We start from the raw sequence: 56,537 nt of genomic DNA on the forward strand, positions 1-56,537 counted from the left end.
CAGTGCGATCGAGGCGCAGGACCGGGCGCGCGGCACCGAGGCGGCGGCCCACCTCGACCGCGAGCGCGCCGACGCCGGTGCCGAGCGCCCCGGCGATCGCCGCCAGCATCTCGCTCGACGGGTCCTTGAGGCCGCGCTCGATCTCGGAGAGGTACTGCGGCGAGATCCCCGCCCGCGCCGCGGTGTCGGCCAGCCGCTCGCCCCGCTCCTGGCGACGACGCCGCAGCACACCGCCCAGTTCGTGCCGGAACAGTGCCTCGCCGCCGATCGTCATACCGGCAACGCTACGACGCCGGGGGCGTGCGGCACCGTCGGATCCGCTCTGAGCAGCGCGGTCACTGCGCGGCGATCGCGGCCTCCAGCCGGGACCGGGCCTCGTCCCCGGCCTCGCCGGGCAGCATGTCGAGGGCCTTCCCGATCGGCATGGATCCGGCGAGCTCCAGGAGCTGGTCGACGGGCATGCCGCCCGCCGCCCCCGCCAGCGTCGCGCGGAAGCCCTCGCCCGCGACGGGGTGCGCGGCCCACTCGGAGATCGTCGAGTCCATGTCCAGCCGCTGGGTGAGCACGTCCCCGTGGAGCGCGAGGACGGCGTCCGCGTCGATGTCCGCGCTGCTGCGACCCACCTCGATCAGGTAGTCGCCGGGCGAGACGACCCAGTCGCCGCGCGGCCCGTCCCAGTGAGCGAAGGCGCGCCGCGGCAGGTCGAGGGTCACCGTGGTCGAGGCGCCGGGCTCGAGCGCGACCTTGTCGAAGGCGGCCAGCGATCGGCGCGGGTGGCAGACCGCACCGGGCCCGCCGCCCACGTACAGCTGCACCACGTGGCTGCCCGCCCGGTCGCCGGCGTTCGTGACGCGGACCGTGGCCGTCGCGGAGTCGCGCCCGGTGGCCAGCACGGCGAGGCCGTCGACCGCGAACGTGGTGTAGCCGAGGCCGTGCCCGAACGGATACCGCGGCGCGATGCCCCGGGAGGTGTACCAGCGGTAGCCGACGAGGAGGCCCTCGCCGTAGCGCACGGTGCCCAGCTCGCCGGGGAAGTTCCCGAACGCAGGCGTCTGCTCCAGGCGGTGCGGGACCGTCTCCGCGAGCCGGCCCGACGGTGCCGCGAGGCCGAACAGCAGGTCCGCGATCGCCGCGCCGCCGCCCTGCCCGAGGAGGAAGGCCTCGAGGATCGCATCCACCTCGTCGTGCCAGGGCTCCAGCTCGATCACGCCGCCGCCGACCAGCACGACGACGGTGCGCGGCGCCGCGGCGGCGACGGCGCGGAGCAGTTCCACCTGCCGCGGGTCGATCGCGAGATCCGGCCGGTCGAAGCCCTCGGACTCCTCGGCCTCGGTGAGTCCGGCGAAGACCACCGCGGTCCCGGACCGCGCGGCCGCCGCGACGGCCTCAGTGAGGAGAGCGGCGTGGTCCTCGTCGCCGAGGCCGTAGCCCGCCGCGAACTCCACCGCGACGCCCAGATCGGCGCCGCGCGCGGCGATCTCGTCGAGCGGGACGTCGACGCGGGTGGCATTGATATGGCTCGAGCCGCCGCCCTGGTAGCGCGGCGTGCGGGCCAGCTCGCCGATCACGGCGACCGACCCCGATGCGGGACCGAGGGGGAGCGCGGCGTCCTCGTTGCGCAGCAGGACGGCGCACTCGGTCGCGGCCTCCCGCGCGAGGGCGTGGTGCACGTCCAGGTCCGGCGCCGGCTCGTCGTCCGACGGCGCCCAGCGCGTCAGGTCGATCACGCGCTGCGCCGCGCGCGTGACGACGGCCTCGTCGAGCTCGCCGGACCCGACCGCCTCGACGATCCGCGCGGCGCTGTTCGGGCCGTGCGGCATCTCCAGGTCGAGGCCGGCGTTGACCGCGGCGACCGGGTCGTGCACCGCGCCCCAATCGGAGACGACGAGCCCGTCGTAGCCCCACTCGTCCCGCAGCACCGTCGTGAGCAGCCAGGGGTTCTCCGAGGCGTACACGCCGTCGATGCGGTTGTACGAGCACATCACGGTCGCGGGCGCCGCGTCCGTGACGATCCGCTCGAACGCTGGCAGGTAGATCTCGCGGACGGTGCGCGGGTCGGCGTCGACGCTGACCCGCATGCGCTCCGTCTCCTGGTTGTTCAGCGCGAAGTGCTTGACCGATGCGCCCGCGCCGCCGTCCTGCAGGCCCTGCACCTGGGCGGCGCCCAGCGCGCCGGCGAGCAGCGGATCCTCGGAGTAGTACTCGAAGTTCCGGCCGCACAGCGGATGCCGCTTGATGTTGACGCCGGGGCCGAGCACCACGGCGACGCCCAGCGCCCGCGCCTCCGCCGCGACCGCCCCGCCGATCCGCCGCGCCAGGTCCGGATTCCAGCTCGACCCCACGGCGACCGCCGGCGGGAAGCAGGTCGCGGGGGCGGCGGCGTTGAGCCCCAGGTGATCCGACGCGCCCACCTGGCGGCGCACGCCGTGTGGGCCGTCGGTCAGCACGATCGACGGGACGCCCGGGGCCGCGGCGGTGGTCCAGAAGTCGGCGCCGGTCAGCAGGCGGGCGCGGTCCTCGAGCGGCAGGTCGGCGGCGGTGCTCACGGGATGTCCTCTCGGTCGGGGCGGGGTTCAGTGGGTTCAGGGAGCGACGAGGCGGCGCAGCGCCGTCGCGACGTCCACGTCGACGGTGACGTCGGCCAGCCCGTCGCCCCGCGTGCGCCCGCGGTTGACGATGACGACGGGCTTGCCCTGCTTGTGCGCGTGCCGCACGAACCGGAGCCCCGACATCACGGTGAGCGAGCTGCCCAGCACGAGGAGGGCGTCGGCACCGTCGACCATGGTGAAGGCGCGCTCGACGCGCGGCTTGGGCACGGACTCCCCGAAGTAGACGATGTCGGGCTTGAGGATGCCGCCGCAGGTGCCGCAGTCGACCATGGTGAAGTCCGTCGTGTCCTCGACCACGACGTCGGCGTCGGGCGCCACTTCGACCGCGCCGCGATCGGCGATGCGCGCGGCGAAGTCCGCGTTGAGCGGCTCGAGCCGTGCGTGCAGGTGGTGCCGGCTGATCCGGTTCTCACAGCTCAGGCACCGCACCTGGGCGTAGTTGCCGTGTAGGTCGATGACGCCGCGCGAGCCCGCCTTGAGGTGCAACAGGTCCACGTTCTGCGTGATGACCCCGCTGATCCCGGGGAGCTCCGTCAGCGCCCGGTGCGCGGGGTTGGGCAGCGCGGCGTCCATGTGCCGCCAGCCGAGGTGGTTGCGGGCCCAGTACCGCCGGCGGAACTCGGGCGAGCCGAGGAACTGCTGGATCGTCATCGGGTTCCGACGGGGCGCCCCCGGGCTGCGGTAGTCGGGGATGCCTGACGCGGTGGAGATCCCCGCGCCGGTCAGGGCGACGATGCGCCGGCCGCGGAGAAGGGCGCGGGCCCGGTCGAGCCGGTCGGCATAGTCCGGGTCCGGCGCGGTCGCCTCCGCGGGCTCCCAGGCTGGCATCGCAGTGCGCACCCGTCCAGGCTACGTCGCGCGGGGTCAGTCGGTGCTGCCCAGCGGATTGTCGGGCATCGACTCCTTGCGGCGCAGCCACAGGCGCAGCGCGATGAGCGGCACGAACAGGCCGCAGACGCCGAAGACCAGGAACTGCCAGGGGCCGCCGATGTGGTCGACGAGCCAGCCGAAATTCTGGCCGAAGAAGCCGGTGACGAAGGTCAGCGGCAGGAAGATGGTGGAGAGCACGGTGAGCCGCTCGATCGTCGAGCTCTGCCGCGCCGCGGAGTGCGCCTGCTGCACCGAGACCACGGCGATGTTGGCCTGCAGGATCGTGCCGAGCAGGTCGCGCTGCGCCGAGACCTCCTCGTTGACGAGTTGCAGCCGGTCGTAGACGTCGCGGAGGTAGGGGGAGAGGCGTTCCTCGCCGAGGCCCTTGCCCACCGAGTTGACCACGGCGAGCAGGGGGTGGGCGGCGCGGTAGAAGTTCGTCACCTCACGCCGCAGGAGGTAGATCCGCTCGGTGGGCGCGACCGCGCCGGAGAAGACCGTCGCCTCGATCTGCTCGATGTCGTGCTCCAGGCCGGCGACGACCGGTTCGTAACCGTCGACGACCTGGTCGAGGATCGCCCACAGCACCGCGTCGGTGCCGAGTGCGAGGAGCTCCGGCTTCTGCTCGAGCCGGGCCCGGGCCTGATGCAGCTCGCTCGCGACGCCCTGCCGCACGGTGATGACGAAGTTCTTCGCGACGAAGACGCTGATCTCGCCGAAGTCGACCTCCTCGCGGGCGTCGTCGTAGCGCGCCGTCCGCAGGATCACCAGCTTCACCGAGGCCTCGAAGTCCTCGACCTTGGGCCGCAGGTGGTAGTCCTGCGCGTCCTCGACGGCGAGCTCGTGCAGGTCGAAGGCCTCGCGCACCGATTCCATTTCCGCGGGGGTCGGCTCGAACAGGCCGAGCCAGACGAAGCCGTCCTCGGTGCACAGGCGCGCGGCGTCCAGCGGGGCGAGGGTCTCCTCGGCCTGCCGGGCGCCGCCCAGGTAGTGGGCGCAATCGACGATCACTCGGGAGATTCAACTCCTCCGCGGGCGCTCGCGTGCGGTATCGCACCGTTGTTTCGCCTGGCGGTCACCGCCCCGACACCGGTGTATTCGTTTACCGAAGTATATTTCGACGATGACCACCGAGACTTCGCAGGCACCGTCGATCGCGGCGCGCCTGGACCGGCTGCCGATGACCAGGCTGCACTTCGCCGCCGTCGGTGTCATCGGGCTGGGCCTGTTCTTCGACCAGTACGAGAACTTCCTCGCCGCGACCATCGCGACGGTGCTCAAGAAGGACTTCGCGCTGGGGCCGGACGAACTCAAACTGCTCCTGGCGTCCGCCTTCATCGGACAGTTCATCGGCGCCCTGTTCATGGGCCGCCTCGCGGACCGCTACGGCCGGCGGACCGCGTTCATGATCAACCTCGCGCTCTACTCGGCGATGTCGCTCGCGGGCGCGTTCAGCCCCAACGCCGCGTTCCTCGTGGTGACGCGGTTCGTCGCCGGCATCGGTATCGGCGGCGAGTTCGCGCTCGCCGACTCCTACCTCTCGGACATCCTGCCGAAGAACGTGCGCGGCAAGTACATCTCGCTCGCCTACGTGGTGTCCTTCCTCGGCGTCCCCGTCGTCGGCTTCGCCGCGCGCTGGCTCACCCCGCAGGTCTTCGATCTCGGCGGGGTGGAGGTGCAGGGCTGGCGGCTGCTGTTCGTCTTCGGCGCGCTCGGCTCGCTGCTGGTCTGGCTGGTCCGACGGGGCCTGCCCGAGTCGCCCCGGTGGTTGGAGGCGCAGGGCCGCTACGACGAGGCCGACGCCATCGTCCGGCGGATGGAGGCGCAGGCGGTCGCCGAGGGGAAGGTGCTCGCGGAGCCCGACGCGGCGCTCCGCCCGGTGAAGTCCCACGCGATCACCATCCGCGCCCTGTTCCGCCCGCCGTACCGCCGGCGCACCGTCATGCTGTGGATCGTCTCCGCGCTGGAGGTCTTCGGCTACTACGGGTTCGGCACCATCGCGCCGCTGGTCCTGCTCGCCAAGGGCTACTCGATCCAGACCTCGCTGCTGTTCGTGGCGCTGTCCTACATCGGCTACCCGCTCGGCGCCGCGCTCGCGGTGCCGATCGTCGAGCGGATCGAACGCCGGTACCTGGTGATCGGCTCGGCGGGCCTGATGGCCGTCTTCGGCCTGTGGTTCGGCTTCGCGGCGAGTCCGGTGCAGATCGTGCTCGCCGGGTTCCTCTACACGCTCTCGTCGAACCTGTTCTCCAACGCGTACCACGTGTATCTCGCGGACTCCTACCCCACGGCGATCCGGGGGACGGCCGCCGGCGCCGCGTACTCGCTGTCGAAGCTGGTGACCGCGTTTCTTCCGTTCGTTCTGCTTCCGATTCTCGACGAGCGTGGCAGCGTGTGGGTGTTCGCGGTGGTGGCGGCGGCGATGCTCGCCCTGATGATCACGGTGGCCGCCCTCGGTCATCGGAGCACGGGCCGCTCCGCCGACGAGGTCTAGGACGGAAGGCATCATGACGGAATCGATTGCGACGAAGCCCGTCTCGTCGCGGGCGGAGACCCGCCGGGCGATCTGGAACACGCTGCGCGGCAGCTCCGGGAACCTGGTCGAGTGGTACGACGTCTACGTCTACACGGTGTTCGCGACGTACTTCGAGAGCCAGTTCTTCGACAAGGCCGACAAGAACTCGACCGTCTACGTCTACGCGATCTTCGCCGTCACCTTCCTGATGCGACCCGTCGGCTCGTGGTTCTTCGGCCGGTACGCCGACCGCAAGGGCAGGCGGGCTGCGCTCACGATGAGCGTCTCGCTGATGGCCGCGTGCTCGTTCGTCATCGCGATCGTCCCCGGCCGCGAGACGATCGGCATGGCGGCCGCGGTGATCCTCATCCTCTGCCGCCTGGTGCAGGGCTTCGCGACGGGCGGCGAGTACGGCACCTCGGCGACGTACATGTCGGAGGCGGCCACCCGCGAGCGGCGCGGCTTCTTCTCCTCCTTCCAGTACGTCACGCTGGTCGGCGGGCACGTTCTCGCGCAGTTCATGCTGCTCGTGCTCCTGGGGATCTTCTCCAAGGCGCAGGTGTCCGACTTCGGCTGGCGCATCGCCTTCTTCGTCGGCGGTATCGCGGCGATCGTCGTCTTCTGGCTGCGGCGCACGATGGACGAGTCCCTGTCGGAGGAGCAGCTCGCCGCGATCCGCGACGGCGAGGACACCAGTTCCGGCACCATGCGCGAGCTGCTCACCGGCTACTGGCGACAGCTGGTGCTGTGCTTCCTCGTCACGATGGGCGGCACGCTGGCGTTCTACGTCTACAGCGTCAACGCCCCGGCGATCGTCAAGACGGCCTACACCGATCGCGCGCTGACGGCGACGTGGGTGAACCTGATCGGCCTGATCTTCCTCATGCTCATCCAGCCGATCGGCGGCATGATCAGCGACCGGATCGGCCGCAAGCCGATGCTGATCTTCTTCGGCGTGGGCGGCGTCTTCTACACGTACTTCCTCATCACGTTCCTGCCGAACATCCACGTCGCGATCGGATCGCTCGCGATGGTGTGCGCCGGCTACATCATCATCACGGGCTACACGTCGATCAACGCGCTGGTGAAGGCGGAGCTGTTCCCCTCGCACGTGCGGGCGCTCGGCGTGGGCATCGGCTACGCCCTGGCCAACTCGATCTTCGGCGGCACCGCGCCGCTGATCTACGAGGCCGCGAAGAAGTCCGGTCACGTGCCCTGGTTCATCGCCTACGTCACGATCACCATCGCGATCTCGCTCTTCGTGTACATCTTCTTCCTGCACAACAAGTCCGAGACGTACCTCGATCGGGAGCGGGGCTCGGCCTGGGTGCCCGACGGTGCGCGGTAGCGCCCGTCGGCGCTGACGGGGCCGCGGTCCCGATCAGCCGATCTCGCGGGCAGCGGCGGAGATCCAGTTGCCGAACTCGACGGCGAGGTGCCACTGGTGCTGCCGAAGGAAGTGCGCCGGCACCGCCGCCGGGAACTCGACGGTGAGCAGCGCGTCGAGGGCACCGTCGCGGTCGCGCAGCTGGTGCCGGACGCCGCCGATGCACGTCCCGTCGTCGAGTAGCGCGAGGCCGGCGATCTGGATCGGGTACGCGGGGTCGGCGGCGATGGTCAGCCGGTCGCTGCGCGTGCAATCGACGAGGAACCGCGACGCGGTGGGCGTGCCGCCCGTGGTCTCGACGACCTCCTGGCGGCCGTCGGGCAGGCCGCGGAGCAGGTAGTGATCCGGGCACGCGGCGAGCATCGCGCCCTCGCGGTTCGACGCGGTGAGGTCGTCGAACCACGCCCCGAAGCGCTCCGCGGACACGCCCGGTGCTTCCAGGCGCGTGACCGAGGTCGCGGTCCGGCCGCGACTCACCGCGACGGTCGCGCGCGTGGTGGCCTCCGAGAATGCGAGCTCGCGCCGGAGGAGGGCGTAGATCCCGGCGTGGCCCAGACGCGTCTTCATCGCGGTGAGTGTGTCCCGCTGCACCTGGATCGGTGCGCGCAGTACGTCCGCGATCGACTCGTCGGGCAGCAGCTCGGCGGTCGCGCGGGCTCCGAGCCCGGAGGCGAGCCTGCGGAACACGGCGCGGAGCCGGCGCTCCTCCCACGCGCGCACCGCCTCGGGTGCGACCGCGCGGTCGTCGATGAATGTCCTGATGCCGGTGTGGTCGGTCATGGGTGTCGCCCGTTCCTCGAGTCTTGACAAGTGATCGCTGTCACCCCATAGTATCCACTAACGCTACAAATTCAAGCGTTAAGAGGGAGGTCACGATGGCGGTGTCGAGGCCGACGAGGCGGGGGTTCCTCGCCGGGGCAGTGGGAGCGCCGCCGCGTGCCGATCGCCGCCGCGCGCCTCCTGCGGGACTACCCGGGTGTCGCCGCGGGGGAGTTGCGCGCGCTGGTGGACCGCGGCGTCGCGGCCCCGTCGGATCTGCCGGCCGCGCGTGCTGCGCTCGCCCGCACGCGCGAGCGGCTCGGGGTGGACCGCATCCGCGAACTGCTCGCGCCCGAGACCGCGCTCGCTGGCGCCGCGACGCTCGCCGCCAAGGCCGCGTCGGGAGGCCGCTGGGCGATCGCGGACACCGAGATCACGGCGCCGCGGGGCACCGCCGCGGGCATGGTGGAGTGGTTCACCCGCGAGCGCACCACGGACGACCGCCCGACGTGGACCGGTGCGTGCCCCGACCACTACGTCATCGTCACCGGCGCCGACGGGAGACAGGAGGTGATCGAGGTGACCGGCGGTGCGGTGCTGCCCCTGCGCTTCTTCGTCGACTACACCGACGTGCGTGGCGTCCCGATCCCGCGCGACCCCTCGTATCCGCTCGAGATCGCCGGTACGGCGTCGCTCGCGACGGGGGAGATGATCGGCGGCGTGCGCCACCAGTTCCGCGATCTCCCGGGCGGCGGGTTCCGGAGCCGGCTCCGCGTCGCCTTCCCCGCGGCGGTGCCGGGCCTGTACATCACCGAGCACCAGTGGCATCTCGCCGCCGAGTTCGGCAACTGGGTCGACGGCTACCTCGCCTCGGTGTGACGGCGTCGGTCGCGTAGAACTGGGGTATGGACCAGGAGGCAGGGCCCCGTCGGCGGACGGGAGGTCGATCGGCGCGTGTTCGCGAGGCGGTGCTGGCAGCGGCGCTCGCGCAGGTGGCCGAGCACGGCTTCGAGGGCCTGCGCATCGCGGAGGTCGCGGCCCGGGCGGGCGTCGCGGAGACCACCGTCTATCGACGGTGGCCCACACCGACGGCCCTCGTCGCCGACGCGGTCAGTGAGCTCGCGGCGCAGGGCAATCCCGCCCCGGACACCGGTGATCTGCGCGAGGACCTTCTCCAGGTCGCGCGGCAGATCACCGCGCTCCTCGAACAGCCCGGACTGGCGCGGCTCCTCGGAACCACCCTCGCGATGTCGCAGGACCCCGAGGTCGACGCCGCGCGGATCAGCTTCTGGGACGCGCGATTCGCGAGCACTGCGCCGGTGATCGAGCGCGCGATCACCCGCGGCGAGATCCCCGACCGGGTGCTCTCGCGCGACCTGCTCGAGTCCGTGGCCGCGCCCGTCTACTTCCGCGTGCTGGTGGGCAGGGAACCACCGGACGACGCGTTCGTGACCCGGTGCGTCGACGACGCCCTGGCGCTCCTCACGTCCAGGGCGTCGCGCGAGACATGAGGATCAGCGCCAGCGCGCGAGCAGCTCGTTCGACCGCTCGGTGAGCGCCATCTGCCAGATCGGACCGAAGCTGATCCGGCCCGCGCCGGCGGCGGCGAGCGCGGCCAGATCGTCGGTCGCCGGATTCGCGATCGCATTCACGGGGAGCGGCAGGGCGTCCGCGAGGTGCCGGAGCGTGGCCGCGTCGTGGAACGCGACCGGGTAGAGCGAATCGGCGCCCGCGTCGGCGCACAGCTGCATCCGCGCGATGGCGCGCTCCACGCGGTCCTCCGCCTCACCCACCTGGCTCTTGAAGATGTCGGTGCGGGCGTTGATCACCACGTGCACGCCCGCGGCGTCGGAGGCGGCGCGCAGCGCGGCGACCAGGTCGGCGTGCTCCTGCGCGTCGCGGAACCGGCCGCCCTCGGAGTGCACCGTGTCCTCGATGTTCAGGCCCACCGCGCCGGCGCTGAGGAGGCCCTCGACGATCCGCTCCGCGGACCGCCCGTACCCCGACTCGATGTCGACGGACACGGGAACGTCGACGGCCGAGGTGATCTGCGCGACGCGGGTCATCGCCTCGTCGAAGCTCATGCCCTCGCCGTCGGGGCGACCGATCGAATCGGCCATCGGGTGCGAGCCCACGGTGAGCGCGGCGAAGCCCGCCGCGACCGCGGTGTTGGCGGACCAGGCGTCCCACGTGGTGGGCAGGACGACGGGATCTCCCTTGCGGTGCAGGGACTTGAGAGTGACGGCCAGATCGGCGAGCGAGGTCATGTCCCCAGTCTGGTCCATGCGCCCGCCCGGCGCACTGATTCGGACGGGCCCGTCGCCCCACCGAGATGTGCGGTCGCGGATAGGGTGATTCGATGTCGGAAACCGAGTCGGGCCCACTGCGGCCCGTCGAGCTCGCGCACGCCGCGGTCACGGCCGCCCTCATGTCGGCGATCGCGGTGCTGTCGATGGTCGTCCCGGGCGCCGTCGTCTTCGCCTGGGCCGGCGCCGTTCCCATGGGTGTTCTGGCCTTCCACCACCGCGCGCGGGTCGCGGTCGCCACGACGATGGCCTCCGGGACGGTGGCCTTCCTGCTCGCGGGCTTCGGCGGCCTGGTCTCCGCATGGACGTGCGTGTACATGGGGGTCATCTGCGGGCAGGTGCGCCGGCGGGGCCGCGGGCGCGGCGTCATGCTCGGCGTCGCCGCCCTCTGGGGCGTCGTCGTCGCGACCGCGGTGTTCGCTTTCCTCGCGGCGCTCGCCGAGATCCGCACGGTGGTGCTCGGCGCCTTCGCGGCGAACGTCCGCGGCCTGGGCGCGCTCCTGCGGCCGCTCCCGGGCGGAGCCGGACCGGGGGCGGCGCTGCAGCGTCTCGCGGCCTTCGGGCTGCAGCACTGGCAGGTCTTCGTGTGGGTGTCGGTCTGGCTCATCGTGGTGATCGGCTGCTCCTTCGCCTGGCGCATCCTCACCCCGGTGCTCCGCCGGGTCCGGGCCACCAGCGCTGCGCCGCGCGACCTCTTCCCCCGCGAGTCCGAGGACGGTGCGCCCCTCCCGCTGCCGATGCGGCTGCAGGACGTCGCCTTCCGCTACCCGGAGGCCCGGCACGACACGCTCTCCGGCGTCTCCTTCGGCGTGGAACCCGGCGATCACGTCGCGGTGACCGGCGCCAACGGCACCGGCAAGTCGACGCTCATGCGCGTGCTGGCCGGGCTCCCGCCGACGGCCGGCATCGTCGATCGCCCCGGCGCCGTGGCGCTCGGCCGGGTCGGCGGCACGGCCCTGGTCCTGCAGCACGCCGACAGCCAGGTGCTCGGGATCCGCGTCGCGGACGACGTCGTCTGGGGCCTGCCGGACGGGGTGGAGGTCGACGTCGACGGCCTGCTCGCGGAAGTCGGGCTCGGCGGCATGGGGGACCGCGACACCTCCGGCCTCTCGGGCGGGGAGGCGCAGCGTCTCGCCGTCGCGGCGGCACTGGCCCGGCGGCCCGCGCTCGTCGTCGCCGACGAGGTCACCACCATGGTGGACCGGGACGGCCGCGAGGATCTGATGGCACTGCTGGGCGGCCTGACCCGGCAGCACGACCTGGGCCTGGTGAACATCACCCACTACCCGGAGGAGGCGGCCGGAGCGGACCGCACCGTCGACCTCGGGAGCGCGCAGCGTGCCGACCCTCCCGCGTCCACCGAGGGCAGGAGCGTCCGACCCTCCCTCGGCGCGCCGCTGCTCGTGCTGCGCGGCGTGCACTACGAGTACGACGCCGGGACGCCCTGGCGGCGCACCGCGCTCCGCGGCGTCGACCTCGCCGTGCGCGAGGGCGAGGCGGTGCTGCTCTGCGGCGGCAACGGGTCGGGCAAGTCGACGCTCGCCTGGGTGATGGCCGGGCTCCTCGAGCCGACCGCCGGCACCTGCGAGCTCGACGGTGCGCCCGTCGCCGAGCACGTCGGGGCGGTGGCGCTCGCGCTGCAGGCGGCGCGCCTGCAGCTGGTGCGCGGGACCGCCGGCGACGCTCTCGCCGCGCTGGCCGGCCTCCGCGGCGACGACGCCACCGCGATCGCCCGGGCGCTCGCCTCCGTCGGCCTCCCCGCAGCGACGGCGGAGCTTCTCGTCGACCGGCTCAGCGGCGGCCAGCTCCGCCGGGTGGCGCTCGCGGGCCTGCTCGCGAGGGCACCGCGGCTGCTCATCCTCGACGAGCCGCTCGCCGGGCTGGACCTGCCATCGCAGCGCGAACTGGTCGAGCTGTTGGTCGGGATCCGCGACGGCGGCCAGGCGATGGTGATCATCTCGCACGACGTCGACCACCTCGACCGGCTGTGCGACCGGACCGTCCATCTCGCCGGCGGCGCGATCGATGCGGAGGAGGTGGCATGAGCCGGTCGACGTCGTTGGTGCTGCGGCCGCTGCCGCGCCGCTCCTACCTGCACGACCTCTGGGCCGGCACGAAACTGCTGGCGGTGGCGGCGATCTCCGTCGTGCTCACGGTCGACCCGAGTTGGCCGGTGATCGGGCTGCTCGCCGCGCTGCTCGTCCTGGCCGCGGCGGCGGCGAGGATCCCGCTCTCGGTCCTGCCGTCCGTGCCGCGGTGGGTGCTCGTGGTGGTGCTGATCGGCGGCTGCCTGATGGCGGCGAGCGGCGGTGCGCCCCACGTGGACGTCGCCGGCGCCACGGTGGGCCTGGGCGGCCTGCTCAACCTGCTGCGCGTGATCCTGCTGGGGTTGGTGCTGCTCGGGGCCGGCGCGCTCATCGCGTGGACCACTGACCCTGCCGACGTGGCGCCCGCCGTCGCGCGGCTGTGCGGGCCGTTGCGCCGGTTGCGGATTCCGGTGGACGAGTGGGCCGTCACGCTCGCGTTGGCGCTGCGCACGTTCCCGCTGATGATCGACGAGTTCCGGACGCTGTCGGCGGCGCGCCGCCTCCAGCCGCCGCCCGCGGTGAAGCGTTCGCGCCGTGCGGATCTGGTCGACCTCTGCGTCGCCGCGATGGTCGTCTCCCTGCGCCGCGCGACCGAGATGGGGGAGGCCATCGCCGCCCGCGGCGGCACCGGCCGCCTCGTCGTGCGCGCCGACGGCCCCGGCCGCATCGACGCCCTCGCCGCGCTGGTGGTCGTCGCCGTCTGCGCCCTCGCCCTCACCCTCTAACGCAATTGAACGACGTTATGGAGAACCCGACCTGGGGTTTTACTCTCCATAACGTCGTTCAATTGCTGAGGGGGTCAGTCGACGGCGACCAGGGGGTAGACGCCGTTCTCGTCGTGCACCTCGGTGCCGACGACGGGCGGGTTGAAGACGCACAGCATGCGCATGCGGGTCCTCGTGGTGACGGTGTGCCGCTCGTTGCCGTCCAGCAGGTACATGGTGCCGGGGGCGAGCGGGTACTCGACGCCGGTCTCCCGGTCCAGGAGCGTGCCCTCGCCCTCCACGAGCCATACGGCCTCGACGTGGTTGGCGTAGTGGAACTCGTTGACGGTGCCGGGCTCGATCACGGTCTCGTGGAAGGAGAAGCCGACCCGGTCGCCGCCGAGCACGATGCGCTTGCTGCGCCAGTTCCCGGCGGCGACGTCGCGCTCGGTGCCGGTGATCTCATCGGTGGTGCGGACGATCATGCGGACAGTGCCTTTCGGGTCGCGGTGGCGAGGATGTCGAGGCCGAGATCGAGCTCGGAGTCGGTGATGGTGAGCGCGGGCAGCAGCTTGACCACCTCGTCCGACGGGCCGGACGTCTCCGCGAGCAGGCCCTGCTGGTAGGCGGCGGCGCAGACCGCGCCCGCCTTGTCGGCGTCGGCGAAGACCAGGCCCTGCACCAGGCCGCGGCCGCGGTGGCTGAGATGCTCGGGGAACTCGGCGCACAACTCGTCGAAGCGCTTCTCGATGTGGGCGCCCTTGCGGAGGGTCTCCTTCTCGAGCACGTCGTCCGACCAGAACTCGTCGATCGCGTGCTTGGCGGTGACGAACGCGGGGTTGTTGCCGCGGAAGGTGCCGTTGTGCTCGCCGGGGCCCCAGACGTCGAGCTCGGGCTTCATCAGCGTGAGCGCCATCGGCAGGCCGTAGCCGCCGATCGACTTGGAGAGTGTCACGATGTCCGGCGTGATCCCGGCCTCCTCGAAGGAGAAGAACGGACCCGTACGGCCGCAACCCATCTGGACGTCGTCGACGATGAGCAGCATGTCGTGCCGCTCGCACAGGTCGGCCAGCGCGCGCAACCACTCGGGGCGCGCGACGTTGACGCCGCCCTCGCCCTGGACGGTCTCGACGATCACGCCGGCCGGCTTGTTCAGGCCCGAGCCGGAGTCGGCGAGCACGGCCTCGAACCACTGGAAGTCCGGTGCGACGCCGTCGAAGTAGTTGTCGAAGGGCATCGGCGTGGCGTGCACCAGCGGGATGCCGGCGCCGCCGCGCTTCATCGAGTTGCCGGTCACCGACAGCGCGCCCAGCGTCATGCCGTGGAAGGCGTTGGTGAAGTTGATGATCGACTCGCGGCCCTTGACCTTGCGGGCCAGCTTCAGCGCCGCCTCCACCGTGTTGGTGCCGGTGGGGCCGGGGAACTGGACCTTGTAATCCAGGCCGCGGGGCTTGAGGATCTTGTCCTCGAAGGTCTGCAGGAACTCGCCCTTCGCCACGGTCGACATGTCGAGCGAGTGCGTGATGTGGCCCTCGGAGATGTACTCCACCAGGGCCTGCTTCAGCTTGGGGTGGTTGTGCCCGTAGTTGAGGGCACCGGCGCCCGCGAAGAAGTCGAGGTAGCGGCGGCCGTCGCGATCGATGAGCCATGAACCCTCGGCGCGATCGAAGACGGCAGGCCAACCGCGCGAGTAGCTGCGCACCTCCGACTCGCGGGTGCTGAAGATCGAGGGCTGCTCGAAATCGGCGGTGCTGGTGTTCTCGTCGGTCAGGGTGGACATGGTGATCCTCCTAGTGGGCCGGCAGCGGCCCCGCCGGTCAGGCGGGGTCGATGATGTACAGCTGCTCGGGCTCGTGGGGGTCGGATTCAGTGGGGGAGATGTGGTGCGAGGCGAACAGATCGCGCACCGTGAGGGTGGAACGGCGCTTCTTCGCCACGGAGCCGAAGAGCTCCTGGGACGCCGTGTTGGACGCGGTGATCGTGGTCTCCAGGCGTGAAACGCCCCTCACCGCAAGATGATCCAACAGATCGATGAGCATACGCGAGGCGATGCCGTGGCCCCGATGGGCGGCATCCACCGCCACCTGCCACACGAACAGGGTGTCCGGGCGGTCGGGACGGCGGTACCCCGTGACGAAACCGGCGACGGCGCCATCATGCTCGGCGACGATCGACGAGTCGGCGAAGTCACGGCACAACAGGGTGTACGCGTACGTCGAATTGAGATCGAGAACCTCGGTGTCCCGGGCGATCTCCCACAGTCGTATTCCATCGTCGATCGACGGGCGACGGGTGGTGACCCCCGTTTTTGCGGGGGCAGTGGGATCGCTCTTGTGAGACGGGCTCATCACTCTCGACGCTAACAACCGGCAATGCGGAAGTCACCCGCGCTTCGGAATCGGTCAGCGGAACCCCGGGGTATCCCCAGCGAGGCGGGTCAATGTGAGATGGGTCACATCAGGGCTGTGGTGGGGCCAGTCGAGCGAGCGAACCGGCCTCCAGCGCGGCCCACAGCGCACCGTCGGGTCCGAGGGCGATGCCGTGGGGCTCGGAGCCCGGCACGGGCAGCTCGTACCTGCGGATTCGTCCCTCGGCGTCGATGGAGCCGAGGGCGTTGCCGGCCCACTCGGTGAACCACATGCGACCGTCGGGCCCGGCGCAGATGCCGTGCGGGCGGGCGGCGGCGTCGGGGAGTGGGTGGTGAGCGGCGGCACCGCCGGGCGTGATCCGGCCGATCCGGCCCGCCCCGATCTCGACGAACCACAGTGCCCCGTCCGGCCCTGCGGCGATGCCGACCGGCGCGCAGCCGGGGGAGTCCAGGGCGAACACCGAGACCGTCCCGGTGGTGTCGATCCGGCCGATCGCGTCGGCCTGGTTGAGCGGGAACCACAGCGCGCCGTCCGGGCCGGCGGCGATCGCGGAGGGGAAGGCCCCGGGGATCGGCAGGTCGAACTCGGTGACCGTTCCCTCGACGGTGACCCGACCGATCCGGTTCGTGGCGGTCGCGGTGAACCACAGCGCGCCGTCGGACCCCGTCGCGAGGCCGAAAGGGCCGCACCCGGGCGGGAGGTCGACGTGCGAGACCTCCCCGTCGACGGTGATCCGGCCGAGGCGGTGCGAGCGGTACTCGGTGAACCAGAGCGCGCCGTCGGGCCCGGTCGTGATGATCGTGGGGCCGGTGTCCGGGCCGACGGGATACCGCACCGTCTGACCGGTGGCGGAGTCGTACCGCCCGATCTCGCCGCTCCCGACGAGCGTGAACCACAGTGCCCCGTCCGGCCCGGTGGTCAGGGCGTACGGGCCGTCGCCGGGCACGTCGTGGACGGTGATCGTCATCGGGCGGTCTCCTGGGTGGCGAGGAAGGCGTCGACCTCGGCGGCGGTGGGGGCGGCCGCCGCGCCGGCGGCGGTGGCGGTGAGGGCGCCGGCCGCGTTGGCGCGGCGCAGCCGTTCGGTGGGTGGCAGGTCCCAGTGCGCAGCGAGCGCGCCCGCGAAGGCGTCGCCGGCCCCGGTGGTGTCCACGACGTCGACCGCGAAGCCCGGGGCGTCGACGGTGCCGTCGGGTCCCGTCGCGCGGGCACCGTCGCCGCCAAGGGTGGTGACGACGTGCGGCACGCGCCCCACGACCTCGGCGAGTGCCTTCTCCTCGTCCCGGTTGACGATCACGCCGTCGAGGAGCTCGACGAGCTCGTCGGGGAGGGGCTGCACGGGCGAGGGATTGAGCAGGACGACGGTGCCGGCCTCGCGCGCGGCGCGGGCGGCGTCGACGACCGCGGGCAGCGGGATCTCGAGCTGCAGGAGGAGCACGTCCGCGTCGGCGATCGCCTCGCGCGCCGCGTCGTCCACGCGCACCGCGGCGTTCGCGCCGGGCACGACCACGATGTGGTTCTCCCCGGACCCGTCGACGGTGACGTTCGCGAAGCCGGTGCTGCCGGGCGTGCGCGCGACGCGGGAGACGTCCACCCCCGCGCCCGCGAGGGAGTCCAGCACCGTGCCCGCGGCGTCGTCCTCGCCCACCGCGCCGACGAAGACGGTCGCCGCGCCCGACCGCGCCGCCGACCGGGCCTGATTCGCGCCCTTGCCGCCCTGCCCGAAGGCGACCGAGACACCCGTCACCGTCTCGCCCGGCTGCGGGAACCGCTCGCACACCGTGATCGCGTCCAGATTCACGCTGCCCACCACGACCACCGATGTCATGCCCGCACCCTACGGCGCGCGCCGGACGTAGGCTCGCCGCATGACCATGATTCGTCCGTTTCTCATGTTCCAGGGCGCGGTCGCCGCGCAGGCGATCGACCTGTACGTCGCGACCTTCGACGGGGCGGTCCTGAGCTCGGTGCCGCACGCGGATCCGCAGCACGGCATCCAGCTCGCCGAGCTGGTGATCAAGGGCGAGCACGTGCTCATCAGCGACAGCTCCGTCGACCACGCCTTCGACTTCACCCCGTCGACGTCGCTGTTCGTGGACTGCGACGACCGCGAGGAATTGGAGCGTCTCACCGAGGCACTCGGCGCGGGCGGGAAGACCTACATGCCACTGGGCGAGTACGGCTTCTCCACCGCCTTCGCCTGGGTGGGGGACCGGTTCGGCGTGTCGTGGCAGCTCAACCTGGCCTGACGGTGCGCCGTACCCTCGCGCGAGCCGACGGGGCGGCCCTCGCGTCACGCTGAGCGCAAGCCTGGGCGGGCGCGGGCGGGCCGCCTAGCGTCGGCCTCCATGAGCCGTCAGATCCGTTTCAACGCCTTCGACATGAACTGCGTCGCCCACCAGTCCCCGGGCCTGTGGCGGCACCCGAAGGACCAGTCGCACCGCTACAAGGAGCTGAGCTACTGGACGGACCTGGCGAAGCTGTTGGAGCGCGGCACCTTCGACGGCATCTTCATCGCCGACGTCCTGGGCATCTACGACTCCTACAACGGCAACGGCGACGCCGCCATCAAGCACGCGGCGCAGGTCCCCGTGTCGGATCCGATCCTGCTGGCCTCGGCCATCGCGGGCGCGACGGAGCACCTCGGCATCGGCATCACCGCCGGCACCGGCTTCGAGCACCCCTTCCCCTTCGCCCGCAGGCTGACCACGCTCGACCACCTCACGAACGGCCGGATCGGCTGGAACGTGGTGACGGGGTACCTGCCGTCGGCGGCGAAGAACATGGGGCAGCTCGACCAGCTGCAGCACGACGAGCGCTACGACCACGCCGACGAGTACCTCGAGGTGCTCTACAAGCTGTGGGAGGGCTCCTGGGAGGACGACGCGGTGATCCGCGACCGGGAGAGCGGCGTGTTCACGGATCCGTCGAAGGTGCACCCGATCAACCACCACGGCAAGTACTTCGACGTACCCGGCATCCATGTCGGCGAGCCCTCGCCGCAGCGCTCGCCCGTGATCTACCAGGCCGGCGCGTCGCCGCGCGGGCTGGCGTTCGCGACCGGCAACGCCGAGGCGATCTTCGTGGCGGCGCCCACCAAGGCCATCCTGAAGAAGGTCGTGCGCACGATCCGCGAGGGCCTCGTCGCCAACGGCCGCGACCCGTACTCGGCCAAGGTCTACACGCTGCTGACCATCGTCACGGACGAGACCGAGGCGAAGGCGCAGGCGAAACTCGAGGAGTACCACCGGTACGCCAGCATCGAGGGCTCGCTGGTCTTCATGTCCGGGTGGATGGGCGTCGACCTGGGCGCCTACGACCCGAGCGATCCGGTGGGCGACGTCAAGTCCAACGCCATCATCTCGGCCGTCTCCAACTTCCAGCAGGCGGATCCGTCGGGCAAGGACTGGACGGTCGAGGACATCGGCAAGTGGGGCCGCATCGGCGGCATGGGCCCCGTGCTCGTCGGATCCGCGGAGCGGGTAGCCGACGAGCTGCAGGAGTGGGTCGAGGAGACCGACGTCGACGGCTTCAACCTGGCCTACGCGATCACGCCCGGCACCTTCGAGGACATCGTCGAGTTCATCGTTCCGGAGCTGCGCCGACGGGGCGTGTACCCCACGGAGTACGTGCCAGGAACGCTGCGGCACAAGCTGTTCGGGCAGGGTGACCGGCTCGCCGCCGATCACCCCGCCCAGCGCTTCCGCTACGCGGGCGCGCAGGACTACGCCGGAGCGAGCTCCTTGGCGTAGAGCGAGGCGCCCTTGGCGTCGCGCAGGTGCACCGTCAGCGCCCGGGTGCCGCCGTCGATGGTGACGTGCCCGAAGTGCTGGAAGCCCTCGGCGGGGGAGACGTTCGCCTTGTCGGGGGCGTGCACGAACTCGTACTGCGCGCCGAAGGTCCCGTCGAGCGGGCTCTGCGGGAACGCGCCGGCGTTGAGCGGGCCGGACACGAACTCCCAGAACGGCGAGAAGTCCTGGAAGGCCGCCTTGTCCGGGTGGTACGAGATCGCCGCGGTGTAGTGCACGTCGGCGGTCAGGTACACGACGTTCTTCACGTCCTTGGTGCGGGAGAGGATGCGCGAGAGGGCGATCTCGCGGCCCAGCGGCGCGCCGTTGTCGCCCTGCGCGACGGCCTCCATCGACTTCGGGCCGCCGTCCTTGGGGTTCGTAGCGGCGTCGGGGACCACGATGCTCAGCGGCAGGTCGTTCGCGACCACCTTCCACACCGCCTTCGACGAGGTGAGGCCTTCGATGAGCCACTGGGTCTGCTTGTCGCCGAGGATGCCGGCGTCGTTGGACGTGGCCCACGCGTTGGGGTTCGGGTCCTTGTAGCTGCGCATGTCGAGCACGAAGACGTCGAGGAGCGGGCCGTAGGAGATCTTGCGGTACAGGCGCCCGTCGGCGGCCTCCGTGGGCTGCACCGGCTGCCACTCGCGCCACGCCTGGTAGGCGAAGTCCGCGAGCTTGTTCACGTCGGTCTCGGTGTAGCCCTTGCGGTTCTGCCCTGCCAGGCTCTCGCCCGGGAACCAGTTGTTGACCACCTCGTGGTCGTCCCACTGGATCAGCTGCGGCACGGTCGCCGCGAACCGCTTGTAGTGCTCGTCGGTCAGGTTGTAGGCGTAGTTGCCGCGGAACTGGTCGAGCGTCTGTGCGACCTGGTTCTTGGCCTCGGCCGTGACGTTGCGGTACGTGTTGCCGTCGTTCTGCTTCTGGGTCTCCGGCACGGGGTTGTCGGCGTAGATCGCGTCGCCCGAGTGCAGGAAGAAGTCGGGCCGCGCGTCGGCGATGGCGCCCATGATCGCCATCCCGCCGTCGCGGTTGATGCCCCAGCCCTGGCCGACCACGTCGCCGGACCAGGCGAAGCTCACGTTCCCGTTCGCCGACGGTGCCGTCCGGAACGTGCCGGCCACCGGCTCGGATTTCGCGCCGTTCTCGCCTTCGAGGGTGACGCGATAGTGCACCGTCTGGCCGGGTTCGAGACCCGTGATGCGGAACCGGCCGGCCCCGTCGGACGACGGGTTCAGCTGAGGTCCCTCGAAACGGCGCGGGTTGCTGAAGGACTCTGACGATGCCGTCTCGACGATCATCCGTGCGGGCGCATCCGAACGCGCCCAGACCAGCGCACCGTCGGTGCGGGGATCGCCGGACGCGATGCCGTGGGTGAGCGACGGGCGGCCCCGGACCACGCCGGGCGACGACGAGGCCGCCGCGCCGTCCGAGGAGGAGCCGCAGGCCGAGAGCAGCGAGCCGGCCGGGATCAGGAGGGCGCCGGCGGTGCCGGCCTTGAGGAGCGAACGACGCGAGAAGTGCGAATCACTGAGGGGCATTGCGGAAACGATGCCGCAGTCCGGTTCCCGGGCGGCGAACACCGGGTTACCAGCGAGGATGCCGGACAGTGTCCACCAGGTGAACCGTCCACCCGAGAACCGGTCGTTGACTCTGTTAACGTCGAACGCGCGGTAATCACACGTCCGGTGGGCCCAGCAGTGTCTAGCCACAGGCAAGCCCGGTCCGCACGGTGACCAACGCCAGGGGCTGATCTGCATGCCTGATAACTCAACAACGTCCGGAGGTTCACCGCTCTCGTCCGCGGGCCTCCAGGAGACCGAGACGCAGCGAAAGAAGTCGCTGCACAAAGCCATCGGCGCGTCTGCGATGGGCAACTTCACCGAATGGTTCGACTACGGCGTCTACGCGTCGACGGCCGTTTACATCGCGAACGCATTGTTCCCCGAGAACGGCACGATCGGTACGTTGCTCGGATTCGCGATCTCGTTCGTCCTGCGGCCGCTCGGCGGATTCGTCTGGGGCCCGCTCGGCGACAAGATCGGCAGAAAGGCCGTGCTCGCCACTACGATCCTGCTGATGGCCGGGTCGACCACGTTGATCGCCTTCCTTCCGACCTACGCCGTCGCGGGGTGGCTCGGCGCTGTCCTACTGATCGTTCTGCGCATGGTGCAGGGCTTCTCGACGGGCGGCGAGTACGGCGGTGCCGCGACCTTCATGGCCGAGTACTCGCCCGATCGGCAGCGGGGCAAGTACGGCAGCTTCCTCGAGTTCGGAACCATGTGCGGCTTCGCGGGAGGCACCGCGGTCGTACTGCTCCTGCAGGTCATCCTCTCCGAGGAGCAGATGCAGGAGTACGGCTGGCGAATCCCGTTCCTGATGGCGCTGCCCATGGGCTTCATCGGCTGGTACCTCCGCAACCAGATCCACGACAGCCCGGTGTTCGTCGAGCTCAAGGACAACAAGCAGAACCAGGATTCGGCGGTCGGTGGGCTCAAGCAGCTGCTCACCCAGCAGTGGCGTCCGATTCTCGTCCTCTTCGGGCTCGTCATCGCGCTCAACGTCTCGAACTACACACTGATCGCGTACATGCCCACCTACCTGCACGGGGCGATCGGTATGGATCCCGAAACCGGCTCCAAGGTACTGCTGGTCGCCCAGGTGATCATGGCGGCTCTGATTCCGTTCTTCGGCGCCCTGTCCGACCGCACCGGGCGAAAACCGATGTGGTGGATATCGCTGATCGGCCTGCTCGTTCTCTCGTGGCCGCTGTTCCAGTTGATGGAGCAGGGAACGGTTCTGGCGATGGTGGCACTCGTGGTGCTGGGAGTGCTGTACATCCCGCAGCTCGCCACGATCACGGCGACGTTCCCCGCTATGTTCCCCACTCCGGTGCGGTTCGCCGGGTTCGCCATCTCCTACAACGTGGCGACCGCGGCCTTCGGTGGCACCGCCCCGTACGTCAACGAGTCCATGATCGAAGCAACTGGTCAGAGCCTGTTCCCCGCGTGGTACATGATGGGCGCCTGCGTGATCGGCCTGATCGCGCTGCCCTTCCTGCAGGAGACGAAGGGCTGCTCGATCCGCGGCACCGAGGTGCCCGGCCCGGACACCGACGCCACGCGCCTCGCGCACATCGAGGAGGCGCGGCTGGCGAAGGCCGAGTAACCCCACTGATTACAGTGGAGCGATGACGAGGATCATCGCCGGGGCGGCACGCGGGCGCAGGCTCGCGGTGCCGCCCCGCGGCACTCGCCCGACGTCGGATCGCGTCCGCGAGGCGCTGTTCAGCGCGCTGCAGTCGCGCCTCGACTTCGACGATCTCGCGGTCCTCGACCTCTACGCGGGGTCGGGGGCGCTCGGCTTCGAGGCGCTCTCCCGCGGCGCCGCCCGCGCAGTGCTCGTGGACGCCGACGCCAAGGCGGTCGCGGTGATCAACCAGAACGCGCGCGCCGTCGGGCTGCCGGGGGCGACGGCGCACCGTCGGGCCGTGCGGGCGTACCTCGACCTCCCGGCCGAGCCGTTCGACCTCGTCTTCCTGGACCCGCCCTACGACGTGCCGGCCGAGACCGTCGACGGCGACGTCGCCGCGCTGACCGCGGGATGGCTGGCGCCGGGCGCTCACGCGATCGTGGAGCGCTCCGCGCGGACGCCCGCGGCGACGTGGCCCGAGGGCTTCGAGCTCGACCTGACGCGCGACTACGGGGAGACCCGCGTGGAGATCGCCGTCTGGCAGGATGACCGGGCATGAGCAAGGCGTGCTGCCCCGGATCGTTCGACCCCATGACCAACGGCCACCTGGACATCTTCCGCCGGGCCGCGCGGATCTTCGACGAGCTGGTGATCACCGTCGTCGTGAACCCCAACAAGCAGGGCATGTTCTCCATCGACGAGCGGATCGCGCTGATCGAGGAGAACGTCGCGGACCTGCCCGGCGTCACCGTCGACCGGTGGACGGGCCTGCTCGTGGACTACGCCCGGCAGGAGGGCGTCGCGTGCATTCTCAAGGGCCTGCGCAACTCGACGGACTTCGACTACGAGCTGCCGATGGCCGGGATGAACATGCACCTCACCGACGTCGAGACCGCGTTCCTCACGACCGCACCGCAGTACTCCTACGTGTCGAGCTCGCTGGTCAAGGAGGTCGCGAAGCTGGGCGGCGACGTCTCCGCCCTGATCCCGCCCAACGTGCAGACCGCCCTGAGCACCAAGCTGTCGTGAAATCGGCCGAATTCTGCGCTACGAGGCCGGATCGGGCTTCGTAGGTCAGGAATCAGCCGATTCCACGACCGACTCGACACGCGGCGGCGCCGTTACGGCGAAACATCGGTCCCACCCGTCACAATGGGTGTATGTACCGCGTATTCGAAGCACTGGACGAGCTGGGCGCCATCCTGGAGGAGGCGCGCAGCGTCCCCATGACCGCCGGGTGCCTCGTGCCCCGCGGTGATGTGCTCGAGCTCCTCGACGACATCCGCGACGCCTTCCCGGCCGACCTCGACGACGCGCAGGACGTGCTCGATCAGAAGGACCGCCTGGTCAGCGAGGCGCGCACCCATTACGACACCACGGTGACCCAGGCCAACTCCGAGGCCGACGCCACCCTGAGCCGCTCCCGCGCCGAGGCCGACCGCCTGCTCGCGGACGCGAAGGCCCAGGCGGACCGCATGGTCGCCGAGGCGCACCAGCACGCCACCGGCCTGGTCGCCGAGGCTCGCGCCGAGGACGAGCGGATCCGACGCGGCGCCCAGCGCGAGTACGAGGCCGTCACCGGCCGCGCCCGTGCCGAGGCCGAGCGCCTGGTCGCCGACGGCAACGCCGCGTACCAGCGGTCCGTCGCCGAGGGCATCACCGAGCAGGAGCGCCTCGTCGCCGAGACCGAGGTCGTGGCCGCCGCCAAGGGCGAGTCCGACCGGATCATCGATGCGGCGCACGCCGAGTCGGACCGCCTGCGCGGGGAGTGCGACGTGTACGTCGACACCAAGCTCTCGCAGTTCGAGGAGGTGCTGGGCGCCACGATGCGGTCGGTGAACCGCGGCCGCCAGCAGCTGCGCACCGCCGCCGGCGTGCACGACTACAGCGATCACGGCGCCACCGACGGCTACCTCGAGGAGTTCGCAGAGTCGCGGGTCGACGCGCGGTAGCCCGATTGACGTACAATCGGGTGTTTGGCTTGACCTGACGAGTTCCCGAGGATTGTTGTGAACGAACCCAATGCCGCCGTGCGACAGCCGGCCGGTAAGCCGTACGTACTCGACGTCCGCGCCTTCGGGCGTCGGCCTGGTACCTCTGCGCAGGTGCACCGCACGGTCGCCGCACCCGAGCGCGTCGGCGTCGACCTGATCGCCATCGAGTCCGGCGAGGAGGTCGATCTCGACCTCCAGGTGCAGGCCGTGTCCGAGGGGGTCCTCGTGACCGGCACCGTGAGCGCGAACACCGCGGGCCAGTGCGCCCGGTGTCTCGACCCGCTGTCGGGTGCGCTCAACGTCTTCGTGACGGAGCTGTACGCCTACCCGGGCAGCGAGACCGCGAAGACCACCGACGACGACGAGATGTACCGCATCGAGGACGACATGATCGACCTCGAGCAGGCCATCATCGACGCGGTCGGCATGGAGCTGGCCCTCGATCCCGTCTGCTCCGAGGACTGCAAGGGCCTGTGCCAGGGCTGCGGCGAGAAGCTGGTCGACTTGCCGGCCGACCACCACCACGAGCAGATCGACCCCCGGTGGGCCGGGCTCGCGAAGTTCGCCACCGAGGGCGAGGCCGACGGCAAGTGAGCAAGCGCCTCCCCGCGCCGCCCGCCACGGACCGCGCCCCGCTGCTGGAAGCCCTGGGCGTCGGTCTCGACGACGAGCTGCTCACCCTGGCGCTGACGCACCGCTCCTACGCCTACGAGGCCGGCGGGCTGCCCACCAACGAGCGGCTCGAGTTCCTCGGCGACAGCGTGCTCGGCATCTCCGTCACCGAGTGGCTCTACGTCACCCACCCGGATAAGCCCGAAGGCGAGCTCGCGAAGATCCGCGCCAGCGTGGTCAACATGCACGCCCTCGCGCGCGTCGCCCGTGGGCTGGGGGAGGGCGGACTCGGCGCCCACCTGTACCTCGGCCGCGGCGAGGAGCTCACCGGCGGCCGCGACAAGGATTCGATCCTCGCCGACGGGATGGAGGCCCTGCTCGGGGCTGTGCACATCGAGCACGGCATCGACACTGCCCGCGAGGTGGTGCTCCGGCTGTTCCTGCCGCTGCTGACGGCCTCGTCGTCCATGGGCGCCGGGCTCGATTGGAAGACGTCGCTGCAGGAGCTCGCCGCGGAGCGGGATCTCGGCGCGCCGGCGTACCGCATCACGTCGACCGGGCCGGACCACGACAAGGAGTTCACCGCCGTCGCGGTCGTGGACTCCAGCGACCTCGGCGAGGGCGTGGGCCGCACCAAGAAGGAGGCCGAGCAGAAGGCCGCCGCGGCAGCGTGGAAGTCGTTGGACGTGAACGACTCCGAGGCTGCGGCCGAGGGCGCGGCTGCGAGCGAAGCGACGGCGAGTGACGCCGAGCAGGCGCCCGAGCCGGCCTGATGCCCGAGCTGCCCGAGGTCGAGGTCGTCCGGCGCGGCCTCGTCGATCACCTGGTGGGCCGCGGCGTCACCTCCGTGGAGGTGCTGCACCCCCGCGCCGCGCGGCGGCATGTCGCCGGCGAGGCGGACATGATCGGCCAGATCACCGGCGCCGACGTCGAATCCGCGGAGCGTCGCGGCAAGTTCCTGTGGCTGCCGCTCGCGCGCGGCGGCGCCCCCGCCGACGCCGCGATCGTCGTGCACCTCGGCATGAGCGGACAGATGCTCGTCGGGCCGGGCGACGACCGGCACCTGCGCATCCGGGCCGGGTTGTCCGACGGTGCCGTGCTCCGGTTCGTCGACCAGCGCACCTTCGGCGGCTGGGCCGTCGACCCGCTCGAGGAGGTCGCCGGCACGCTCGTGCCCGCGTCCGTCGCGCACATCGCCCGGGATCCCTTGGACCCCTTGTTCGATCGCGACGCGGTCATCGCCCGGATGAAGCGCAAGGACACCGAGGTCAAGCGGGTACTGCTCGATCAGACCGTGATCTCCGGCGTGGGCAACATCTACGCCGACGAGGCCCTCTGGCGCTCCGGCGTGCACGGCCGCCGTCGCGCTTCCGCCCTCACCAAGCCCGCGCTGGGGCGGCTCATCGACGACGCCACCGACGTCATGCGGCAGGCTCTCGATCAGGGCGGCACCAGCTTCGACTCGCTGTACGTCAACGTGAACGGGCAGTCCGGGTACTTCTCCCGCAGCCTCGACGCCTACGGCCGCGACGGCGAACCCTGCCGTCGGTGCGGCACCATCATGCGGCGCGAGTCCTTCATGAACCGCGGCTCCCACTTCTGCCCGACATGTCAGCGCACGCCGCGTTGACCAGCCGCGGTCAGCCTCACATCGGGTTCGGCGTGCTCATCGCGGTCGGTACGGGGATGCTCATATGCTTGAGCCTAAGAATGAGTGAACCGAGCGCAGGCAGCGCTTGCGCTGGCTGCCGAGGCGATTGAACTCATTGAGCAGCACGGAGCGAGTCCGAGCAGGTTGAGCGAAGGTGGGCGCATGTCGGCGACGAAGCTCTTGGTACTCGGCATCGTGCACCTCTCCGGCGGCGCGCATGGCTACCAGGTGCGGTCCGAACTGCAGGGCTGGGGTGCGGAGACGTGGGCCAAGATCAAACCCGGCTCGGTGTATCACGCGCTCAAGAAGGCGGCGGCTGATGGCCTCCTCACCGAACACGCCGAGCCGGGCAATTCCGGGCCGGAGAGAGTCCTGTACCGCGTGACAGCGCGGGGACGTGACGAGATGGTCGACATGGTCCGCGACGGTCTGCGGCGCACCCACGACGCGGACATGCTCAACGCGGCGATCGCGATGTTGCCCATGCTGACCAGGTCAGATGCCATCGCGCAAGTCGGCGAGCGGGTCGCGCGCCTGGAAGCAGAGCTCGTAGCGCAGACCGAGTGGCGGAAGCACCCCGATCGGGACACCCCGGAGCACGTCCGCGAGCAGGCCGACCTGTGGGCGGGACACGCACGCACCGAACTGGAGTGGGCGAAGAGCCTGAGCGAACGCCTGTCTGAGGGTGCCTACATCATGGCTGATGATCCGGGGTCGTGGCGAACGGTCCCTGATCAACTCAAGAAGAGCTCCTAATCAAGCTTGACTAGATGGTCCCCGAGGTGCACTCCGAGCTGGTAATCAAGTTTGACTAGAACGCTCAGTCAACGCCACCACCGGTGCCAAGCCGGAACTCCCGATGCCCCGACGGTGACGACCGCGCATCGATCAGAGGAGAGAACCAATGAACGAGATGACACTTCGTGTGACGTCCGTCGACGGTACGAGAATCGCCTACGACCGGATAGGCGCTGGCCCGGCGGTGATCCTCGTCGGCGGCACCCTGGACGACGGCGCTGAGAACGCGCCGCTGGCCAGGTCCCTTGCCGGCCATTTCACGGTCTACAACTACGCACGACGCGGCCGGGGAGCCAGCGGCGATGCGTCGCCGTACGCACTCGCGCGTGAGGTGGAAGACCTCGACGCGCTGATTGCGACGGCCGGCGGCTCAGCTCATGTGTACGGCTCGTCATCTGGCGGTGCTCTCGTGCTGGAGGCAGCTGCGGCAGGGTCGGCGATCGACAAGATCGCGGTGTGGGACGTGCCGTACGCGATCGGAGACGACCTGCGGCCGAGGTTCGACCAGTACCTCGCGGACACCCGCGAGGCGTACGAAGCCGACCAGGATGAGGAGCTCCTGGAACTGTTCATGACATTGACCGGCGGACCCGACGCGGACATCGCGGCCAGCAAGCAACACCCGCTCTGGACCTCGTCCGTCGTGCTCGCCCACACGCTCGTCAAGGACGCCGTGGTCCTCAACGACTACAAGATCCCCACTGACCGACTCACCCGCATCACGCAGTCGGTCCTGGTCACCACCGAGGGGTCGATCACCCAGCCCCAGCTGGCGGGCATGCCGACCGACTTCTTCGTCCGCGCCGCGAGCGCGATAGCCGCCGTCATCCCCCAGGCCAGACGACACACGCTGGACGGGCAGGGACACGTCGTCGCCCCTGAATCCATGGCCCGTGTGCTGACGGCGTTCTTCAAGCAGTGAATGGGCGTGGCTTAAGCACGCAGCCATGCGTCGACGGCAGCGGTGGCACTGCGACCCACTGGCGTGGGATGGTTCGAGAAGCCGTGCGGCACATCCGGATAGATCCGAAGATCCACGTCGTTCCCTGCGGCCGCCAGCCTCGCCGCCATGAGCAGACTGTCGGGTAGAACGACGTCGTCGCTGCCGACGGTCAGCAACGTCGGCGGCAACCCGTGGAGGTCGCCGTACGCGGGTGATACATCGGGATCGGTGCGGTCCTCCACCTCGCCGACATACGCCTCGACGAAGTAGTCGTCGACGACAGCGGCCCCTGACGGATTGAGTGTGGTCAGGTCGTAGGTCCCGGCCTCCAGCACCGCTCCGCGGAAAGCCTCGCCGCGTCCTCCTGCCCGCAACCGCAACAGGACGCATGCCGCCAGCGTCGCTCCCGCCGAGAAGCCGCAGATGAAGAGCCTGTCCGTTCCGAAGCGCTCTGACGCGCGTTCGATGAGCCACTCGGCGGCTGCGCAGCAGTCGTCCGGGGCTGCCGGCCACGGGTGCTCCGGCGCGAGACGGTAGTCGACCGTGACCACCGCGAGCCCTGTGGCATCCGCCCGCCGCGCGTTCCGCTCGTCGTCGGCGACCGCCGAGCTCATGTAGAACCCGCCGCCGGGGCAATGCAGTAGAACGCCGACGGCCGGACGCTGCTGCGGCTCGATGATTCGGATCGGTACGGCGTGCCCGGCGAGATCCGCAGACTCAGCTTCGGCGCGAACGGAACCGGCGAACCGCAGGCTGCGTTCGTGTCGGACCGCGATCAGCTCGTCGTAGCCCGCGATCGCCGAGCCACGAGGCCTTGCCGCGTAGAACTCGCGTGTGAGGGCCGCGTCGGTGGCCGATACCGATTCGACGAGACCGTTCAGCGCGAAATCCATACCTCAGGCCCACCGGGCTGAGGGCCGGTTCTCGCGGGACCCGGAGGTGATCAATTGATGATCTCGCCGCGGTCGGCGGGTGCCTTGGAGACGATCGTGTCGCGCCACATCTGCAGGGCCTCGGGGGTCAGCCGGGTCCAGTCGGTCACCTCGGCGACGACGCGCAGCGGCTCGGTGCTGCGGTAGGAACGTGTCGGATTCCCGGGGAACTTCTTGTCCGTGACATTGGGGTCGTCCTCGAAGGCGGCGGTGGGCTCGACCTCGTAGACGCGAGGGGCGGCACCGTCGGACTTGAGCTCGGAGGCGAGTTCCGCGGCGAGCCCGGCACCGTCGCGCAGGGCGGTGAAGTAGATGTGGTTCATGACCACGTCGGGGCGGTAGTTCGAGACGAAGCCCGCGCTGAGCAGGTCGCCGGGCTGGAGGTCTGCGGTGGTTCCGTGGAAGAAAGGGCCGGTTTTCGTGGAGGCGCTCATGCGGCCAGGTTATCCGCCGGCGGCCGGACCAGACGCCACAACAGGTGACCGCTGCTCACGGCGATGACCGCGAAGACGGCCCAGATGCCGACGCCGAGAATCGGATTCCCCTCGGGGCTGACGATGGCACCGGTCACCGACACGGCAAGCAGGAGCAGCACCGCGGTCCCGACTGTGAGCAGGTATCGCTGCAGGAGGGTGTCCAGGCCGGGGCGATGCGCGGGGTCGAGCCAGTACGCGCGGGAAGTGGGCGGAAGGTTGATGAGGCCGTCCGGGAGGGCGGACGTACAGGCGGCGAGGACGCCGAACAGCGCCGCGAGGGCCGCCGCAGACACGGCCAAGATTCCGACCGCCGAACCACGGGGACTCCAGGAGTCAGCGGTCCCACCGGCGCCCCAGTGCGTGGGGAAGGGATCGGGACCCGACGTCGCGGCCCAGGCGAGCGAGGCGCCGCAGAGCAGGACCGCGCCGAGGAAGATCCACCATCGGGGTCGCATGCGGATGACGTTACCTCGACGAACGATCTCCGGTGCGACCCGGGCGGACGCCCCGCGACGTCGTCGTCGACCGCTTCGGCGGATGGGTGAGCAGCCAGATCAGGTAACCGATCGAGCCCACGAGCGCGACGAGGAAGAGGATGACCAGCGTCGACTTGGCGGCGGTCTCCGTGGGGTCGATGACCGTCACCACGAACGTTGCGCCCTGGAGGACGAGGAAGAGGCCGCCCGCCCAGAGCAGGAACCCGGAGACGATGTCGTCGAACGCGGGTCGGTGCTCGGGGGACAGCCAGTAGTCGCGCCGCGGCGTGTTGATGATCGAGGTCGGGATCCGCGGCGCGATCAGTGCGAGCACCGCGATCAGGACGGCGACGCCCGCCGCGATGCCCGCGTGCAGGGGCACCGCCTCGGCGCGCGGGGTCCACGAGTCCGGCTGCCCGGACAGGCCGAAATGCGTGGGGAACGGGTCCGGTCCGGAGACCGCCGCCCACAAGGCCGCGGCCGCGTACGCGAGGACTGTTCCGAGGAACGACCACCACCGCGCACGCATGTTCACAACGCTACCGGTCTCCCGCCGATAGGGACGGCCGAGCCCGGCCCTCCGAGCGCTGGTCGCGGACGGTGCTGCCGTAGATTGGACATATGGCCGACGACACGAACGCGCAGGCACCGTCCACCGAACTCTGGGTCGAGCGCACCGGCGTGCGCCGCTACACCGGGCGCAGCTCGCGCGGCGCCGAGGTGCTGGTCGGCTCGGCGGACGTCGAGGGCGTGTTCACCCCCGGTGAGCTGCTCAAGATCGCCCTCGCCGCATGCAGTGGCATGTCGACCGACCACGTGCTGGCCCGCCGCCTGGGCGAGGACTACGACGCCACCGTGCGGGTCTCCGGCGACGCCGACCGGCAGAACGAGGTCTACCCCGAACTCAACGAGATCCTCGAGCTCGACCTGTCCGAGCTCGACGAGGCCGCCCAGGAGCGGCTGATCACCGTCGCCCGCCGCGCCGTCGACCAGGTGTGCACCGTCGGCCGCACGCTCAAGGCCGGCACGACGGTCAATCTCGACATCACCTCGGGGTAGCGCGTGCCCGACGATCAGGCCCGGATGACGGCGTGGGTGCACGGTCGCGTGCAGGGCGTCGGGTTCCGGTACTGGACGAAGACTCAGGCCCTGGAACTGGGCCTGCTCGGTTACGCTGCGAATCAGCCGGACAGACGTGTGCGGGTCGTGGTCGAGGGAGACCGCTCCGCATGCGACACTCTGCTGCAACGCCTGTGGTCGGGGGATACTCCGGGCAGGGTCGATCTGGTCGTGGAACTGTTCGGGCCCGCGCGAGGCGGGCTCCCGTCGTTCGAGGAGAGGTGAGGCATGCAGCCGCCCATCCCTGAGAACCGCCCGGTGGGCGACATCCCCGGGCCGGAGTCGAACTACATGCCCGTCCCCGGGATGCCGCCCGAGCTGCATCTCCCCGACACAGGGGAGACGCCGCGACGGCCCGGGCGGATGCGGCAGCAGGACGAGAACACGCAGGCCCGCCCGGAGACGGTCGGCGAGGCCCGCGCCCGGCAGCGGGCCCAGCGCCAGCGCGCCGAGGACGAGCAGCGCGAGGCCGCCGAAGCCGCCGCCGCGGCCGCGAAGAAGAGCCGCCGCCGTAAGCAGATGATCGGCGCCGGGGTCGGCGTCGGCGTGGTGGGCGCGATCGCGCTCCTCTACGTCGCGATCCCGGACAACGACAACACCCAGAACGTGAACACGCAGACGGCGTACTGCACCGTCGACGGCGATCAGGTGGTCTCCGACGACTACTGCTCGCGGGGCACGTACAACCCGGTGACCGGCTTCATCTTCCTCAACGGCATGAGCTACCGGTACAACTACGGCGGCTCCTACAACAACGGCCGCATCACCGGCGGCAGCTACGACCGGCCCGCCAACACCGCCTTCCGCACCTCGACGGGCGCGGCAGTGGACCCAGCGAAGACCACCTCGTTCGGCACCAACGGCCAGACGAACGCGGCGAGCAAGCCCGCGCCGCCGGCCGCCGGCTCGCGGACGGGATCGGGGAGCGGCTCGGGCAGCGGGAACACCAACGCCGGCAGCAACAGCGGATCCAGCGGCAAGAACATCGATCGCGGCGGCCTGGGCACCTCCAGCAAGGGCGGGAGCTCCAAGGGCGGCTCCGGATCGAGCGGCTCCTAGTGCGGCGCATGCGGGGAACGCCCCGCGCGGGCTGGCAGCGGACCGTCGAATCGCAGGGCCTGGTGTTCGGCACCCCCCCGCGCGACGGTGCCGGCGACAGCCGGAACTACTGGGACGAGTCCGTGTTCTACGAGTTCGACATGGACGAGGTGCTCGCCCTCGAGGCGCAGGTCGAGGTGCTGCACTCCATGTGCCTCAAGGCCGTCGAGAACGTGATCCTCACCGAGCGGTACGCCGACTTCGGCATCCCCGAGTGGGCGTGGGGCCCGATCGAGGAGTCGTGGAAGCGGCAGGATCCGCACGTCTACGGCCGCTTCGACCTGCGCTACGACGGCCGGCGGCCCGCGAAGCTGCTGGAGTACAACGCCGATACACCCACCTCGCTGCTGGAAGCCGCTGTGGTGCAGTGGTACTGGTTCCAGGACACCGCGCCGGACAAGCGCTCCTGGGACGAGGGCGGCTACGACCAGTGGAACTCCCTGCACGAGTCGCTCGTCGCGCGCTGGGGCGAGATCCGGAACGTGATCCCGGCGTCGGAGCTGCACTTCACCTGGTCCGGCGCCGACGCGACGGGCGAGGACCACGTGACCACCGGCTACCTGCAGGAGACGGCCGCCGAGGCCGGCTTCGACACCGTCGGCCTGCCCATCGAGGACATCGGCTGGGACCACGACCTGAAGACCTTCGTGGATCTCGAAGACGCCCCGATCAATTCGGTGTTCAAGCTCTACCCGTGGGAGTGGATCCTCGAGGACGACTTCGGCAAGCGGGTCGTCGAATCGATCCCCGCCACCACGTGGATCGAGCCGCTGTGGAAGGCGATCCTCTCCAACAAGGCGATCCTCGCGGTGCTGTGGGAGATGTACCCCGACCACCCGAACCTGTTGCCCGCCTTCATCGACAGCCCCGGCTTCCTCACCGAGTACGTGAAGAAGCCCAAGCTCGGGCGCGAGGGCGCGAACCTCACGATCGTGGACGCGGGCCGCGAGACCGCCACCGGCGGCGTCTACGGCGCCGAGGGCTACGTGTACCAGATGTTCGACCCGCTGCCCGAGTTCGACGGCTACCGTCCCGTGATCGGCGCCTGGGTCGTCGGCGACGAGTCCGCGGGCATCGGCATCCGCGAGACCTCCGGACTCATCACCGACGACGGTGCCGCCTTCATCCCGCACCGCATCACTCCGAAAGGCACGACCGCATCATGAACACGACCCTCCTCGCCGCCGCAGACCTGGGCACCCTGGGCAAGGGCATCGGCGCGATCTGCTTGTACGCCCTCGTCGGCCTGCTGCTCATGGTGGTCGGCTTCTACGCCGTCGACCTCTCCACTCCCGGCAAGCTGCGTGACCTCGTGAAGGCCGGCAAGCCCAACGCCACCTACATCACGGGTGCGGGCATGCTCTCGATGGCGTTCATCATCGTCGTCGCGATCTACGCCAACTACACCGGCGGCGGCAACCTGCTGGACGGCGTCATCTACTCGCTGGTCTATGGCGTGGTCGGCATCATCGCGCAGATCGTCTCCGTGCGCGTCCTCGACCTGGTGACGGGCGTCGACATGGAGGAACTCATGTACTCCGAGGTCTTCCTGCCGCAGGCCCGCGTGATCGCCGCGTCGCACGTCGCGCTCGGTCTGATCGTGGCGATGGCCGTCCTCTGACGGTCACCGCCTAAACTGGCGTTTCGTGTATCTCAAGTCGCTGACACTGAAGGGCTTCAAGTCCTTCGCTTCGGCGACGACTCTGCGCCTCGAACCGGGCATCACCTGCGTCGTCGGGCCCAACGGCTCGGGTAAGTCGAACATCCTCGACGCGCTGCGCTGGGTGATGGGGGAGCAGGGCGCGAAGGGCCTGCGCGGCGGCAAGATGGAGGACGTCATCTTCGCCGGCACCTCCGGCCGCGCGCCGCTGGGCCGCGCCGAGGTCACGCTCACCATCGACAATTCCGACGGTGCGCTGCCCATCGACTACTCCGAGGTCTCCATCACGCGGCGCATGTTCCGCGACGGCGCCGGCGAGTACGAGATCAACGGCACCAAGTGCCGCCTCATGGACGTACAGGAGCTGCTCTCCGACAGCGGCATCGGGCGCGAGATGCACGTCATCGTCGGCCAGGGCCAGCTCGCGGCGATCCTCGAGTCCAAGCCCGAGGAACGTCGCGCCTTCATCGAGGAGGCGGCCGGCGTGCTCAAGCACCGCCGCCGCAAGGAGAAGGCGGTCCGCAAGCTCGACTCCATGCAGGCCAACCTCGCCCGCCTCACCGACCTCACGACGGAGCTGCGCCGCCAGCTCAAGCCGCTGGGGCGGCAGGCCGAGGTCGCTCGTCGGGCGCAGACCATCCAGGCCGACCTCCGTGACGCCCGGCTCAGGTTGGCCGCCGACGACCTGGTGCGCCGGCGCGCCGAGCTGGCCGACCAGAGCGGCAACGAGGCGGCGGTGCGTGAGGAGCAGAATCTCGTCGCGGGCCAGTTGGACGAGGCGAACGCGCTGGTCGCGGAGCACTCCGAGGCCGTGGCCGAGCTCGACCCCGCGGTGAAGGCCGCGGGCGAAGGCTGGTTCTCGCTGTCCGCGCTCGCCGAGCGCGTCTCGTCGACGGAGCGCATCGCCTCCGAGCGCGCCCGCCTGCTGTCCGAGCCCGTGCAGCACGCTCCTGGCCGCGACCCCGACGAGCTGGAGGCCGAGGCCGAGCGCGTCGCCGAGGAGGAGGCCGAGCTCATGGAGGCCCTCGAGGAGGCCGCCATGATCCTCGAGGAGGCCACCGAGGAGCTCGCGTCGCGCGAGGAGTCCGCCCGCGACGCCGAGAAGGCGCACATGGCCGCGGTCGCGGCCATCGCGGACCGTCGGGAGGGGCTCGCGCGCCTGGCCGGCCAGGTCGAGACCCTGCGGACCCGTGCCGAGTCCGTGGAGGCGGAGTCCGGTCGGCTCACCGCCGCCATCGCCGAGGCGGTGGAGCGGGCCGAGGCCGCGGAGGCCGAGTTCGAGCAGGTCCAGGGGCAGATCGCCGAGCTCGACGCCTCCGAGGCCTCGCTCGACGAGCACCACGAACGCAGCGTCGCCGCCTACAACGCCGCCAGCGCGCGGGTGGAGGAGCTGCGTGCGTCGGAGCGGGAGGCCGAGCAGAAGGTCGCGTCGCTCGTCGCGCGCATCGAGGCGTTGTCGATGAACCTGGACCGGGGCGACGGTGCCGCCTGGATCGCCGAGCACGTCGACGGTGTGACGGCCGCCGTGTCGGCCCGGTTGTCCATCCGTGCGGGTTACGAAAAGGCCGTCGCCGTCGCACTGGGACCGGTGGCGGAGGCCGTCGCGGCGGGCTCTCGGAATCTGGCCGTTTCGGCCATCGACAAGCTCCGCGACGCGGACGGAGGACGGGCGTCCGTCGTCGTCGAGGGCGTAGCGCCCGGCACGGTGCCCACGGGCCCCCTGCCCGACGGTGCCGTCTGGGCCGCGTCGTGCGTGACGGCTCCGTCGTCGTTGGAGGGGGCGGTGTCCGCGGCGCTGGCCGGGTTCGTGCTCGTCGCGTCCGTCGAGGACGCGGTGGCGGTGGTCGCCGCGCGGCCCGAACTGCGGGCCGTCACGTCCGACGGTGACGTCATCTCGCACGGGGTGCTGACCGGCGGCTCCGCGGCGCGGCAGTCGACGCTGGAGGTGCAGAAGTCGATCGATGCCGCTGAGGCGACGCTGGGGGAGACCCGGCGTTCGGTGGAGTCTCTGTCCGCGGCGCTGGCCGGGGCGAACGAGGACTTGGCTGCGCGGCGCGAGGTGACGGAGTCGGCGCTGGCGGCGTTGCACGAGTCGGACGCGCAGCTCGGCGCGATCTACGAGCAGTTGGCCCGGTTGGGGCAGGCGGCGCGGAGCGCGCGCGACGAGGCGGAGCGCCTGGTCGCGCAGCGGTCGCGGATCGAGTCGTCGCGGGACGAGACACGGGCCGCGCTGGTGGAGCACGAGGAGCGCCTGCGGCTGGCCGAGGAGCTGCCCGAGGATTCGGTGTCGGTGGGCACGGACGAGCGGGATGCTGCGGCTGCCGCCCTGGCTGCGGCGCGGTCGGTGGAGATGGAGGCTCGCCTGGCGCGGCGGACGGCCGAGGAGCGTGCGGCCGGCGTGCGGGGCAAGGCCGAGGGGCTTCGACGGGCCGCCGCTGCCGAGAGGGCTGCGCGGGAGCGGGCGGAGGCGGCTGCTGCTGCGCGCCTGTCGGCTGCTGCGGTGGCCGCGTCCGTGGCGGAGGGCGCCGCGCTGGTGACCTCGCGCTTGGGGCGCGCGGTGACTCGTGCCGCTGCGCATCGTGATGCGCTGGAGGCATCACGCGCGCAACGCGCGGGAGCGTTGGACGTCGCGCGGCAGGAGGCGACGTCGCTGACCGCGCGGTTGGCCCAGCTCACTGACGCGGTGCACCGTGACGAGGTCGCGCGCGCGCAGGCGGCGCTGCGGATCGAGCAGCTCGAGGAGCAGGTGGTGGCGTCGTTCGCGATGTCGCCGGACGATCTGGTCGCCGAGTACGGGCCGGACGTTCCGCTGCCGCCACCGGAGTTGGAGCTTTCGGAGTACGAGGCTGCGCGGGAGCGCGGCGAGACGGTGGTGCGGCCGCAGGGGCTGCCGTTCGACCGGGCGGTGCAGGAGCGCCGGCTGAAGCTCGCGGAGAAGGACCTCGCGACGCTGGGGCGCGTGAACCCGCTGGCGCTCGAGGAGTTCGCGGCGCTGGAGGAGCGCTACAACTTCCTCTCTACGCAGCTCGAGGATGTGAAGTCGGCCCGCGAGGATCTGCTGAGCGTGGTCGAGGAGGTGGACGCCAAGATCCTGCAGGTGTTCACCGAGGCCTGGGTGGACGTGGAGCGCGAGTTCGTCGAGGTGTTCAAGACGCTGTTCCCGGGCGGCGAGGGCAAGCTGATCCTCACCGAACCGGGCGACATGCTGACCACCGGCATCGACGTCGAGGCCCGTCCACCGGGCAAGAAGGTCAAGCGGCTCTCGCTGCTCTCCGGTGGCGAGAAGTCCCTGACCGCCGTCGCCATGCTGGTCGCCATCTTCCGTGCCCGGCCCTCACCCTTCTACGTGATGGACGAGGTCGAAGCCGCCCTGGACGACACCAACCTGCGCCGCTTGATCTCCCTGTTCGAGCAGCTGCGCGACAAGAGCCAGCTCATCGTGATCACGCACCAGAAGCCGACGATGGAAGTCGCCGACGCGCTGTACGGCGTGTCGATGCGCGGCGACGGCATCACCCAGGTCATCTCTCAGCGGATCCGTGGTCAGGAGCTTGGAGCTCTGCCTGTGTGACCACGTTTCGAACATCCGAACGAAACTTGTCGGACGTTCCGGATACCGTCGGCCACGGGCCGGAAAAACGACGCGCGCCGGCGCGCCTTTCGGCCGTTGTTGTCTGCAGAATCTAGAGTGGTGAACCGTGTCCGACTATCGATCTGATCTCCTGACGCCGCTGCACTCGCCTCGGATCGTAGATTTGTTCGCAGGTCCAGGCGGGCTCGACGTTGCCGCAACGTGGCTTGGAGTGGAGTCGGTGGGGATAGAGCTCGATCGCTCGGCGTGCGCGACACGAGAAGCGGCCGGACTTCAGTATATTAACTGTGATGTACGCGATGTTGACGCGCTCGAGTTTCTTGATCACAACGTCCTGGCGGGGGGGCCGCCGTGCCAGACCTTCACTGTTGCGGGCAACGGGGCCGGGAGAAGGCAGCTCGACCTGGTGCTTCATCTCGTGAGTCTCCTCGGGCAGGGCCGCTCGGGAGAGGTCAAGGCCTTGTTGTCGGAGATGGACGACGAACGCACCGGGCTGGTACTTCAGCCACTGATCTGGGCGCTAAAGCGGGCTGCGTTTGATGAGCCATTCGAGGCGATCGTGCTCGAGCAGGTACCCGCGGTGCTCCCCGTGTGGCTGGCAATGGCAGAGGTGCTCCGCAAACGTGGTTACGGCGTCAAGTGCGACGTTCTATACACGGAGGAATACGGCGTTCCCCAGACAAGGCGCCGCGCAGTCATGGTCGCGCGCTACGGAATCCCTGACCGCCTTGTAGCACTCCCGGCTGCAACCCATGATCGCTTCGACAGAAGGCGACCGGTGATGGGCCAGAATGTGAAGTCGATGGGAGAGGTCCTGCCTGAGTTGGGCGAATTCACTGTCGTATCCAATTATGGATCCGGTGGTGTCTCGACTGCACGGGGACGCCGGAAGTCGAGTGCTCCTTCGTTCACTGTGACAGGCAAGATCTCTCGCAATCGGGTCGTGTTAGACGATGGTTCTGAGTTGCGATTCACGCCTGACCAGGCCGGCAGGCTACAGACGTTCCCGCCGAAGTTTCCCTGGCAGGGTAGGGACATACCGCAGCAAATCGGGAACGCAGTTCCCCCGGTGTTAGCTGTGCACGTCCTAGCGTCGGTGTTCGGTTGGAGCGACGCCCGCCGGGACTTGGCGTTGGAGGCGGTCGGATGCGATTGGGTGCGCGATCTTGCGGGTGATAGTCGTGCCGCACAGGAACAACAATTCGTGCTCGCATAGCGGTCACCTGCCGTGCAAACGGTTGTTGTGGTCTGTCGACCGGAGACCTTGAGCCGTCCGAGTGCGCAGCGAGCGCCTGGATGGCTAGGGCTATATGATGCCCGTGTTGTGGCGGAGGACCAGGAGCGGCGATGAATTCAGCGATCAACTCACACGGAGGCTCCGAGCCGGGATTGGTTCTGAGGTTCGATCCACACACGATCGAACACCTTGGGTCGAACATGTATTCTCGCCTTCCGAACGCCGTCGCCGAGCTGGTGGCAAACGCATACGACGCTGATGCGAAGACGATCAGCGTGAAGATCGACGGTAGTGGCGATAGTCAGAGCATCGTGGTCGCGGATGATGGCCATGGAATGTCGAGATCTGACCTTCGCGACAAGTACCTGAGAATCGGTCGGAACAGACGAGGAGCGAATAATCTTGCGTCGTCGGAGAGCGGCCGGCGAATGGTGTCTGGAAAGAAGGGGCTCGGAAAGCTCGCCCTATTTGGCATCGGTCATCAAATTGATGTTCGGACTACGCGGGAAGGGGAATCGGTTCAGAACTTACTCGCCATGAGCTGGGACGATCTGATCACCACCGAGGATGGAGATTATCAGCCGCATTACGAAATTGCCGCCACCGATCCGTCAAGCCACGGGACATCGGTGACTGTTTCCAAGCTCACGAGAGTGAGTAATATCAGCCCGTCCCAACTTGCTGAGAGTCTATCGCGACTCTTTCACTACAGCGACAGTGAAGTGGAGCTGACTGTTGTTGGTCGTGATGGAAGTCGTCATTCCGTGACCCGGGACTTGAGGCTGAATTCCGTCGCTACCGAGTTTGAATGGCCAGTTCCGGAAGGTCTTCCAGATTCGGGCGAACGCTTGTCCGAACAGGGGGTCACGGGCCTGATTATTGCTGCAGAGAAGCCGCTTCCGACTCAGATGCGAGGTATTTCAGTTTACGCCAGCGGGCGGCTCGCGAACGAGCCGGAGTTCTTCGGTGCTTCGGACTCCAGCTACGCGTACGCGTACCTATCGGGATATGTCGTCGTAGATGCCCTGGATGAGATTCGCCCTGATGTTGTCGCGACGGACCGGCGAGGTGTGAATTGGGACCACGCGGAGGCAGCTGAAGTGCGCGCCATTCTTCGGACAATGATCGAAGAGATCGCTCAGCTCAGGCGGCGCCTGCGGGCGGACAAAAAGAAGCGGCAGGTTGAAGAAGAGGCTGGGGTTGACTCTGATGAATGGGTCGACACAGTGGTGGGGCCAGAGAAAGAGCCGCTGCGTGAATTGATTGGAATCATCGAGTCCGATGAAACCGACATGAGCGATCAAGATCGGGGTAACGCGGTCCGAAGCCTGAAAGAGATCGCGCCCCCTTATGCAAACTTGGTGTGGCGCCACCTTCATCCGAGTATTCGGGCTACGTCCGAGGGGTACTTCAAGGCGGGCGACTACCATCAAGCGCTGGTTGAGGCATGTAAGCGGTACGTTTCGGATCTGAGGGCAGCGGCCAATCTTCCAAATGAATCAGAGTCGAGTCTATTCGGGAAAGCTCTAGGAGAGCACGGATCGCTAAGCTTCTCACGAAAGTTTCAGACAGGAAGCTTGGTTATCTCGGGTGAGTCGGCGAAAAACTTGGAGAACGGTCAGCTTCAGTTGTCGAAAGCGATCTGGATGGCCTTTAGAAACCCTCTGTCGCATGAGCCCCTCGAGACTATCAGGAGCCTCGGGGTGATAAGTCATGCCGATTGTTTGGATGCGCTCAGTCTGATGTCTTACCTTAGGCGGCGTGTGGACGACTGTGTGGCGACCTGAAGAGGCAGAAAAATGAGACATTCTGTGCGGACGGGAATTCGGCCGAAATTGAGTTCGCTTTGAGGGCAGGAATCAGGGCGACGGCGGCGTCGGCACTATCGATGACGCGCTTCATTTGTCGCCTGCAGAATGTTTCGGAGTAGCTCGCGAATCTGAGGTGTGTCCATGCTCTCGAACGAGACGAAGGTCGTCAACCGCAGGATTCGTTTCAGGAAGTCGCGTAGGAGGTCTCGCTTCCGGTCATCGGATCCGAATTCTGACCAGACAGTGACGATTGCGCGTACAAGAGCGGGGCTAGCGCCGAGTGAAGCTCGGCGCTCGTAAATCTGTCCGAAGGCTTCGCCGCCGATCATCTCCAGCGCCTCGTACGGATCCGACGAGGTGTTGGACCAAACGAGCTGAGCGCGCCACCAGAGCCGTCCGAAAGTGTGCCGGGTGAGGTCAGTGCCCAACACTCTGTCACGGATCGGGTTGGGAAAGCGCCAATGCGTGACGTCCGGAAGGAGAACGGCGGCGAAGAACGCCCAGACGTCTCCTGAACTCGCCTCCGCCGGCACCATGGCGAGTTCGGAGTGGAGGTAGCGCGCGACAACGATGTCGAAACGGTTCCGATCGTCTGCTGACGTCGACTCGGGAAACCCGGACTCGAGTGCGAGCGAGAGGACGGCTTTCCGATGTTGGTTCAGATCAGCCTCGGCGACCCGCGTCCCTCCGGTAGCGACGAACACCGCGGCTGGATGTGCCGTCCTCGCTCCCCGGGACAGGTCGCTGATCGACGAGTTCGCCTGCTCGGCGAACAGTTGCTCCGCAGCGGCGGGTAGGAGACGGGGATACAGCTGAGTCATGCTTTGCCTCCGATGGTGTGCACCGCTCCCTGCACCTCAGCGCTGAACAACGTCGGCAGAGTGTTCCTTCGGACGCGGAGGTCTTGGACATCTTGATCGGGGAACAGGCGCTGGACCAACGACTGGAGCATTCGCCCGAGGCTCTCGTCCGGGTAGTCGACATCGTGATCGAAGTCCGCATCGCTGAGTGCGTGTTCGACGAGCTGCCGCGCGACATCCGCGTGGACGGAGCGGATGGTGGCGAGTTGATCCGCAGAGGCAGTCGAGGCGTTCTCGAACGCCGCGGCGACAGCACCATTGGATTGGTTGATGCACAGCAGCAGGGATCCCATAGCCGCGCTGTCGAGATCCCCGGCGATCTGGACGAACCAGGTGGACTGCTCGGGAAGGTTGGTCAGCGCGAAATCGATAATGGTGACGGGGAATTGGGGAGCGTCATCCTCGAGTCGAACCGTGGTCGACTCGTCCCAGAGCACCGATCCGGGGAGGTGTGCGGTGAACGGTGCGACGGGAAGTGATCGTGGTTCTGCGAGACACACGATCGTCCTGATCGTGAGGGTCCCGCCGATCTCGGATCCGTAGAGCGTGCAGTCGATGTCGATCTCGTGCCGGCCGTCGACCAGCTGCTGGAACGCCCGCCGTCGTTGACGCGACCCGCTCGACTCCCACACGACGGATGTGTGCAGGGGCGTGGAAGGGGGAAGCTCCGCATCGCTGTAGATCGCCGGGAGGTCCAGGCGCACCCGGCGTGAGATCTGGAGGTCGGTATTGTAATCCCACTCGGGGATCTCGTTCGGTAGCTCTCCGAGCTCTGCTTGGCCGATGACGAGAAGCCATGGAGATGCGAGTATCCGGGATGCGGCCGGGATCTTGTACGGCAGCGCAACGTTAGGCATCGGCATCCTCCGCCTGTGCGGCTGTGAGGGTGATCTCTGTGGTGGTGTCTACCGCCGGCCGAACCAGCAGGGTCCACACCGAGCCGTCACCGGGATGAGCGAGCGTCGGGGTGCCGGTGAAATCGCTGCCGTCGAGTCGGCACCACCCCCTGACCTGAGGCACAGGAGCACCGGCCGGTGCTTCGCTTCGTTTCTCGCGTCCGCCGGCGATGGCGACCTCGAGTACCGCCCCTACGGTGACGGGAACGCGGTGTTCGACGGCGAATTCCTGGGACAGAACAGGCTCACCGTTCAGGTAGAGGTACGAGGGAGCTCCGTGGTACTCGATTCGGGGCTTCCGAGTCCGGCGATGTGATCGTTTTCCGGGACTTTCGTTCGAGTTGGTCGAGGTTTCGGAACGGTCGGAAGACCTGTCGTCGCTGGAGTTGCTCGACGACTCGCCGAAGTCCGGAGCGCCCCCGGAGCCATTCGAGCCGCGGTTCGTCATCCCGACGCGTTCGGCGAGCGTGGAGGTTCGAGCCGCTGGTCGAGCTCCGACGCCAAGCACGAGATCGGACAGCAGAATCGAGGCGGAGCCCAGTGCAGCGGTGGACGACTGGCCGTCCGTCCCGGGCTGAAGTTCACCCACGTGCTTGCCTGCGGCGTCCTTCAAACGCTTCAGCGCTACGTTCACGTACGTTCGCTGAGGTACGTCCAGGTGGGTCGATACCCAATCGTCGTGCGTGGGCGGTTCGGCGCTCGCAAAGACATCGTCGACCTCATCAGCAGCACGAAAGACGCCGGAATAGCCGACCATACGGTTCCCGGTCTTCGGACCTGCAAGGTACTTGACCACCAGCTCGGGCGTCCTGAGTAGGCAGATGTGGTGAGTCGTGCCGTCGAATCCGCACTCTTCCGCGACGGCGCTCGGCTCGAACGGAGGTGAGATGCTGGGCTGGACTGCCAGGGTCCCCAGGTGCTGCTTGGGGCGAGCGCTTGCGATCGGAGTGCCATCCGGGCCCGATAGCGCGCGGTAGGCATGGACGAAGGTGCTGAGCGGACGGCTTGTCGTCGGGTCGGGAATCTCGACATCGCTGCCATTGAGGGTGACTGCGAACTCCATCGCTGTCGTGCCTCGGGATTCGTTTTTGAGCATCTTCGGCCATAGATTCCAGGCGATAGCGTTCGCCATCCACTCGGCTGCCGATTCCGCATCTGAATCCGGATCCTCCGGGTCCATGTCGAGGTCCGGGTCGATGATGGTGATCGACGTCCCGGTCTCGTCGTCCGCGAATGCGGTGAGACGTAGCTGCTTCGCGACGGACTCGGCTTGCTCGCCGACGAGCGGTTCGATGATCTCGCCCGATACGTCACCCCACCAGTGGCGTCCGGTGTAGCGCTGTCCTGACATTCCCTCGCCGACGGTGTAGCTCTGCCACAGACTGCATGCGATGAGGCGAGTCTCGCGACCGTTCACCCCCTGGCAACGGGTGTGGATCACGACTGTGCCGCAGCGTGACAGCCGATAGAAGATTCCCTTGCCGAACCCGTAGGTGCCGCCACCGAAGTCGGTGTTACGAGGTTCCCCCACGTTTCGGACGAACGAGACGAAGTCGTTGTTGTCGACGATGGCATTGTCCGCGCGAGTAGGGCCGCCGAGGCCGCGAGTACCACGATCGGAGATCGTCAGTATTCGGAGGCGTTGTCGGTCGAGTGTCGTTCGCAGCGGCAGATGTGCTTTCGAAGGCGCGTCCTGGCCGAGCAGCAGACGCCGCCACACCGGTGCAACACCTGCGGGAAGATCAGTCAGCGCGAGCGAGAATCGCACGGGGCCGTCGCCCGTGCGAGCGTCCCAGCTGTTCTGCGCGGCTTCACGCACGAGGACCGTGAGAGGATTCAACTTGGGCTGGCCGAGCTGATTGCGAATCCCCTCAGCAGCAGAAGCTCCGCCCGGAGGAAACCTCTGTGAATACCATCCGATCACTGGGCTGCCCCCTGTGCGACCTTCGCCATCAGTTCGCGTGTCTTCGGTGGCGTCAGTGCATCGGCTACCGGCAAGTCGATCGAGTACTCGACCGCGTAGATCGGTAGCGCGATGTCGACTCTCCCGAGTGCGTCGGGCGTGATCCTCGGGAAAGAATCCTTGACGGGAATCGTGACCGTCTCCACGACTGCAAATCGTTCGGGGTATCGCTCCTGGTCGGCAGGTGTCACACCGGCGGCGGCGAGGCGTTCGAAGAACAACTCTCGGTCGTCGACGGCCTCGCTGATTCGTAGTGCGAGTTCCACCAGGGACTCGCCCGTGGGGTCGGTACGAACCCGAACCCACTGGACGAACAACGGTCGTTCATCGATTCTGTCGAGCTGGTCGATCCCGTGTATCCGGGTGCGATTGCTCTCGGGATCGGCTGTGGATTTCACTTCGATGTCGCCGGCGGCGGAAACGAAATCGTGCGGTTTTCCGAGCGGTCCGAGCCAGGTGTCCGTCGCCGAAGGGGACGATTCGAGCAAGGTCTGCAAGGTGAGTAGTTCGCCGAAGAGGCCGACTATTTGGTCGGTGCTGAGAGCTCTGGGGGCAGGTGCAAAAAGTGCTCTCCACCTCGAGAGCACGTCGTTCGCCGCGGCAACGGCACGGTCCGGGGCGGACTCGATCGCTACGAGGAGATCGGCGCCGAGGTCGTTGAAGAGGCTGTCGAGGCGGCGGTTCACGGTGCATACGTCGAGGTAGCGCTGGTAGTCGCGCTCGGATTCGATCGCGCTCTCTCGCACCTGGAGGTTCGCGCCGTCGATGGTCCGTCGTGACCGTTGGTTGGGTGGAATCGGCACCAGGATATGCCGATTACCCTCGGTGTCGGTCGCCGCGAGTACGGGCCCTGCCGGGGTAGGGACGGGCAGCGCGGACGTCCGAAGTTGAGCCTCGGTAGCAGGCTCGTCGAGGTGGCGTGACCAGTGCTCGCTCAGAATCCCCTGGATGTCACGCGCCAACGGAATCTCCGAGATCTTCGCTGTCGAGCGCCGCGACGTCGTCCTCCTCGAGTTCGGGAATCGCCGCGCTGACGTAAGAGTTCTCGACCGTGCTGTCGTCGCCGCTGACGTTGGGGAAGACGATGCCGATTCCTATGACATGCTCGGGAGCATTCAATTCCACACGGCGGTTCTCGCCACGGGCCGGCCGCCCTGGCGACGATTCCTTGTCGATGACGTAGATGGTCAGTAGCCCGCGGTCGGGAGCCTGCTCAGTTCGCAGCTCCTGGATCTTCGGTTCGGTGAGCGTTCCCTTCTGCTTCGACAGATCCAGGTCGACCGCCGCGTCAGCACGGCTCATCAGGGTCTTGATGTCGTGGAGCTCGCCGGACAGCTGCGAACGGGTGACTCGAGCGGGGGCGATTCCCGGCGCCAACTCGAAGCGATCGGCCTGGTCGAGCGACCCGACCTTCGCACCGCGTCCGATCACGGCGATGTTCCACGTGTGGAGCGACCCTGCCTTTGCTCGTTTCTCGATGTACTCGGTGAGCAGGGTGCGGAGGCCCTTGTCGCCCACTCTCTGCTCCGGAGAATCGTCGAAGAAGCTGTAGTCCTTCAGAAAGTCCAGTACCTCGCTCTTCGGCACGCCGTTGATCACGAATCGGTCTTCCCGCTCGTCGTGTTTCAGGCTGAATCCTTCGCGGATCAGACGGTTGAGGAGCGTCTTCGCCGCAGTCTGGTTCCGCAGGAGTACGGCCCGATCGAGATCGAACACGTGGGTCTGGACACGATGGCCGCCGTATGCAGCGGAGGCAGTGACCGCATTCGTCATCTTCGCGGCCGAGGTGACTCCCAGCGAGGGGTGAGTGCGGATCCTGACCGCGAAGGTCATCGGCGTCACGTCGCCCGTCATGTACATCTCGATGTCGCGTCGGATCTCGGATTCAACAGTCGCGAGGTGCTGGAACCAGGACTGCAGGTCGGCGGTCATCCACACGCGGGGGAGGTCCTCGTACCCGATCCTGTAGCCGAACCAGCGGCCCATTTGGAGCAGCGTGTCGTACGCGGATACCGACCGGACGAAGTAGCTGACGACCAGGCCCTCGAGCGTCAGGCCACGTGAAAGGGTGTTGCCACCCACTGCGATCGCCACGACAGGGTCGCCCTCGTAGTCGAGACGTACCTTGCTGGTCGCGTTGTCGAGAATGATTCGGCAGTCGTCGAGAACGCGGGGGAGGAGAGGCAGGATCTCGTCGAAGGGAACGGCCGTGCGATCGAACTCAACCGCGGGAACCGCGGCGGTCTCCTGCTCCCACAGCGCGCGGAGCTCGTCGATGATGGCGCCGCTCGATTCGATACTCTTGAAGACACTCCAGCGGAGCGCGTCCAGCGGTTCCCTGAAGCTGTTGTGGACCTCGGTGTTCACGCTCGTGTGAATGAGCATCGTGGAGTGCTTGTTCCCGATCCGCCTGACTCGTCGGGCCGCGGTTGCCATCCAGAAGTACAAGATCGCAGTCCGCAGCTGGCCGCTGATGTCGGGTACGAACGACTCCCTGTCGGCCTTCGTGCGCGGGCGTACCAGGTCGACTTCGTCGTCGTCGATGGTGCGGATCATGTCGTATCCGACGTCGAGATCCTCGGCGTCCTCGTCGTCCAACAGATCCCGACCGAACAGGACCTCCGTTCCGAAGTGGCCTTCGGGCTTCGGGAGACTGATGATGAAATCTCTCGGGTACAGGTCGTCTGAACTCGGATCGATCAGGAGGTTCGCGAACGGTGTCGCGGTGTAGCCCACGTAAGCGGCCTTCGGGAGCTTGTCCATGATCTCGAGGATCAAGGGATTGAGGGTCGGGGACGCTACGGTCGCCTGGTCCGCCTCGTCGTCGATGATCAGCGTCGGCACCTGAGCGAGGTGATCGGACGCCGACGCCAACCAATCACGGAACTTGCGGAGAACGGGCGCGTTCTTCTTCACGACGCAGAGGACATGCTGCCGGTTCGTTTGCGCGAAGTACGACACCGCGCCCGACGAAGGCGGCGTGAAGTCCCTGTCCGCGACGGTGAGCTGCATCCATGACGCTTCGTTTTCATCGATCAGGTCCTTCATCAGCCGAGCCTGGGTCTGCCGGCGAAGGCTGTTGTGAATGCCGGCGAGCACGATGAAGAGCTTGTAACCGCTGTCGGCAGCCTTGGCCATCACGGCGGTGAAATTGGTGGTCTTGCCGGACTGCACGTGGCCGAGTACGAGCCCACGGCTGGAGAAGGCCGCCTCTTTCGGGTGGTTCAGCTGCTCCATGACCTGGCTGGAGGAACGGTCGAGCGCATCTATCGAAGTGTCCGACCACCCGCTCGCAGCTAGACGCGCTTTGAGTGATTCCCAATGTCTGTCGCCTTCGCGTGGGCCGGTGTACCAGGTCGCACGGTTGTTCCGCACCACCATGGGAGCGATGCCGCGGTCACGGACCGAGATCACATCCGCTTCGTGTCGAGCCCGAATCCTCTCGATGACGTCCCGGGTGGCTCCGAAGAGTGCGAGCTTCTTGAGAGCCTGCTCGGGTGTCGAGGAATCTAGTAGATCCTGGAAGACCTCGTACTGACCTTCGAACTGTCCATCCACTGCGCTTGACACTCTCCCCGGTCCGATAAAGCCGCTTTGCCGACTCAGCATAAGGAGTGGACGGCCGCATCGTGTTCCAGGGCACACATCTCGGACACGGAGACGATTGTGGGTTCTCGATCGTGATCGATGATGGGGATATGGATTCATGGGCCACCGACGGCGGTGTGCGCCGCTCGATGCAATCGAACCGTCGCAGGGACACAGGGCCGGAGTTGGCGCTGCGTCGGGAAGTGCACCGTCGGGGGTTGCGCTTCTTCGTCGACAGAGCCCCGCTTCGCGAACTAGCGCGACGTCGTGCGGACCTGGTGTTCCCGCGCCTGAAGGTGGCGGTCTACCTGGACGGTTGCTTCTGGCACGGATGCCCGGAGCATCACTCGGTGAGTAAGACCAACGCGCAGTTCTGGGCGACCAAGGTTGCGAACAACCGTGCCAGGGACGAGGACACCAACCAGCGTCTCGAGGAAGCCGGCTGGACGGTGATCCGCGTGTGGGAACACGAGGACCCGGCGGTCGCGGCAGCGGAGATCAAGGCCGTCGTCGAGAAGGCGAAGAGGCACCGCCCGAAGAACAGGTGAGGTGGGGGCACCGTCGGGCATGGGGACGTAACGTAGGGGCCGAGTGTGAACCACCACGAGGAAGAGGGACGAACAAGCGATGAGCAGCAATGACGCCAAGGCGAACATCGGTGTGGTGGGGATGGCGGTGATGGGCTCGAACCTGGCCCGCAACCTGGCGTCCCGGGAGGGCAACACCGTCGCGATCTACAACCGCTCGCCGGAGAAAACGCACGAGGTCGCGAAGAACCACCCCGAGGCGAACTTCGTTGCCAGCGACACCATCGACGAGTTCGTCGCCAGCCTCGCGAAGCCGCGCACCGCGATCATCATGGTCCAGGCCGGCGCGGGCACGGACGCGGTGATCGAGCAGCTCAAGGAGCGGTTCGAGCCTGGCGACATCATCGTCGACGGCGGCAACGCCAACTTCCACGACACCATCGCCCGCGAGGCGAAGATCGCGCCGACGGGCATCCACTTCGTCGGCGCCGGCATCTCCGGCGGAGAAGAGGGCGCGCTCAAGGGCCCGTCGATCATGCCCGGCGGCACCGCCGAGTCGTACGAGACCCTCGGCCCGATCCTCGCGTCGATCGCCGCGGTCGCCGAGGGGGAGGCCTGCGTGACCCACGTGGGCACCGACGGCGCCGGCCACTTCGTCAAGATGATCCACAACGGCATCGAATATGCCGACATGGAGCTCATCGGCGAGGCCTACGACCTGCTGCGCAACGTGGCCGGCTACACGCCCGCCCAGATCTCGGGCCTGTTCGCCACGTGGAACGAGGGGCCGCTCAACAGCTACCTCATCGAGATCACCATCGACATCCTCAAGCACGTCGACGCGGAGACCGGCAAGCCCTTCGTCGACATCGTCACCGACCAGGCCGGCAGCAAGGGCACCGGCGTCTGGACCGTGCAGACCGCCCTCGACCTGGGCGTGCCGGTCGGCGGCGTCGCCGAGGCCGTCTTCGGCCGCGCTGTCTCGTCCAAGCGGGCGCAGCGCGACGCGGTCCGCGCGCTGGGCATCGAGCGCCCCACGGCGCCGCGGGTCGACGATTCCTTTGTTGACGACGTCGCGAAGGCCCTGTACGCCTCCAAGATCGTCGCCTACGCCCAGGGCTTCGACGCGATCATCGCCGGCGCGGAGAAGTACGGCTGGAACATCGACAAGGGCGCCGTCGCCAAGATCTGGCGCGGCGGCTGCATCATCCGCGCCCAGTTCCTCAACGTCCTGGCAGACGCTTACGCCGAGAACCCGAACCTCAACACCCTGCTCGAGGCACCGTACTTCGCGCAGGCCATCCGCGACGGCGAGGAGGCGTGGCGCCGGGTCGTCATCACCGCCACGCAGGCCGCCGTGCCGGTGCCGGGTTTCGCGACGGCGCTGAGCTACTTCGACTCGCTCAACGTCGACCGCCTGCCCGCCGCCCTCGTCCAGGGGCAGCGCGACTTCTTCGGCGCGCACACCTACAAGCGCGTCGACAAGTCGGGTACCTTCCACACCCTGTGGTCGGGCGACCGCAGCGAGGTGAAGACGGACTGAGCTCAACGTGAGGAGGGGCGTGGCCGCATCGGCCGCGCCCCTTCTCTGCTCGGTGGACGAGTTGGGAACCGATCGCCGAGCTGGTGCGTCCAATTGATGAGGGCGCGTGCTCGCCTGCCGGTGACGATCGGAGGAATCATGGGGAATCCCGACGCGGACAAGATCCGTCAGGAGGCGGAGCAGCGCATCGCCGACCGTCCGAACATGGTTCTCGACGGCGACCCGATCGAGGAGCTCGCCAAGGCGCATGATCGGCATGCGAAGAGGCTCGACGCGATCATCGTCTCGCTTGACCGGGTCGGTCGAGTCAACTACCTCGGTGACACGATCGAGGGGCGCGCAGCCACGTACAACATTGGTGTCGCAGTACACGACCATGACCATTCGGTAGTACAGAACTTCGCACGTGAAGCGGCTGAGTCTAGGACGATCGCCGGGGCACTACGTCAGATAGCCAAAGACCTGGGGGACACCGAGCTCGAGAACGCTGACGGAATTGGCAAGGTTCGGTGGACCTGAGGCGCTGGTGCGGGGCCGTGGTCGTGGCCGCTGCAATGCTCGTGTCCGCGTGCGCAGTGTCGGTGGACGGCGAGGCCGTCCCCGAGCGCGGCCCCGCGACAACGAGCGCGCGGCCACTGCCGTTCGTCCCGAAGTACGAAGGGCGCACCAACGAGCGGAACGACGGCACGAGCTTCGAACCCTGTACGGCATACAGTGACGACGAACTGCGAGCGCTTGGGGCTGATCCGCGCACTCTGGAAGATGTCATGATTTCGACCGCTCCCAACTATCGCGGGTGCCAATGGCAGTCACCCGACGGGACGGCATTCTTCAGCCAGGAACTTGGTAATGAGACCTCCCTTGCCGCGTACAAGGCGAAGCAAAGTCGTCGGCCCTGGCAGCCTGATCGTGTGATCAACGGGAAGACGGTAATCCTAACTACCGAGCGTGATGCGGGATGCTTCGCTTCGTTCATGTCCCAGAACGCGATCATCCACTCCGCTTACACAGTGGGGAGTATGAGGAGTCCTTCACGAGGTCTCGTGGACGAGTGCAACAAGGCGATCGAGTGGGCGACGCTGGCGATCTCGAAGGCGCCGTGATCGACGGCTACGCCAACACCCGCTGAATCGCCCGACAGATCGCGTCGACCACGCCGTCGCCGTCGAAGGCCGCAGCAAAACCAGAGCCGACGGCACCGTCGGACCGCAGGCCGATGACGGACTCCACGAGCCGGAACGGCAGGAGCACACGCGGGTCGCCGTCGTCGCCCAGAACAGCGGCGGCCAGGGAGCGATAGTGCGAGGCCAGCTCCGCCCGGTCGGCGCGGAACTCGGCGAACTCGTCGGCCGCCAGCTCGGGCAGGTGGTAGAGCGCACCCAGGTTGTACCGAGCCGCCAGCAGCTGCCCGGCGTCGGACCGGGCCAACGTCAGTAGGCGGTCCAGAGGCGAACCGTCGGCAGAGACCACGGAGCGTGCGAGTGCGAGCGGTGCCTGCACCGTCGCCTCCAGGAGCGCGGTCAGGATCTCGCCCTTGGTGGGGAAGTAGTGGTACAGCGAGGCCTGCCGGATGCCCACGGCCTCGGCGATCTGCCGCGTCGAGGTGGCCGCGTACCCGCGCTGCGTGAACAGCTCGGCCGCCGCGTCGAGGATCTCGTCGACGGCGGTGGCGCCGGGCCGGCGCGGGTCGTTCGCCCGCGGACGCCCCCGCTTACCTGCGGTTTCCGCCCCGCCGCCGGCTCCACCGCCGCCCCCGCTGTTCGCCTCCGTCACAGCGGCCAGGCTACCCGCCACGAAACATGTTCGTAGCGCCGGTTTTCCCAGTCCTTACAGCGGGGCAATCCGGGTGACCCCGGAGAACGGTTTTCTATCAACTGACAGATAGAGCTCCGACAGGGAAGCCGCCCATGACAACCACCCAACCCCGACACCATGATTCGGACGATCTGGCCCAGCTCGGCTATCAACCGCAGCTGCGCCGCTCGCTCGGGACGTTCGCGTCGTTCGCCGCCGGGTTCTCCTTCGTGTCCATCCTCACCACCATCTTCCAGCTGTTCGGCCTCGGCTACTCGCTGGGCGGGGCCGCCTTCTTCTGGACCTGGCCCCTCGTCTACGTCGGCCAGTTCCTCGTGGCGCTGTGCTTCGCCGAGATGGCTGCCCGCTACCCGATCTCCGGCGCGATCTACCAGTGGTCGCGGCGCCTCGGCGGCGAGGTGGTCGGCTGGTTCGGCGGCTGGTTCATGATCCTCGCGCAGATCGTCACCGCCGCGGCGGCCGCGATCGCGCTGCAGGTGGTGCTGCCCACCGTGTGGTCGGGCTTCCAGATCATCGGCGACGACCCGTCCCTCACCAGCTCCAGCGGCGCGGCCAACGCTGTCCTGCTCGGCACGGTCCTCCTGATCGTCACCACCACCATCAACTGCATCGGCGTGCACTGGATGAGCCGCATCAACGCCATCGGCGTCACCTGCGAACTCGTCGGCGTGGTCGCCGTCATCGGCGCCCTCGCGATGCATGCCCAGCGCGGGCCCCAGGTCGTCTTCGACATTTCGCACGCGACCACGACCAGCTCGGGCGGCTACCTGGGCGCCTTCATCGTCTCCGGCCTCATGGCCGCCTACGTCATGGTCGGCTTCGGCTCGGCGGGCGAGCTCGCCGAGGAGACCGTCAACCCCCGCCGCGTCGCGCCGCGCACCATCCGATTCGCCCTCACCGCCTCGGCGGTCGGCGGCGGCCTCATGCTGATCACCGCCCTCATGGCCGCGCCGACGCTGGGGGAGGAGCTCGCCACCGGCGGCCTGCCCTACGTGCTCCAGTCCGTCCTCGGCTCGTTCTGGGGCAAGGTCCTCCTGGTCGACGTGGCTGTGGCCGTCTTCATCTGCACGCTCGCCATCCAGACCGCGTGCAGCCGCCTCATCTTCTCCATGGCCCGCGACCACCGGCTCCCGTTCTCGGACCAGCTCTCCCGCGTGAACCCGCGCACCCAGGCGCCCGTCGCCCCGGCCGTACTCATCGGCGTCCTCTGCGTCGCCGTCCTGCTGGTCAACGTGGGCAACCCCGCGATCTTCGCGACCCTCGCCAGCGTGTGCATCGTGCTCATCTACCTCGCCTACCTGTCGGTGACGGTGCCGATGCTCTACCAGCGGCTCCGCGGCTGGCCGCACGGCGCCACCGTCCGCGACTCCGAGGGGAAGCCCGTCTTCACCCTGGGCCGCTGGGGAGTGCCGATCAACGCCGCCGCTGTCCTCTACGGCGGAGCGATGGTGATCAACCTCGCCTGGCCGCGCGCCGAGATCTACGACCCCACAGGCCAATCCCCGCTCCTGCAGTGGGCCGGCCCGATCACCATCGCGGTCGTCGTCATCGCGGGCATCGCCTGCTTCCCGCGCCGCGCGCACCCGCGCCCCGTCACCGCCGTCCTCCCGAACCTCCCCGCCACGAAAGGCATCTGACGTGACTGCCATCGCCGAGTCCACCGCCACCACCCAGGGCGCCCGCGACCACGCCCGCGCCCAGGCCGACACCCGCGTCGAAGGCATGCCGACGGTGCCCGCCACCGCCTGGCCCGACCCGCCCGCCGGCGTGCCCGCCGACGCCCTCACCTGGGCGGAGACCGTCCCGGGCGGCCGCTACACCTCGAAGGTGCTGGCGCGCGGCACCCGAATCCGCCTGACCGACACCGTCGGCACCGCCTGCGCGAACATCCTCCTCTGGCGCGCCGACGCCCCCTGGGAACGGCTCAACGTCGCCGACACCGTCAAGGTGCCGTGGCAGGCCTACATCGGCGCGGGCCACCCGCTGCTCTCCGACCAGGGGCGCGTGCTCGCCACCGTCGTCGCCGACGACTCCGGCCACCACGACGCCCTCTGCGGCACCACCACGCTCGCCACCAACACCGCCAAGTACGGCGCGGGGGAGGCGCATTCGGACAGCCCCGCCGGCCGCGAACTGCTCGTGCTCGCCGCCGCCAAGCACGGCCTCACGCCCACCGACGTCGCCCCGTCCGTCTCCTTCTTCCACGGCGTCACCGTGGAGGCCGACGGTGCCCTCGCCTCCACCGGCAGCGCGGGGGCGGGCAAGACGGTGGAGCTCGTGCTGCACCTGCCGTGCATCGTCGCCGTCGCGAACACCGCCCACCCGCTCGACCCGTCGCCGACCTTCGACACCGGCCTGCTTGAGGTGATGGCCTGGCGCGCCGACGACGACCTGGCCGCGCTCGTCGCCGCCACCGACACCGACCCCGAATACCAGCGCGCCGTGGCGAACTCCGAGGACGCCCACCGCGCCGCGCGCTGACCGCCGAAAACCGACCGAAGGACCAACCATGATCGCCACCGTCACCCCGCGGGCGCCCTGGTCGGGCATCGTCCCCGCCGGCCACACCCTCACCATGACCGACCTGCACGGCAACCAGGCCGTCGACACCCTCTTCTACGGCGCGCACGACCACACCGTCCGCTACAGCGCCCAGCAGACGATCCTCGGCCAGGGCAACATCTTCCTGGGCGCCGGAACCGTGATCCGCGACCAGGAGTCGCGCCCGATGATGACCATCGTCGACGACGAGGTCGGCCACCACGACACCCTCGGCGGCGCCTGCTCCCAGGAGTCCAACACGCTGCGCTACGGCCACCACACCAAGCACCAGCACGCCTGCGTCGAGAACTTCCTCATCGAGGGCAGCCGGCACGGCCTCGGCAAGCGCGACCTGGTGGGCAACGTCAACTTCTACATGTACGTCCCCGTGGACCCCGACGGCACGCTCGGCATCGTCGACGGACTCTCCGCCCCGGGGAAGAAGGTGGTGCTCCGCGCCGAGATCGACACCCTCGTGCTGATCTCCAACTGCCCGCAGATCAACAACCCCTGCAACGGCTTCGACCCCACCGCCGTCGAACTCGAGATCTCGGAGGCCGCCGCATGACGACCCTCACCGTTATCCGCCCCGGCCCGATGACCACCGTGCAGGACTGGCCCGGCCGCGCCGGCTACTGGTCGATCGGGGTCCCGCCGTCCGGCCCGATGGACGACCTCTCCTTCCGCCTCGCCAACCTGGCCGTCGGCAACGACGAGGGCGCACCGGAATTCGAGTGCACCCTCGGCGGCCTCGCCGTCACCGTCGACGAACCCACCACCGTCGCGGTCACGGGCGCCCCCGTCACGGTCACCGTCGACGGGACGCCCGTCCCCACCTGGGCGCCCGTCGAACTCTTGCCAGGGCAGCAGCTCGCCGTCGGCGCCACCGGATCGCTCGGCATGCGCGTGTACCTCGCCGTCCGCGGCGGGGTGACGGTGCCCGAGTACCTCGGCAGCGCCTCGACGTTCACGCTGGGGAAGTTCGGCGGCCACGACGGCCGGACCCTCGCCGCCGGCGACGAACTGCCCCTCGGCACCGCCGCCGTCACCGCCCCGCGCCGCATCCTCGACGACGAGGTCCCCGCGTTCACCACCCAGTGGCAGCTCGCGGTCACCGTCGGACCGCACTCCGCCCCCGAGTACTTCACCGATGCCGACATCGCGACCCTCTACGGCACGGCCTACGAGGTGCACTTCAACTCCGACCGCACCGGCGTCCGGCTCATCGGCCCCAAGCCCGAGTGGGCCCGCCCCGACGGCGGCGAGGCCGGCCTGCACCCGTCGAACATCCACGACAACGCGTATTCCGTGGGCGCACTGGACTTCACCGGCGACACCCCGATCCTGCTGGGCCCCGACGGCCCCAGCCTGGGCGGCTTCGTCTGCCCGGTCACCGTGACCACGGCCGATCGCTGGAAGCTGGGGCAGCTCCGCCCCGGCGATGCCGTGCGTTTCGTCCCCGTCCGCGCCGCCGCGGCCGCCTCGCCCGGCGCCGTCGGCACCGCACGGCGCGCGAACCTGCCCGTCGTGCTGTCCGCCGGCGGCGACGCCGACGACGGCGTCCTCGCCCGCTCCATGACGGCCGACGCCGAAACCACCATCACCTACCGCCGCTCGGGCGACGACAACATCCTCGTCGAGTACGGCGCCATGACACTGGACCTGGAGTCGCGGGCCCGCGTCCACGCGCTCGAGCAGCGGCTGCGCGCCGAATCTCCGCGGGGCCTGATCGATCTCACCGCCGGCGTGCGCAGCCTGCAGGTGAAGTTCGACCCGACCGCGCTGAGCCAGCCCGCGGCCCTCGATTGGATCCGCGAGGC

55 protein-coding genes (1 of these 55 running past the window's edge) are annotated in these 56,537 nt (G+C 68.8%); 33 read left to right on the plus strand and 22 right to left on the minus strand.

Going from position 1 to position 56,537, the window contains the following annotated elements:
* From LB823_RS07465 to LB823_RS07480, 4 genes are all read right to left on the minus strand, one after another.
* Positions 1 to 274, minus strand: a 274-nt coding sequence (locus LB823_RS07465; RefSeq protein ID WP_224646137.1) for a helix-turn-helix domain-containing protein, incomplete at its 3' end; no start/stop codon positions are given.
* A gap of 61 nt (positions 275 to 335) precedes the next feature.
* Positions 336 to 2,546: a glycoside hydrolase family 3 C-terminal domain-containing protein gene (locus LB823_RS07470; protein WP_224646138.1), complete on the minus strand. Its 2,211-nt coding sequence runs from the start codon at positions 2,544 to 2,546 to the stop codon at positions 336 to 338.
* 36 nt (positions 2,547 to 2,582) lie between these two features.
* Positions 2,583 to 3,449 carry a Sir2 family NAD-dependent protein deacetylase gene (locus tag LB823_RS07475; RefSeq protein WP_374201287.1) on the minus strand — a complete coding sequence of 289 codons (867 nt, stop codon included), beginning with the start codon at positions 3,447 to 3,449 and terminating at the stop codon, positions 2,583 to 2,585.
* Between the two features lie 24 nt (positions 3,450 to 3,473).
* A complete protein-coding gene (locus LB823_RS07480; RefSeq protein ID WP_224646139.1) occupies positions 3,474 to 4,490 on the minus strand; it encodes a magnesium and cobalt transport protein CorA in 1,017 nt (338 codons plus the stop codon).
* 112 nt (positions 4,491 to 4,602) lie between these two features.
* Between LB823_RS07480 and LB823_RS07485 the strand changes: the two genes are divergently transcribed.
* Positions 4,603 to 5,973: an MFS transporter gene (locus LB823_RS07485; protein ID WP_224646140.1), complete on the plus strand. Its 1,371-nt coding sequence runs from the start codon at positions 4,603 to 4,605 to the stop codon at positions 5,971 to 5,973.
* Between the two features lie 13 nt (positions 5,974 to 5,986).
* The gene (locus LB823_RS07490; RefSeq protein WP_224646141.1) at positions 5,987 to 7,342 is read left to right on the plus strand and encodes an MFS transporter; all 1,356 of its coding nucleotides are present in this window, start codon (positions 5,987 to 5,989) and stop codon (positions 7,340 to 7,342) included.
* Positions 7,343 to 7,375: 33 nt separating this feature from the next.
* Here LB823_RS07490 and LB823_RS07495 read toward each other — a convergent pair whose 3' ends face one another.
* On the minus strand, positions 7,376 to 8,161 hold the full coding sequence (locus LB823_RS07495) for a hypothetical protein (protein ID WP_224646142.1): 786 nt from the start codon (positions 8,159 to 8,161) through the stop codon (positions 7,376 to 7,378).
* A 156-nt stretch (positions 8,162 to 8,317) separates the two neighbouring features.
* Between LB823_RS07495 and LB823_RS07500 the strand changes: the two genes are divergently transcribed.
* Both LB823_RS07500 and LB823_RS07505 read left to right on the plus strand, forming a co-directional pair.
* The gene (locus LB823_RS07500) at positions 8,318 to 9,019 is read left to right on the plus strand and encodes a hypothetical protein (protein ID WP_224646143.1); all 702 of its coding nucleotides are present in this window, start codon (positions 8,318 to 8,320) and stop codon (positions 9,017 to 9,019) included.
* 26 nt (positions 9,020 to 9,045) lie between these two features.
* A complete protein-coding gene (locus LB823_RS07505) occupies positions 9,046 to 9,651 on the plus strand; it encodes a TetR/AcrR family transcriptional regulator (protein ID WP_224646144.1) in 606 nt (201 codons plus the stop codon).
* Between the two features lie 3 nt (positions 9,652 to 9,654).
* Here LB823_RS07505 and LB823_RS07510 read toward each other — a convergent pair whose 3' ends face one another.
* Complete coding sequence (locus LB823_RS07510; protein ID WP_224646145.1) at positions 9,655 to 10,407, minus strand: isocitrate lyase/phosphoenolpyruvate mutase family protein; 753 nt, start codon at positions 10,405 to 10,407, stop codon at positions 9,655 to 9,657.
* Between the two features lie 92 nt (positions 10,408 to 10,499).
* Between LB823_RS07510 and LB823_RS07515 the strand changes: the two genes are divergently transcribed.
* Together LB823_RS07515 and LB823_RS07520 are read left to right on the plus strand one after the other, a co-directional pair.
* The gene (locus LB823_RS07515) at positions 10,500 to 12,491 is read left to right on the plus strand and encodes an ATP-binding cassette domain-containing protein (RefSeq protein ID WP_224646146.1); all 1,992 of its coding nucleotides are present in this window, start codon (positions 10,500 to 10,502) and stop codon (positions 12,489 to 12,491) included.
* The gene (locus LB823_RS07520) at positions 12,488 to 13,258 is read left to right on the plus strand and encodes a CbiQ family ECF transporter T component (RefSeq protein ID WP_224646147.1); all 771 of its coding nucleotides are present in this window, start codon (positions 12,488 to 12,490) and stop codon (positions 13,256 to 13,258) included. The genes LB823_RS07515 and LB823_RS07520 overlap by 4 nt, the downstream gene beginning before the upstream one ends.
* A gap of 74 nt (positions 13,259 to 13,332) precedes the next feature.
* Here LB823_RS07520 and LB823_RS07525 read toward each other — a convergent pair whose 3' ends face one another.
* The 5 genes from LB823_RS07525 to LB823_RS07545 form a co-directional block, all read right to left on the minus strand.
* Positions 13,333 to 13,722, minus strand: a complete 390-nt coding sequence (locus LB823_RS07525) for an ectoine synthase (RefSeq protein ID WP_224646148.1) — start codon at positions 13,720 to 13,722, stop codon at positions 13,333 to 13,335.
* A complete protein-coding gene (ectB, locus tag LB823_RS07530; RefSeq protein WP_224646149.1) occupies positions 13,719 to 15,017 on the minus strand; it encodes a diaminobutyrate--2-oxoglutarate transaminase in 1,299 nt (432 codons plus the stop codon). The genes LB823_RS07525 and ectB overlap by 4 nt, the downstream gene beginning before the upstream one ends.
* A gap of 37 nt (positions 15,018 to 15,054) precedes the next feature.
* A complete protein-coding gene (gene ectA / locus LB823_RS07535) occupies positions 15,055 to 15,585 on the minus strand; it encodes a diaminobutyrate acetyltransferase (RefSeq protein WP_068524814.1) in 531 nt (176 codons plus the stop codon).
* Between the two features lie 109 nt (positions 15,586 to 15,694).
* Complete coding sequence (locus LB823_RS07540; RefSeq protein WP_224646150.1) at positions 15,695 to 16,573, minus strand: virginiamycin B lyase; 879 nt, start codon at positions 16,571 to 16,573, stop codon at positions 15,695 to 15,697.
* Positions 16,570 to 17,433, minus strand: a complete 864-nt coding sequence (locus LB823_RS07545) for a ribokinase (RefSeq protein ID WP_224646151.1) — start codon at positions 17,431 to 17,433, stop codon at positions 16,570 to 16,572. Before LB823_RS07545 ends, LB823_RS07540 begins: the two co-directional genes overlap by 4 nt.
* Positions 17,434 to 17,473: 40 nt before the next feature.
* Here LB823_RS07545 and LB823_RS07550 point away from each other — a divergent pair, with 40 nt between their 5' ends.
* Together LB823_RS07550 and LB823_RS07555 are read left to right on the plus strand one after the other, a co-directional pair.
* Entirely contained in the window at positions 17,474 to 17,854 is a 381-nt protein-coding gene (locus LB823_RS07550; protein WP_224646152.1) for a VOC family protein, read from the plus strand.
* A gap of 99 nt (positions 17,855 to 17,953) precedes the next feature.
* Positions 17,954 to 19,357, plus strand: coding sequence for an LLM class flavin-dependent oxidoreductase (locus LB823_RS07555; protein ID WP_224646153.1), 1,404 nt, complete (start codon positions 17,954 to 17,956; stop codon positions 19,355 to 19,357).
* Here LB823_RS07555 and LB823_RS07560 read toward each other — a convergent pair.
* Complete coding sequence (locus LB823_RS07560; protein ID WP_224646154.1) at positions 19,330 to 20,934, minus strand: alkaline phosphatase; 1,605 nt, start codon at positions 20,932 to 20,934, stop codon at positions 19,330 to 19,332. The two genes, LB823_RS07555 and LB823_RS07560, sit on opposite strands and share 28 nt — an antisense overlap.
* A 328-nt stretch (positions 20,935 to 21,262) precedes the next feature.
* On the opposite strand from LB823_RS07560, the gene LB823_RS07565 reads away from it, so the two are divergent.
* From LB823_RS07565 to LB823_RS07605, 9 genes are all read left to right on the plus strand, one after another.
* The gene (locus LB823_RS07565) at positions 21,263 to 22,561 is read left to right on the plus strand and encodes an MFS transporter (RefSeq protein ID WP_374201288.1); all 1,299 of its coding nucleotides are present in this window, start codon (positions 21,263 to 21,265) and stop codon (positions 22,559 to 22,561) included.
* Between the two features lie 22 nt (positions 22,562 to 22,583).
* The gene (rsmD, locus tag LB823_RS07570; protein ID WP_224646155.1) at positions 22,584 to 23,144 is read left to right on the plus strand and encodes a 16S rRNA (guanine(966)-N(2))-methyltransferase RsmD; all 561 of its coding nucleotides are present in this window, start codon (positions 22,584 to 22,586) and stop codon (positions 23,142 to 23,144) included.
* The gene (gene coaD, locus LB823_RS07575; RefSeq protein WP_224646156.1) at positions 23,141 to 23,614 is read left to right on the plus strand and encodes a pantetheine-phosphate adenylyltransferase; all 474 of its coding nucleotides are present in this window, start codon (positions 23,141 to 23,143) and stop codon (positions 23,612 to 23,614) included. Before rsmD ends, coaD begins: the two co-directional genes overlap by 4 nt.
* A gap of 131 nt (positions 23,615 to 23,745) precedes the next feature.
* A complete protein-coding gene (locus LB823_RS07580; protein ID WP_224646157.1) occupies positions 23,746 to 24,537 on the plus strand; it encodes a DivIVA domain-containing protein in 792 nt (263 codons plus the stop codon).
* 57 nt (positions 24,538 to 24,594) lie between these two features.
* Positions 24,595 to 25,173 carry a DUF177 domain-containing protein gene (locus tag LB823_RS07585; RefSeq protein WP_224646158.1) on the plus strand — a complete coding sequence of 193 codons (579 nt, stop codon included), beginning with the start codon at positions 24,595 to 24,597 and terminating at the stop codon, positions 25,171 to 25,173.
* Entirely contained in the window at positions 25,170 to 25,964 is a 795-nt protein-coding gene (gene rnc / locus LB823_RS07590) for a ribonuclease III (RefSeq protein ID WP_224646159.1), read from the plus strand. The genes LB823_RS07585 and rnc overlap by 4 nt, the downstream gene beginning before the upstream one ends.
* The gene (mutM, locus tag LB823_RS07595) at positions 25,964 to 26,821 is read left to right on the plus strand and encodes a bifunctional DNA-formamidopyrimidine glycosylase/DNA-(apurinic or apyrimidinic site) lyase (protein WP_224646160.1); all 858 of its coding nucleotides are present in this window, start codon (positions 25,964 to 25,966) and stop codon (positions 26,819 to 26,821) included. Before rnc ends, mutM begins: the two co-directional genes overlap by 1 nt.
* A gap of 183 nt (positions 26,822 to 27,004) precedes the next feature.
* The gene (locus tag LB823_RS07600) at positions 27,005 to 27,598 is read left to right on the plus strand and encodes a PadR family transcriptional regulator (RefSeq protein WP_224646161.1); all 594 of its coding nucleotides are present in this window, start codon (positions 27,005 to 27,007) and stop codon (positions 27,596 to 27,598) included.
* Between the two features lie 148 nt (positions 27,599 to 27,746).
* Positions 27,747 to 28,562 carry an alpha/beta fold hydrolase gene (locus LB823_RS07605; RefSeq protein WP_224646162.1) on the plus strand — a complete coding sequence of 272 codons (816 nt, stop codon included), beginning with the start codon at positions 27,747 to 27,749 and terminating at the stop codon, positions 28,560 to 28,562.
* Positions 28,563 to 28,573: 11 nt separating this feature from the next.
* Here LB823_RS07605 and LB823_RS07610 read toward each other — a convergent pair whose 3' ends face one another.
* Genes LB823_RS07610 through LB823_RS07625 form a run of 4 tightly spaced genes read right to left on the minus strand, consistent with a single transcriptional unit; the run spans position 28,574 to position 30,996 of the window.
* Positions 28,574 to 29,476, minus strand: coding sequence for an alpha/beta hydrolase (locus LB823_RS07610; protein ID WP_224646163.1), 903 nt, complete (start codon positions 29,474 to 29,476; stop codon positions 28,574 to 28,576).
* Positions 29,477 to 29,526: 50 nt separating this feature from the next.
* Positions 29,527 to 29,949 (minus strand): NAD(+)--rifampin ADP-ribosyltransferase, encoded by a 423-nt coding sequence (arr, locus tag LB823_RS07615; protein ID WP_224646165.1) that lies wholly within the window; start codon positions 29,947 to 29,949, stop codon positions 29,527 to 29,529.
* Positions 29,946 to 30,446, minus strand: coding sequence for a DUF1648 domain-containing protein (locus LB823_RS07620; RefSeq protein WP_224646166.1), 501 nt, complete (start codon positions 30,444 to 30,446; stop codon positions 29,946 to 29,948). Before LB823_RS07620 ends, arr begins: the two co-directional genes overlap by 4 nt.
* 10 nt (positions 30,447 to 30,456) lie before the next feature.
* The gene (locus LB823_RS07625; RefSeq protein WP_224646168.1) at positions 30,457 to 30,996 is read right to left on the minus strand and encodes a DUF1648 domain-containing protein; all 540 of its coding nucleotides are present in this window, start codon (positions 30,994 to 30,996) and stop codon (positions 30,457 to 30,459) included.
* Positions 30,997 to 31,088: 92 nt separating this feature from the next.
* On the opposite strand from LB823_RS07625, the gene LB823_RS07630 reads away from it, so the two are divergent.
* From LB823_RS07630 to LB823_RS07665, 8 genes are all read left to right on the plus strand, one after another.
* The gene (locus LB823_RS07630) at positions 31,089 to 31,526 is read left to right on the plus strand and encodes an OsmC family protein (protein WP_224646170.1); all 438 of its coding nucleotides are present in this window, start codon (positions 31,089 to 31,091) and stop codon (positions 31,524 to 31,526) included.
* A 3-nt stretch (positions 31,527 to 31,529) separates the two neighbouring features.
* Positions 31,530 to 31,811, plus strand: a complete 282-nt coding sequence (locus tag LB823_RS07635; RefSeq protein ID WP_308011427.1) for an acylphosphatase — start codon at positions 31,530 to 31,532, stop codon at positions 31,809 to 31,811.
* A gap of 3 nt (positions 31,812 to 31,814) precedes the next feature.
* Positions 31,815 to 32,645 carry a hypothetical protein gene (locus LB823_RS07640; RefSeq protein ID WP_224646172.1) on the plus strand — a complete coding sequence of 277 codons (831 nt, stop codon included), beginning with the start codon at positions 31,815 to 31,817 and terminating at the stop codon, positions 32,643 to 32,645.
* A complete protein-coding gene (locus LB823_RS07645; protein ID WP_224646173.1) occupies positions 32,645 to 33,850 on the plus strand; it encodes a glutathionylspermidine synthase family protein in 1,206 nt (401 codons plus the stop codon). The genes LB823_RS07640 and LB823_RS07645 overlap by 1 nt, the downstream gene beginning before the upstream one ends.
* Entirely contained in the window at positions 33,847 to 34,305 is a 459-nt protein-coding gene (locus LB823_RS07650) for a DUF350 domain-containing protein (protein ID WP_224646175.1), read from the plus strand. The genes LB823_RS07645 and LB823_RS07650 overlap by 4 nt, the downstream gene beginning before the upstream one ends.
* Before the next feature lie 25 nt (positions 34,306 to 34,330).
* The gene (gene smc, locus LB823_RS07655; protein ID WP_224646177.1) at positions 34,331 to 37,915 is read left to right on the plus strand and encodes a chromosome segregation protein SMC; all 3,585 of its coding nucleotides are present in this window, start codon (positions 34,331 to 34,333) and stop codon (positions 37,913 to 37,915) included.
* A 127-nt stretch (positions 37,916 to 38,042) separates the two neighbouring features.
* Complete coding sequence (locus LB823_RS07660) at positions 38,043 to 39,152, plus strand: DNA cytosine methyltransferase (protein WP_224646179.1); 1,110 nt, start codon at positions 38,043 to 38,045, stop codon at positions 39,150 to 39,152.
* Between the two features lie 131 nt (positions 39,153 to 39,283).
* The gene (locus LB823_RS07665; protein WP_224646180.1) at positions 39,284 to 40,960 is read left to right on the plus strand and encodes a TIGR02391 family protein; all 1,677 of its coding nucleotides are present in this window, start codon (positions 39,284 to 39,286) and stop codon (positions 40,958 to 40,960) included.
* 95 nt (positions 40,961 to 41,055) lie between these two features.
* On the opposite strand, the gene LB823_RS07670 is transcribed toward LB823_RS07665, so the two are convergent.
* From LB823_RS07670 to LB823_RS07690, 5 genes are all read right to left on the minus strand, one after another.
* Positions 41,056 to 41,805, minus strand: coding sequence for a DUF6339 family protein (locus LB823_RS07670; protein WP_224646182.1), 750 nt, complete (start codon positions 41,803 to 41,805; stop codon positions 41,056 to 41,058).
* Positions 41,802 to 42,701, minus strand: a complete 900-nt coding sequence (locus LB823_RS07675) for a hypothetical protein (RefSeq protein WP_224646184.1) — start codon at positions 42,699 to 42,701, stop codon at positions 41,802 to 41,804. Before LB823_RS07675 ends, LB823_RS07670 begins: the two co-directional genes overlap by 4 nt.
* Positions 42,694 to 44,559 (minus strand): hypothetical protein, encoded by a 1,866-nt coding sequence (locus LB823_RS07680; RefSeq protein WP_224646185.1) that lies wholly within the window; start codon positions 44,557 to 44,559, stop codon positions 42,694 to 42,696. Before LB823_RS07680 ends, LB823_RS07675 begins: the two co-directional genes overlap by 8 nt.
* Before the next feature lie 101 nt (positions 44,560 to 44,660).
* A complete protein-coding gene (locus tag LB823_RS07685) occupies positions 44,661 to 45,665 on the minus strand; it encodes a PD-(D/E)XK motif protein (protein ID WP_224646187.1) in 1,005 nt (334 codons plus the stop codon).
* On the minus strand, positions 45,655 to 47,940 hold the full coding sequence (locus tag LB823_RS07690) for a Z1 domain-containing protein (RefSeq protein WP_224646189.1): 2,286 nt from the start codon (positions 47,938 to 47,940) through the stop codon (positions 45,655 to 45,657). Before LB823_RS07690 ends, LB823_RS07685 begins: the two co-directional genes overlap by 11 nt.
* A gap of 461 nt (positions 47,941 to 48,401) precedes the next feature.
* Here LB823_RS07690 and LB823_RS07695 point away from each other — a divergent pair, with 461 nt between their 5' ends.
* From LB823_RS07695 to LB823_RS07710, 4 genes are all read left to right on the plus strand, one after another.
* Positions 48,402 to 48,839, plus strand: a complete 438-nt coding sequence (locus tag LB823_RS07695; protein ID WP_224646277.1) for a very short patch repair endonuclease — start codon at positions 48,402 to 48,404, stop codon at positions 48,837 to 48,839.
* A 79-nt stretch (positions 48,840 to 48,918) separates the two neighbouring features.
* A complete protein-coding gene (gene gndA, locus LB823_RS07700) occupies positions 48,919 to 50,361 on the plus strand; it encodes an NADP-dependent phosphogluconate dehydrogenase (RefSeq protein ID WP_224646191.1) in 1,443 nt (480 codons plus the stop codon).
* 138 nt (positions 50,362 to 50,499) lie between these two features.
* Positions 50,500 to 50,880, plus strand: coding sequence for a hypothetical protein (locus tag LB823_RS07705; protein ID WP_224646193.1), 381 nt, complete (start codon positions 50,500 to 50,502; stop codon positions 50,878 to 50,880).
* Between the two features lie 23 nt (positions 50,881 to 50,903).
* Complete coding sequence (locus LB823_RS07710) at positions 50,904 to 51,464, plus strand: DUF3558 domain-containing protein (protein ID WP_224646195.1); 561 nt, start codon at positions 50,904 to 50,906, stop codon at positions 51,462 to 51,464.
* A 7-nt stretch (positions 51,465 to 51,471) separates the two neighbouring features.
* Here the strand turns inward: LB823_RS07710 and LB823_RS07715 are convergent, their stop codons facing one another.
* Positions 51,472 to 52,134: a helix-turn-helix domain-containing protein gene (locus LB823_RS07715; RefSeq protein WP_308011428.1), complete on the minus strand. Its 663-nt coding sequence runs from the start codon at positions 52,132 to 52,134 to the stop codon at positions 51,472 to 51,474.
* A 134-nt stretch (positions 52,135 to 52,268) separates the two neighbouring features.
* Between LB823_RS07715 and LB823_RS07720 the strand changes: the two genes are divergently transcribed.
* The 4 genes in view from LB823_RS07720 to LB823_RS07735 are tightly spaced (at most 28 nt apart) and all read left to right on the plus strand, a layout consistent with a single transcriptional unit that may run on beyond the window.
* A complete protein-coding gene (locus tag LB823_RS07720) occupies positions 52,269 to 53,813 on the plus strand; it encodes an amino acid permease (RefSeq protein ID WP_224646197.1) in 1,545 nt (514 codons plus the stop codon).
* 1 nt (position 53,814) lies between these two features.
* Positions 53,815 to 54,657, plus strand: coding sequence for an urea amidolyase associated protein UAAP1 (locus LB823_RS07725; RefSeq protein WP_224646199.1), 843 nt, complete (start codon positions 53,815 to 53,817; stop codon positions 54,655 to 54,657).
* 28 nt (positions 54,658 to 54,685) lie between these two features.
* Positions 54,686 to 55,285, plus strand: a complete 600-nt coding sequence (locus LB823_RS07730; RefSeq protein ID WP_224646201.1) for an urea amidolyase associated protein UAAP2 — start codon at positions 54,686 to 54,688, stop codon at positions 55,283 to 55,285.
* Positions 55,282 to 56,537, plus strand: the 5' portion of a protein-coding gene (locus LB823_RS07735; protein ID WP_224646203.1) for a 5-oxoprolinase/urea amidolyase family protein. 736 nt of this gene lie beyond the right edge of the window; 1,256 of the gene's 1,992 nt are visible here — the first part of the coding sequence; the start codon lies at positions 55,282 to 55,284; its stop codon lies off the right edge, out of view. Before LB823_RS07730 ends, LB823_RS07735 begins: the two co-directional genes overlap by 4 nt.

The organism is Tsukamurella sp. M9C (assembly GCF_020169415.1).
In the GTDB taxonomy this organism is placed as follows: Bacteria; Actinomycetota; Actinomycetes; order Mycobacteriales; family Mycobacteriaceae; genus Tsukamurella.

Excerpts from the sequence above, each read along its gene's own strand:
- LB823_RS07675 (WP_224646184.1), bottom strand. The coding sequence starts at position 42,701 with ATGCCTAACGTTGCGCTGCCGTACAAGATCCCGGCCGCATCCCGGATA.
- LB823_RS07580 (WP_224646157.1), top strand. The coding sequence starts at position 23,746 with ATGTACCGCGTATTCGAAGCACTGGACGAGCTGGGCGCCATCCTGGAG.
- LB823_RS07665 (WP_224646180.1), top strand. The coding sequence starts at position 39,284 with ATGAATTCAGCGATCAACTCACACGGAGGCTCCGAGCCGGGATTGGTT.
- LB823_RS07485 (WP_224646140.1), top strand. The coding sequence starts at position 4,603 with ATGACCACCGAGACTTCGCAGGCACCGTCGATCGCGGCGCGCCTGGAC.
- LB823_RS07690 (WP_224646189.1), bottom strand. The coding sequence starts at position 47,940 with ATGGAGCAGCTGAACCACCCGAAAGAGGCGGCCTTCTCCAGCCGTGGG.
- gndA (WP_224646191.1), top strand. The coding sequence starts at position 48,919 with ATGAGCAGCAATGACGCCAAGGCGAACATCGGTGTGGTGGGGATGGCG.
- LB823_RS07545 (WP_224646151.1), bottom strand. The coding sequence starts at position 17,433 with ATGACATCGGTGGTCGTGGTGGGCAGCGTGAATCTGGACGCGATCACG.
- coaD (WP_224646156.1), top strand. The coding sequence starts at position 23,141 with ATGAGCAAGGCGTGCTGCCCCGGATCGTTCGACCCCATGACCAACGGC.
- LB823_RS07625 (WP_224646168.1), bottom strand. The coding sequence starts at position 30,996 with ATGCGTGCGCGGTGGTGGTCGTTCCTCGGAACAGTCCTCGCGTACGCG.
- LB823_RS07550 (WP_224646152.1), top strand. The coding sequence starts at position 17,474 with ATGACCATGATTCGTCCGTTTCTCATGTTCCAGGGCGCGGTCGCCGCG.
- arr (WP_224646165.1), bottom strand. The coding sequence starts at position 29,949 with ATGAGCGCCTCCACGAAAACCGGCCCTTTCTTCCACGGAACCACCGCA.
- rsmD (WP_224646155.1), top strand. The coding sequence starts at position 22,584 with ATGACGAGGATCATCGCCGGGGCGGCACGCGGGCGCAGGCTCGCGGTG.
- LB823_RS07525 (WP_224646148.1), bottom strand. The coding sequence starts at position 13,722 with ATGATCGTCCGCACCACCGATGAGATCACCGGCACCGAGCGCGACGTC.
- LB823_RS07515 (WP_224646146.1), top strand. The coding sequence starts at position 10,500 with ATGTCGGAAACCGAGTCGGGCCCACTGCGGCCCGTCGAGCTCGCGCAC.
- LB823_RS07650 (WP_224646175.1), top strand. The coding sequence starts at position 33,847 with ATGAACACGACCCTCCTCGCCGCCGCAGACCTGGGCACCCTGGGCAAG.
- LB823_RS07490 (WP_224646141.1), top strand. The coding sequence starts at position 5,987 with ATGACGGAATCGATTGCGACGAAGCCCGTCTCGTCGCGGGCGGAGACC.
- LB823_RS07560 (WP_224646154.1), bottom strand. The coding sequence starts at position 20,934 with ATGCCCCTCAGTGATTCGCACTTCTCGCGTCGTTCGCTCCTCAAGGCC.
- LB823_RS07610 (WP_224646163.1), bottom strand. The coding sequence starts at position 29,476 with ATGGATTTCGCGCTGAACGGTCTCGTCGAATCGGTATCGGCCACCGAC.
- LB823_RS07510 (WP_224646145.1), bottom strand. The coding sequence starts at position 10,407 with ATGACCTCGCTCGCCGATCTGGCCGTCACTCTCAAGTCCCTGCACCGC.
- LB823_RS07705 (WP_224646193.1), top strand. The coding sequence starts at position 50,500 with ATGGGGAATCCCGACGCGGACAAGATCCGTCAGGAGGCGGAGCAGCGC.
- ectB (WP_224646149.1), bottom strand. The coding sequence starts at position 15,017 with ATGTCCACCCTGACCGACGAGAACACCAGCACCGCCGATTTCGAGCAG.
- LB823_RS07505 (WP_224646144.1), top strand. The coding sequence starts at position 9,046 with ATGGACCAGGAGGCAGGGCCCCGTCGGCGGACGGGAGGTCGATCGGCG.
- LB823_RS07600 (WP_224646161.1), top strand. The coding sequence starts at position 27,005 with ATGTCGGCGACGAAGCTCTTGGTACTCGGCATCGTGCACCTCTCCGGC.
- LB823_RS07605 (WP_224646162.1), top strand. The coding sequence starts at position 27,747 with ATGAACGAGATGACACTTCGTGTGACGTCCGTCGACGGTACGAGAATC.
- LB823_RS07720 (WP_224646197.1), top strand. The coding sequence starts at position 52,269 with ATGACAACCACCCAACCCCGACACCATGATTCGGACGATCTGGCCCAG.
- LB823_RS07495 (WP_224646142.1), bottom strand. The coding sequence starts at position 8,161 with ATGACCGACCACACCGGCATCAGGACATTCATCGACGACCGCGCGGTC.
- LB823_RS07555 (WP_224646153.1), top strand. The coding sequence starts at position 17,954 with ATGAGCCGTCAGATCCGTTTCAACGCCTTCGACATGAACTGCGTCGCC.
- LB823_RS07640 (WP_224646172.1), top strand. The coding sequence starts at position 31,815 with ATGCAGCCGCCCATCCCTGAGAACCGCCCGGTGGGCGACATCCCCGGG.
- LB823_RS07630 (WP_224646170.1), top strand. The coding sequence starts at position 31,089 with ATGGCCGACGACACGAACGCGCAGGCACCGTCCACCGAACTCTGGGTC.
- LB823_RS07620 (WP_224646166.1), bottom strand. The coding sequence starts at position 30,446 with ATGCGACCCCGATGGTGGATCTTCCTCGGCGCGGTCCTGCTCTGCGGC.
- LB823_RS07565 (WP_374201288.1), top strand. The coding sequence starts at position 21,263 with ATGGGCAACTTCACCGAATGGTTCGACTACGGCGTCTACGCGTCGACG.
- LB823_RS07695 (WP_224646277.1), top strand. The coding sequence starts at position 48,402 with ATGGATTCATGGGCCACCGACGGCGGTGTGCGCCGCTCGATGCAATCG.
- ectA (WP_068524814.1), bottom strand. The coding sequence starts at position 15,585 with ATGAGCCCGTCTCACAAGAGCGATCCCACTGCCCCCGCAAAAACGGGG.
- LB823_RS07670 (WP_224646182.1), bottom strand. The coding sequence starts at position 41,805 with ATGACTCAGCTGTATCCCCGTCTCCTACCCGCCGCTGCGGAGCAACTG.
- LB823_RS07540 (WP_224646150.1), bottom strand. The coding sequence starts at position 16,573 with ATGACGATCACCGTCCACGACGTGCCCGGCGACGGCCCGTACGCCCTG.
- LB823_RS07520 (WP_224646147.1), top strand. The coding sequence starts at position 12,488 with ATGAGCCGGTCGACGTCGTTGGTGCTGCGGCCGCTGCCGCGCCGCTCC.
- LB823_RS07730 (WP_224646201.1), top strand. The coding sequence starts at position 54,686 with ATGATCGCCACCGTCACCCCGCGGGCGCCCTGGTCGGGCATCGTCCCC.
- mutM (WP_224646160.1), top strand. The coding sequence starts at position 25,964 with ATGCCCGAGCTGCCCGAGGTCGAGGTCGTCCGGCGCGGCCTCGTCGAT.